Raw genomic sequence first — 46,188 nt, 5'->3', positions numbered from 1 at the left:
AACTCAACTTTTATTTTTGGGAAAATATATTATATATCCATGGTGCTTAGTCAATTAAAAATAATAAAATCATACTGACATAAATTTGAACTATTTTAAAATTAACTAGTACCGTGATTCTACAGCAGGTTCTCATATTATTTTTAGATGTCATTGGAGAGTAAAAGGTATGTTGAAAATTTCAAATCTTGACAAAAAATATAAAGAAAAAATAGTTTTGAATTCAGTTACACTCAATATAGAAGACTCAAATAAAATTTATTCTTTAATAGGTGAAAGCGGAACAGGTAAATCAACATTGTTTAATATTTTATTTGGTTTAGATCAGGAGTATGAAGGAGAGTATACTTTATTCAAGCAAAACGCAAAAGAATATAGTTTGGATACATGGGCGCAGTTAAGAGAATCAAAGATAGGATTAGTTTTTCAAGATTATAAACTTTTGGAAGACTTTACTGTTTTTGAAAATTTAAAATTAGCAAGTAATGCACCGGATTCAGATATCGGAAGTATCATGAAAGAATTAGATATTTTTGATTTGAAATCTAAGTTTTGCTTTGAGTTAAGCGGAGGGCAAAAGCAGAGGGTAGCTCTTGCACGTGCAGCCATAAAAAAACCAAAGATTTTACTATTAGATGAACCTACAGGAAACTTAGATACTTCAACCAGCCAATTAGTTTTTAAATATCTACAAAAACTTAGAAATAGAGGGATTCTTATTTTCTATATCACTCATGATAGAGAGTTGGCTAATTTGGCAGATGTTGTATATGAGATAAAAGATAAAACAATTAAAGAAGTCAGGAGAACAGAGGAAAATATAAAGTTATCTGATAACTTCAACGAAAATACTCGAAAAATTCCCTTTAATTTTACTATAGATTATGTAAAATATAAGTCAATTCGAAATATGAAGAGGCAATTACTTCTAATAGTTCCTATGACTTTAATAATATCTATTTTTATACTAGGCTTTACTGCGTATCGTTCAGCTTCTTTACTTAGTTTTGAGAGTTTTTTTTCTGGAATAAGTGAAAGAGTCATAGTGGCATCTACTCAGCAACTCAATACAGATACAATAAAAGATTATAATGAAAATAATATACAAAGCCCTTATGATGGTAAGAGAATAGGTTTTTCGGATAAAGATAAACAACAAGTTGAATCCATTGATGGAATTGAGAAGGTAATTTTATTTAATCATGGTGTAAAATCTAATTATAACAATGCTTATAATAGTTTAAATTTAAATTTTTCTGAAAAAGATTTTTCTAGTAAAATAAGAAAGTTTAACTATGGCTGGAATAAAATTTCTTCACTTTCATTCAATTTCCAAAAACTCGATGTTCCTAAATACTTTATTTCAGATTATAATTCTGAGAATATAATCCTGTTATCAGGTGACTATCCAAAGGATGACAGTAATGAAGTTTTAGTACCAGATACTTTTATTTTGCAACATTTAAATACTGAAGACTATCAAAAAGTTCTTAGAAAAGAAATTGATTTGGAAACAGCAAATATATACTCTAAGGAAAAAAAGAATGATAAAGTAATAATTAGCGGTGTTTATCAAACATATTATCAAAATAGTTTGAAATCAAATTATCCAATTTACTCATCTTATTTTGAAGAATCTAATCTTGAATATTTTTTAAGTCAAGAATCATATGAGCATCACAAACAAATATTATCGTTGACTCCTGAAACATCAAAGGCTAGTAAAGACATTGTAGATAGTTATGAAAATTATGTAAATGCTGTAGGGACGAGCAAAGATGGATTGTTAATAAAAATAACTGGTGATGTAGAGACTATTTCTAAAAATCTGCAAAAACTATTTCCTAAGTATCGATTAGCTTCCAGATATGATATGAGGTCAGGAACTTTTAGTGATATTTATGGTAGCTTAGTGAGAATATTGATAGTTGGTTCGACTGTAATTTCTCTGGTCATAGGATTAGTAGTTGCATTTTTAAATAAGGGATATATAATCAATAGATCAAAAGAGTTAGCTATTTTATATAGCTTAGGGTATAAGAAAAAGTATATTTTTTCAATAATATTTTTTGACAATATATTAATTTTTCTTTTATCTTTCTTTAGTGCAGTGCTAATAACTACAGGATTAAATTTAGTTTATCTCAGTAAGACTGTGTACTTCTCCTATTTTTCATCGTTATCATCATTATCAAATATGGGATATATTTTTGCACTTGTTATATTGATGATGTTAGTATCGGATATATGGGGGTTGAACACTGTTAAACAAAGGCAACTCCGGAAATTTTTGAATAATCAATTTTAACAATGTTAATCAAGAGTTTATTACATCAAATTTTGTGAACACTCTTTGATTTTAGCTAAAATATCTCATTGTCATGGATATTGGGAGGCTTTAAGATATTAAAAGAGAGGGAATTGAACTCAGTAATATCATTAATTTAATGAGCTAACTATTTGAATAGAAGATATGATTGAAATCATCAAAGCGATTCTCTATCCTATCTTCTATTTTTTTGCATAACAAACAGAGGGGGGCACCCCATTTTTTGAGATTTATGTTACTCTATAGATATAGTTAATTGAAACAAGAGCAGGACAGAAGAGACTCGTAAAAGGTATTGCAACTTGGTAATACCTTTTTGAGGTGCTTTTTGATATGAGCCCATGTTTTCTCAATAGGATTGTACTCAGATGAGTAGGGAGGAAGAGGTAAAAGTTCATGCGCCACCGGCAGACAAGCTGTCACCTTTTGATTTGGTGCGTCCTTTGGCACTACCAGATGGCGTTCTGAGGTGATATAAGGATCTGTTTCTAGCAAATTTACTGTAGTAGAATCTAAAGCTTGGTACAATTCTTGAGCAAAGGTTGATTTACCCGAAGCTCCATGACCGTATATTCCCAGTGTCCTGACTTTCCCCGTCTCGATCTCTGAGACTAGTTGGTCTACTAAGTCTTTTTTCTTCATTCTCTCTTCACCTGTTCATAGCTTTCTTTTCCGTCATTGAGCTTGTCCCAAATCACTACTTGCCCACTTTTGAGCGATTTTTGCACATCGATAACTCGTTGGTTAGACGAACCTCGAAACTGGAGCATATGATTTCTCTTAGTTCGATCATATCGTCCATCGACAAGAATGTCAATCAGTGACAAGAGTTCCAGTTTATCTGGAGTTTCCAACATCATTTCTTCCCAAGTGTAGCCGGCCCAGAACCAGATGTCCTTGTCTGGCAATTCCTTCCGAATCCGCTTAGCAAGTGGCAAGAGAATCCCAGTATTAAGAAAAGGCTCCCCTCCCAGCAAGGTCAAGCCTTGAACATAAGGTTGAGCGAGATCTTCCATGATCTGTTCTTCTAATTCTGCTGTATAGGGAATTCCGGCATTGAAGGACCAGGTGGCAACATTATAACATCCCTCGCAATGAAACATGCAACCTGATACATAGAGAGAATTACGCACGCCTTCGCCATCCACAAAGTTAAAGGCCTTGTAGTCAATGATACGCCCTTGACTGAGTTCCTCGCTTTTCCATTCTTGTGGTTTTGGATTATTCATTCGCTACCTCTATCCAATAACGCTCCACACCATTACGAACGTCCTCAAGGAGCCCACCATTTGCTAAAATGACTGCTCTACTAGCAGAATTATTCACACTACAGGTCACCAGAGCTTTCTTGATATTCTTTTCCTTAGCAACTTTCAAGCCCTGACGGAGAGTCTCTTTTGCATAACCTTTGCCTCTTTCTGATGGACGGATGGAGTAGCCAATGTGGCCAGCATAATTCAGTAAACCCTCATTCAGTCTCAATCGCAGATTCAAAAATCCTAGAGTATGACCTGCATCATCAAATGATACAAATTGAATAGAAGGAACACGATTTTCAGGCAAGTTTATTCCCATTTCTTTTTGCATATTTGTTTCCAACCACTCTTCATACACAAAGTTCTCTGTATCTCAAAATCCGCCATCATGGGCTGATTGGCTCTTTTCAAACTCTGCCATCATCTCTAAAACTGTTTCTTTATCTGCTAATCTTGGTCTGCGTAATTCCATCCTTACCTCCCACTATGAGAAAAGCGAGAGCTGACTCTCACTTTTATTTCTTCTTATTCTTATTTAAAAATTGTTCTCTGAGGTTGAGCAAGCGTTCTTTCTTACCAGCTCCACCTTTAGAGTGTTTCTCGTGATAACGGGTCACTTGTGCACGCCCCTTATCGTCTAATTGATATTTTCCCATTTCATTTCTTTCTAATTGGTTACTTGGTGACCAGCTATTTTAATCGTTGAACCATTCATGTGTTTGACACGCGCTGCAATTTCCTTGTGACGCCCATTGACCATAGGTCTCGCTTGAGGATTACCTAAATAGCCACAAGTCCGTTTAACAACGTCTACTGTTTTAGGGTCGCTATTGCCACAGTTAGGACAAGCAAAGCCCCTCTCAGTTGGTTCAAAATCCCCTTCAAAGTCACACTTATAGCAACGGTCTATTGGAGTATTAGTCCCCAGATAACCCACACGGTCATAAGCATAATCCCAGACAGCTTCCAGAGCCTTAGGATTTTGCTGAAGGACTGGATACTCACAATAATGGATGAAACCACCTGACGCACCTGCTTCTGGATAGACTTTCTCAAAGTCTAATTTTTCAAACGGTGTTGGATTTTTACGAACATCGTAGTGGAAAGAGTTGGTGTAGTATTCCTTATCTGTAATATCAGGAATAGAACCAAACTTGTCTGTATCTAGTCGACAGAAACGGTCTGTCAAACTTTCAGACGGTGTTGAGTAGATAGAGAAATGGTAGCCATATTGGTCAGACCACTCTTCTACACGGCGTTTCATATCGCGAATGATGTCTAGCGTGAATTCCTTAGCATCTGGATTACTTTCCCAGCTGTTACCAAAGAAAACTGTCGCTACTTCATACAAGCCGATATAGCCCAGCGAAACGGTTGCCCGACGATTCTTAAAGAGCTGGTCAACACTTTCTTCTTTACCTAGACGATGGCCAAAAGCACCGTACTGATAAAGAATAGGAGCATTTGCCGGTGTCGCTTCCTTGGTTCGTTCGACACGGTAAACCAGGGCATCTTCTGCGATATTCATACGCTCGTTGAAGATTTCCCAGAACTTATTCATGTCGCCCTCAGACTCGAGGGCGATGCGAGGAAGATTGACCGTCACAACGCCTAAATTCATCCGACCTGAATTGACTTCTACACCATTTTCATCCTTCCACCCTTGAAGAAACGAACGGCAACCCATAGGCACCTTAAAAGAACCTGTCAAGTCGACAATCTTATCGTAAGACAAGACGTCTGGGTACATCCGCTTGGTTGCACACTCAAGAGCCAACTGCTTAATGTCGTAGTTGGGAGTTCTTTCTTCCAAGTTAAGACCTCTTTTAAGCGTAAAGATGAGCTTAGGAAAGATGGCTGTACGGTGTTCTGAACCAAGACCCTTGATACGAATGTTTAAAATAGCTTTTTGAATTTCACGCTCAAAACGGCTAGTTCCTAGACCAAAACCTAGCGAGGTAAAAGGTGTTTGGCCATTTGAAGTGAAGAGGGTGTTGATTTCATACTCAAGGGATTGCATAGCATCGTAGATGTCTTTTTGAGTTTTCTTCCAAGCGTAATCTTCCCGTTTTTCAGGCAAGACCCATTCTTCTGCATCTTTGAGGTGTTTTTGGTAGTTCTTCTCTGCATAAGGCGCCAAGACTTCATCGATACGGTCAGCTGAACAACCACCGTACTGGCTAGAAGCCACGTTGGCGATGATTTGGGAAATCTGAGCTGTTGCAGTCTGGATAGACTTGGGACTTTCTACCTCTGCATTTCCAATCTTAAAACCATTTTCCAACATCCCCTTGAAATCAATCAAACAGCAGTTGGTCATCGGTGTATAGGGACTGTAGTCCAAATCGTGATAGTGGATATCCCCCTTTTGGTGAGCATTGGCTACGTGCTTAGGAAGCATTTGGAGTCCAATCGACTTCCCAACAATCCCCGCAGTCAAATCACGTTGGGTGTTAAAAACATCGCTATCTTTATTGGCATTTTCATTGACAACTGCCTGATCTTTATTAAGAAGCTTATGAATACTAAAGTTGATATCTGTCGCTTTTGAGCGCTCAAAATCCCTCTGTGTCCGATAAGTGATATACTCCTCAGCCAGCGCATATTCTTTGGCTTCAAGGAGTTCATGTTCTACGATATTTTGAATTTCGTAAATCTTAACCCCCTGTGGAAAGCGACTATGAATTTCTGTGACAATTCGCTCAGTCAGAGCATTGAGGCGTTTTTCAACCAAGGGTGTCACATCCATAACCTTGTCTGCCGCCTTGTGGAGAGCCTTGTCAATCTTATCCACATCAAATACAACACGTCTCCCATCTCGTTTCTCGACGAAGAGAGTTGGCAAAATTGTAATTTTTTCTTCTAGTGCAATCATATGCATGCTCTTTTCTAAAATGTTCTTTCTAAAAAGTATTATACCACTCTAAAAAGAAAAATCAATATCTTGTGTTAAAAATCCTAAAATTTTTAAAAATACACAAGATATTGATTTTGTTATTTGATTTTATAGACTTTAAACTCTGAGTAATCAGTCTTTACTTGTTGGTAATTTTCTTTCAAGATTGTTTCTACTTCAGACCAGACTGGCACCTTGTCATTTACCACAATCACCTTAGGTTGTTTTTCTTTCAAGTCATTGAGTAGCTTATTCCGATTTTCCTCAGTTGCTGTATAGTGCACGGGAGACAAAATCGCCGATGGCGACAAGCGCTCACTCTTACGATAAAGAGTCGCAGTATCATCCCATGCATAGATAGCATCTTCCGTATTTGTCTCCTCTTTTACCAAATCAGCAAGACGATTACGTTCTTGATAAGGTACCGGATAAAGGACAAACCTCATCAAAAAGGGAACAGTCAAGAGATAGACAAGCCCTAAAACTGGCAGATATAGATTTCCTTTGAAGAAACGACTCCATAGACTAACTGGCGTTTCTCTTCGTCTTCGTCTAACACTACGCCCCCTCTGTTGACTCTTAATATTGGTTACCAATAAAAGTAGGAAAACAGGGAAGACGACCATCAAATAAGAAGCGTGCAGAGGCTCTTGTGAAAAGAAAAGCAAAATCAAACCTAAAATTGTCACAAGACTCGCAGGCACTGAGATGACATATAGTTTAGAGGGTTTGGATTGAAAGAGACCTAAAAAGATACAAACCACAAATCCCAAACCAAGGGACAACAAGCCATAAAAAGCTATATTCTCTAAAATTTTAGAAGTGAAATCAAAGCGAATACTGTCAATAGGATAACGAATACCACTAATGGCATCCCCAAAACTTCCTGTTGCAACACTATAGTAGGCAGTTGGATAAAAGACAAGTGAAAAACCTAAAGCCACTGCAAGAAACTGATAAAACCCATGCGCAAAGCGTCTATGCCCAAGGTTAAAGACCAACAAGCCTAAACTCACTACAGCAAGAAACAGGAGCGATGACAAGGGAGCAAAGAAAAATCCGCCTGCCAAAGCCAGCCCAATCCGTACAAAGCCCTTATCATGGCTTGGATTGCTTAGGTAAGCCGCAACTAAACTAAAGGCCGCGAATAAGAAGGGAAGCGCTAAAAGAGTCGCATATCCTCCACCAAAAGCAAGACCTGTAACTAGCATGTAAAAAATAGTCACCACTTGTCCAGCTTGCTCTCCTTGCTCTGTCAAGGTGTCCGCTGATCTAAAAAGGAAAAATCCTCCTGCTACCAAGGCTAACCACTCAAAGATGGCAAAGAAAAATCCGCCCTGAGTCACGTAAGTCAGCAAATAATAAAGCAAACCTTGACTTCCATAATAGTCGCTGTAAATCTTCCCTGTCTGATGAAGCGCCCAACCTGCATAAAAATCCTGCACTTCCTGTGCACTCATTAAATCGAGTAATAGCGGTACTCCTAGAGTTATTCCTGTTACAAGCGTACTCCATAGTAAAATTTTCACCAAAGGAAGACGACTTGATTCACGATGATGCAATTCTTGTTTGATTTGGTATTCTAGAGGTTCACGATTCTCCTGATGAACTTCTTCTACTCTACCATACACACTCATATCGTTTCTCCTATTCAATTTATCTGTCTTAGTATATCAAAAAGTCCTAGGATTGTCAGCTTACGATGGCTGTTTAAGTGATTTTTTACATAGTTTCACAAAGGTTTCAATTTCCCGAAAACGGTGTAAATGTGTCTGTTTGAATGTCAGGATATAATCCAATTCTTTCTGAGTCAGCATCGTCCCTCCCTATATCTTTCTATTCGTAAAAAGCAAGAAAAAGAGGACTGGTTTGTGTCCTCAGTCCTAGACTTCTTATAAGATTGGAGCGAATAACTGGGCGATTTCTTTTACAAGTTTTTGATACCAGCTCGTTTTGATAGAATGGGGATAAACTTCCTGAGAATCTGCAAATATATTTTGAAAATCTCGGGCTATTTCCATTATAGAAGGAGTTTTATAGAGTAAGACTGCATTTTCATAATGGTGTACCAAGCTCCGGTAGTCGAGATTGATTGTCCCCACCACCGCAAAATCTTCGTCTACCAACATCTGCTTACTATGAATAAAACCTGGACTATACTCATAAATTCGAACACCAGCAGAAAGAAGGTCTGGATAAGCGCCTCTTGTGACTAACTGAATGAACTTCTTATCTGGTATGTAAGGGGTGACAATCCGAACATCGACCCCTCTCATAGCAGCATTTTTGATTGTCTCCGTTAAATCATAGTCTATGATCAAATAAGGTGTCGTAATATAGACCGATTCCGTTGCTTGATTGATCAAACTCTGATAAACCTTTTTCCCTACCTGCGTTCGAAAAATTGGCTTGGGTCCACTTCCGTATGGAATGGTTAAACCGTCACTTGGGATAGAATGATTTTCTAAATGATATTGATCAAAATCACTAATCTCTCCTCGATTGATGTACCAAGTGGTTAAAAACAAGCGTGTTAGGGCTTTTACTGCTAGTCCGTCTAAGCGAATTCCACTATCCTTCCAATAACCAAATCTCTCGACATGGTTAATGTACTCATCGGCTAAGTTAATGCCTCCTGTATAAGCTATCTGACCATCAATAATCAATATTTTTCTATGATCTCTGTTATTATAGGCCACTGTCAAACGAGGAATAACTTTATTGAATTTATGGGCCTCGATGCCCAGCTGACGAAGTCGATGTGCATAATCTCCTGTTAAAGTAGCCATACAGCCAATATCGTCATAGAGCAGTTTAACTTCAATGCCTTGAGCAACTTTTTGCTCCAAGATTTCTAAAATACGATTCCACATCAAACCTTCTTCTATAATGTAATATTCCAAGAAGATAAATTTCTCAGCCTTTTTGAGATCTTCTACCATCTTTTTCCACATAGCTTCTCCGTTAGAAAAAAATGTAGAGGCAGTTTGATCATAGACATCAGCATTGGTATCCATACTCAATAAGGACTTGATGACACCATATGCCGCCTTGTCACTTTCTTTTAATTCCTCTTTTAGTAGCTGGCTATTTGCTTCTTGGAAATGCATGGAGCCTAGCTTCTTCAGTTGTTTGATTTCTTTTTTGGACAATCGCCTCTCACCAAACATCAGATAGAGCAAGGGGCCAAATACTGGCACAAAGGCTACTAACAACCAGGTTACCTTATTCTCAGGAGTCGTATTACGGTTGACTATCGAAATGATTGTGATGATACTCAGTAGAATGAGGACAGTAATCCATAAAATGGGAGCCATGCGTCCTAAATAAAGAAAGATACCAAAAACAAGACAAAGTTCAAGTAGCATAATCGAAAGACTAAAGCCATACTTGGACATCAATAATTGAAATTTTCTATATTTCATATCCCCTCCTTGATATTTTGAATGCTAAAAACAAGTAATTGATACTAGTATAACCCAGGTATTCGATAGAAGGCAAGTATTTATGATTATTTTCTAGGTAAAAGTAAAAAGGCTGAAAAATCCAGCCCTTCCTACTTGCATAGTCTTATTTAGTTAAAACGATTTGGTCCGATGGGTCTCTATCCATATCGTCTACGACGATTTGATTACCGTTTACAGTGTAAATTTTGACATCATCGCCAATAATCATGCGTTGATTTGCTGCATCAAATGTGACCTGTTTGACTTTCTGATCCCCGTCAGATTCGAGCTCAGTCCATGTACCAGTCGTTCCAGTGACCACTAAAGTGATACGGTCTCCGTCATCTTGGCCTGTATAAGTCCCATCAATATCAGTCGGTTGAGCCTCAGGTGCATTTTATGAAGAACTTGTTGCTACCTGGTTTGTATTTTCTGTAGACGATGAAGCAGTAGGTTGTGATTGCTGAGTTTGTTGTGTTTGCGCTTGAGCTGCTGGTTGTTGAATCTGTTGAGCTCTTTGTGAACAAGCTACTAAGAGACTAAGACTTGCTAGAGAAGCAAGAGAACGTGTGAATCTTGTTAATTTCATGATGGATTTCCTTTCTGCTACCAATTTAGAGAAATTTTCTCTAACCAGCAATTCCCCTAGTATAACAAGTTCAAAAAAGGTGGTCAATTTATCTGTTCATGCCCCAGCAGGTAGCTCCGTACTTCTGAGATAAAATAGAGAGACCCTGTAATGAATAACAAGTCCTGCGTATCGGCTTTTTCTTCGAAACTGCTGATAAATTCTCGGTAAGAAGAAACTATATCGTAACCTGTTACATCTGTCTCATCCAAAGAACCTTGATAGTCAAAGCCAGTCACCTTGAGTTCCACCTGAGGTAAATTTTCAGTCAGATAACCCAACATCCCTTGATAATCCTTCCGTTTCAAGGCTCCAAATAGGATTTGAGGACGATAGGCTTCCTGCTCTTTTTCTTTGATAAACTCAACCAAGCGAGTCAAGGCAGGGAGGTTATGAGCACCATCCAAGTAAATCTGTGGGCGAATACGCTCCAAACGTCCAGCCCAATGGGTCTTCTCCAAAGCCTGTCTTACAACCTGCTCATAAACAACTTCCTTTCCTTCTCCCATAAAGAGAAGAAATGCTTGCAACGCCAAGGCCGCATTTTCCTGCTGATAAGCTCCTTCTAAGCCTATGTTCAGCTGTGAAAGATTTAGTAAAGAGCTTGAAAAATTACCATTCAGCATTGAAAAATCTTGACCTGCCTGATAAAGATCAACAGCTAAAGAGTCTGCTTTTTTCTGACAGACAAGCCTAGCTTCTGGAGGCAATTTCGCAATCACTGCCTTCTTACCAGCCTTGAAAATACCAGCTTTCTGCTCTGCGATTGCTTCCAGACTATCACCCAAGGTTTCCTGATGGTCAAGCCCAATGGAGGTGATAACAGCAAGCTCTCCAGTTACCACATTGGTCGTGTCAAGTAAGCCGCCAATTCCCACTTCTAGTAAAACCAAATCCACTTCTTGCTCTCTAAAATAAAGAAAAGCAATCAAGGTCAGCAGTTCAAAAAAGGACAACTGATCATGGGTTTGCAGAAGCGTTTTCTCCATCTCCTTGACCTGCTCAGCCAAACGGATAAAGTCTGTGTCTTCTATAGATTGCCCATTAATGCAGATTCGATCATTGATAGAGACGATATGAGGGGAGGTAAAGGTCGCGACTTTTTTGCCATGCCCCATAAATAACTCCCTCATAAAAGCAATGGTAGATCCTTTCCCATTAGTCCCTGTTACATGGATAATAGGATAAGACTTCTCTGGATTCCCTAACAAATCCACCGCTTGCTGTATTCGGCCTAAACCTGATCGAAAATTCAAACCAATCCGACTATAAAGCCATTCTCCTACTTCAAACATACACATCTCCTTGACAAAAGTCTAATCAATTATCTAGCAAAATTCCGTAGATAACAAAAAATGAGGTCAGGATTTTCGTCCCGACCTCTCACCTGGTTAGCTAATCACTAACAACTATGAATATTAACTTGGGCTAAAACATCCACAGGACGTTCCAACTCTTCCCCATTTCTGGGAGTTGGGCTGATACAGTCTCCCAGACTGTATCACTCCTCCATAAAACTATTAAAGACTTCTTCAATCATGTTCCATTCGTCTTCTGAGTCTTCTGGGATTGGTTGCAATTCGCCTTCTGTTCCATCTTCGTTTTCGATGAATGAGTAAGCTTGGATTTCAACTTGTCCGTCTTCGTCTTCTTCTGCGTTAACTGGTACTAGAAGAACATAGTTTTTACCAAATTCTTCTTTTCCATCAATTGTCAAAAGGATTTCAAACAAGGTTTCATTTCCTTGCTCATCTACTAGTGTGATTAGTTCACGTTCTTCGTGGTCGTGGTTATGATCGTGTGACATATCCTCTCCTTTATATTAAAATTTTCTATCTAAATAATTTTGTAAAATCAGCTGAGCTGCTAACTTATCAATGACTTTCTTGCGCTTATTGCGACTGATATCTGCTTGTTCAATCAACATACGCTCAGCAGCCACTGTTGTCAAGCGTTCATCCTGATAGTCTACTGGTAAACCAAAAAACTCTTCTAGCTTTGCTCCGTAGGCTTGACTAGCTTCTACGCGCGGTCCGCTTGTATTGTTCATGTTTTTAGGCAGGCCCACTACAAATCGTTCCACCTTGTAAGTATCAACCAGCTCCTTAACGCGGTCAAAACCAAATTGGCCTTGCTCCTCATTGATTTGGATGATTTCAAGCCCTTGAGCTGTAAAACCGAGCGGGTCGCTAATAGCCACCCCTACCGTTTTTGAACCGACGTCCAATCCCATAATTCTCATAGGTTACAGATCGACTCCTTGTCCTTTAAGGTAGTAGCGAACCAATTCCTCAACGATTTCATCACGCTCATACTTACGGATTTGATTTCGTGCATTATTATAACGAGGAACGTAGGCAGGGTCTCCACTCAATACGTAACCTACAATTTGGTTAATTGGGTTGTAGCCCTTATCGTTCAACGAAGCATAGACATCAGTCAAAGTTTCGCTAATTTCTTTTTTATTGGAATCGTCCAATTTAAAACGTACTGTTTCTTCAGTAAATCCCATTCTAACACCCTCTTTCCTTAGAATAGTACCATTATAGCATAATTCCTTACGTTCTACAATTCAGGCAGTTTATTTATTTGGATTTTCTATTGTTCTGTCGCACCATTTGCCAATCTGTCTGAAATATATTTGCTTGGTTCATTCTTCAAAAGATTTTCTAAGCCAATATTCTTCAAATATTCTAACTGAGAAGCTTTCTTGACATCCAAAACTTGAAAATCAAAACCAGTCGTTGTTTGAAGTTCTGTTGCACTCAATAGTTTTGTTTCAAGCTTAAATCCTGCTAATTTACGAGCTTCTATGATGGAGTCGTCTTTCTCTTCCGCCTCGAGAAGAGCTTTTTGAGTTTCCTCCACTCCATGTTGGTCAATGTAGGTCTTCAGCTCATCTGAGACTGGACGCTTTTGTTGGATAGTTAGACTCAAAAAAATCTTGTCTTTGTAAGTAATGGTTTGGGTCTGCTGGCTACCATCATCTGACTTGGGCAAGACCAAAGTCTTGGTTACAACTGTATTCTTCTCAGCATTTTCAATAACTGGCAATGCCGACTGAAGCGTATCTTTTTCTGTTTTTGTAGCTGGTCCAGTTTCTTTTTTCTGTCCGCAACCAACCAGGACAAAAAGGAAAGCTAGACTAACAAGAACTATTTTTTTCATTTCTTTCTTCTTTCTTTTTGAAATTAAAATAGAATAAGACTGGGAATTGCTCCCAGCCTTGATGTTTATAGAGCTGCACGCAAACGTGCTTCTGCATTTTCTACATTACGGACAGAGCGTGGTAGGAAGGCACGAATATCGTCTTCCTTATAGCCAACTTGCAGGCGTTTTTCATCTACAAGGATTGGGCTCTTTAAAATTCTAGGTGTTTCCATAATCAGATTGAGGACTTCGTTAACACTCAAATCTTCAATATCCACTCCAAGGGCTTTGGCATAGCGATTTTTAGATGAGACGATACTGGCTATTCCGTTATCTGTTTTGGTTAGAATATCCAGTAATTCTTCTCGCGTAATTCCTTCTTTACCAAGGTTTTGTTCTTTATAACTTAACTGGTGGGCATTAAGCCAGATTTTTGCTTTTTTACAGCTAGTACAACTTGAGACTGTATAAATTTTAATCATGTACCTACCCCTTTCGCTACATGTTACTATAAGTTTAGTCTATTATACCATAAAAAACATCCGACTTGCGACCTATTTTTAATTTTTTTTGACTTTTTTCGTCATTTTCGTACTTTTTCTTGACAAACAACTAAATGACTATCAACTCTTTTGGAGCTAGGGTCAATAATTCACAACCTGTCTCTGTAATCAGGATATCATCCTCGATACGAACGCCATATTTGCCTTCGATATAGATACCTGGTTCATCGGTCAAGGTCATACCTGTCTTAATAGTTTCTGTAGAAGTCTGGCTAAAGTAGGGTTCCTCATGGATATCCAGACCAATACCGTGGCCAATGCCGTGAGTAAAGTAGTCGCCATAACCTGCCTCAATGATAATATCACGAGGGATTTTGTCAAAGTCACGGAAACCTAAGCCTGCCTTAGCTTGGTCAATCAAGGCTTGGTTAGCTTTTAGAACCGTATTGTAAATCTCTGCCTGCTCATCGCTAACATGCCCTAGATAGATAGTCCGGGTCATATCACTGACATAGTGGTCATAGAGACAGCCGAAGTCCATGGTAATGGCTTCTCCCAACTCCACTGGTTTGTGCATTGGATGGGCATGGGGTTTAGAAGAATTGATACCGCTAGCTAGGATCGTATCAAAAGATAAGCCAGATGCTCCCAACTCACGCATGCGGAAGTCAAGGAAGTTGGCAATCTCAATTTCAGTTTTTCCTGGTTTGATAAAGTCAAGCGCATCGCGGAAAGCTTGGTCTGAGATAGAACAAGCCTTGCGAATCGCTGCAATCTCTGCCTCATCCTTAATCATACGAAGACCTTCCACAAACTGAGTTTGTGGAAGCAAGTCCAAACCTGCAAAAGCTGCCTGCATACGGTGGTAATAAGACACTGAAATCTCATCTTCAAAACCGATACGAGTCAAGCCCATGTCCTTAACAATTCCTGCAATGACAGCCAATTCATCACGACCAGCCACAATCTCAAAACCACTGGTTTCTTGCTTAGCTGCGATGATATAGCGAGAGTCTGTCACTAAGACCTGACGGTCACGGCTGATAAAGACTGTTCCGTTTGAGCCCCAAAAACCAGTCAGGTAATAGACGTTTTTAAGGTTATTGATGATGATACCATCTAGTTCTTTTTCTTGCATTTTAGCTAGAAATGCTTGTACACGTTTATTCATGATGTAACTTTCCTTTCAAATACTGTCCTGTGTAGCTGGCTTCATTGGTCGCTACTTCTTCTGGAGTTCCTGTTGCGATGATGGTTCCACCACCGACACCGCCCTCAGGTCCCAAGTCAATAATATGGTCTGCAGTCTTAATAACATCCAGATTGTGCTCAATAACAAGGACTGTATTACCGTCGTCTACAAAGCGAGCTAAAACCTTAAGCAAGCGAGCAATATCCTCGGTATGAAGACCTGTCGTCGGCTCATCCAGAATATAGAAAGATTTTCCTGTCGATCGTTTGTGAAGTTCACTAGCCAACTTCATACGCTGGGCTTCTCCTCCAGAAAGGGTGGTAGCTGGTTGCCCTAGCGTCACATATCCCAGTCCCACATCCTTGATGGTCTGAAGTTTGCGCTGAATCTTTGGAATGTGTTGGAAGAATTCTACCGCATCGTTGACGGTCATATCCAAGACCTGCGAGATATTTTTTTCCTTGTAGTGGACTTCTAGGGTTTCACTGTTGTAACGGGTTCCGTGGCAAACTTCACAAGCCACATAAACATCTGGCAAGAAGTGCATCTCAATCTTGATGATTCCATCGCCTGAACAGGCTTCACAGCGACCACCCTTGACGTTGAAACTGAAACGACCCTTCTTGTAGCCTCGAATCTTGGCTTCGTTTGTCTGGGCAAAAAGGTCACGTATATCGTCAAAAACTCCTGTATAGGTAGCAGGGTTAGACCTTGGCGTTCGTCCGATAGGGCTCTGGTCAATGTCAATCAATCGGTCTACATGCTCAATCCCTGTAATAGTCTTAAATTTACCAGGCTTGTCTGAATTACGGTTGAGCTTCTGGGCAATGGCTTTTTTGAGGATGCTGTTGATCAAGGTAGACTTGCCTGAGCCCGACACCCCTGTCACTGCGATGAATTTTCCTAGTGGGAAGCGAGCAGTAACATTTTGCAAGTTGTTCTCTCGCGCTCCTGTCACTTCGATAAAACGACCATTTCCGACACGTCGCTCTTCTGGTACTGGAATGGCACGTTTGCCTGACAAGTACTGGCCTGTGATAGACTTACTGTTGCGAGCCACCTGTTTGGGCGTACCTGCGGCAACAATCTCCCCACCAAAAACACCGGCACCGGGACCAACGTCAATCAGATAATCAGCCTCACGCATGGTATCTTCGTCGTGTTCCACCACGATGAGAGTATTGCCCAAGTCACGCATCTTTTTGAGACTGGCAATGAGACGGTCATTATCCCTCTGGTGGAGACCGATTGACGGCTCATCCAATATATAGAGGACGCCTGATAGGTTAGAACCAATCTGGGTTGCCAAGCGAATACGCTGGCTTTCCCCACCTGAAAGAGTTCCTGCTGAACGTGACAGAGTCAGATAGTTAAGACCCACATTATTAAGGAAGGTCAAACGATCCTTGATTTCCTTGAGAATGGGACGAGCAATGATGGCTTCATTTTCAGACAAGGTCAGCTGGCTCACCAAGTCCAAGTGGTCAGCGATAGACAGGTCTGAGATTTCTCCAATATGTGGCCCTTGCTGGCCGCCCACACGGACAGACAAGGCCTGGTCATTGAGACGATAGCCTTGACAGGTTCCGCAGGTCAGCTCATTCATGTAGAGACGCATCTGAGTGCGAGTGTAATCGCTATTGGTTTCATGGTAACGACGTTTGATATTATTGATAACTCCCTCAAACGGAATGTCGATATCGCGCACGCCACCAAATTCATTCTCATAGTGGAAATGGAATTCCTTGCCATCTGAGCCGTATAGAATCAAGTTTTTATCTTCTTCTGACAAGTCCTCAAAAGGCTTATCCATATCCACTCCAAAGGTCGTCATAGCCTGCTCTAGCATGTTTGGATAGTAGTTGGATGAGATAGGATTCCAAGGTGCTAGCGCTCCCTCACGTAAGGTCTTGCTGGCGTCTGGCACTACCAAATCAGTATCCACCTCCAACTTGATGCCCAAACCGTCACACTCACTACAAGAGCCAAAAGGAGCATTGAAGGAGAAGAGACGTGGCTCTAACTCTGGAACAGTAAATCCACAAACTGGGCAGGCATAATGCTCAGAGAAGAGCAACTCCGAATCGTCCATAGTGTCGATAATGACATAGCCTTCTGCGATACGAAGGGCAGCCTCAATGGAATCAAAGAGACGACTACGAATGCCCTCCTTGATGACAATACGGTCAACCACGACATCGATATTGTGTTGCTTGCTCTTGGACAAGTCTGGCACTTCGGTCACATCATAGACTTCCCCATCCACACGGACACGGACATACCCATCTTTCTGAACCTTCTCGATAACACTCTTATGTTGACCTTTTTTCTTGCGGATGACAGGGGCCAAAATCTGCAAGCGCTGGCGTTCAGGTAACTCCAAAACCTTATCAACGATTTGCTCCACCGAAGAAGCCTTGATAGCTCCATGCCCCTTGATACAGTAAGGCGTCCCCACACGTGCGTAGAGAAGACGCAGATAGTCATTGATTTCAGTCGTTGTTCCCACCGTCGAACGAGGGTTTTTGCTAGTCGTTTTCTGGTCGATGGAAATAGCTGGGCTGAGACCATCAATAGCATCTACATCTGGTTTTTCCATATTTCCCAAGAACTGACGAGCGTAGGCGGACAAACTCTCTACATAGCGACGTTGTCCCTCCGCATAGAGGGTATCAAAAGCCAGACTGGACTTCCCTGAACCTGACAAGCCAGTCACGACAACCAACTTGTCTCGCGGAATCTCCACATCAATATTTTTTAAATTATGGGCACGCGCCCCATGAATGACAATTTTATCTTGCATCTTTGTTCTTTCTAGTCCATTATTGCTTACCATTATACCAAAAAAAGTGAGATTCTATTACCCAAAAGGCCGATTTTGTAGTATAATAAAAAACTTCTTATTTTATGTTTCCTTAGGGCTCCCTAACCCTTATATCACGCGCTTTTAAACAAAAAATACTAATATTACTTTTTACTACTTGCTCCCCCAAAGTACGCAAAAAGGGGAGCAAAAAAAGCCCCACAAAAGGGCTAAGATTTGACGAGTTCAGCAGGCAAGAAACTAGCACGGTCAAACGTGCTTTTTTTATCGCTGATAGGTATATTATACCATGAAGTACGTACTTTATGACGTTATACCTGTAATTCTTCCCTGATTGCTTTTTGTAGCAGCTGACTGAAATTGATTTTATTTTCTTTACCAACTTCAACCAACCAACTAGGGAGGGTTACAGTTTTATTGACAACCTTAGAACGTTCGCGCTCTCTAACTAGTTCCGTATCTACTGAGATAGCTTGCAGAATATCCTCATCACTGCCAAGTTGACTAGCCAAAGCCTTAAAACTAGAAGGTTCTGGGAATTCTTTACCTTCATCTTCAAACATGATTGTATAGATTTCTAGCACCTCACGGGCGTTATAAATTGCCTCGTTTAAGGTGTCAGCCTCGCTAATTGCTCCTTGAAAATCGGGGAATGTGATTGTATAACCGCCGTTTTCTTTATCCACTTCAAATAGTGCCAAGTAGGTGTATTTCATAATCTGATAATAACCAATGACCGCCCCAATATAGGGGAGGGAGTTTTTTACTCCCCTTCCAGTACTTTCAAAATCTTGCCAAGTGTTCCAGGTCTATAGTCGTTTTCTTTTGGTTTAGGTATCGTTACCGTTCTTCCGTCTGGATGCTTCCAAACTTCATGCGAACCTTTACCAAAAGCTGTTTTGATAAACCCTTTTTTCTTAGCAAGTTTCTTTAGTTCTCTTTCGGTCATCGATTTCTCCTTTCCGTATCTTTAATTATATTATACACTTGTTTAAAACACTTATCAACATATAACACGTATTTTTACACTTGTTTTTCATAACCTCACAAAAGCCCCCAGATTCGTTTCTGAGGGCTTCTAGTTTATCCATGGTGTTTTAGTTGTCCAGTACGAAACAAAGCAAAATAGGGGGCGAATATGAAGCCTACGCCTACATTTGCCAACATTTATGCTTCTAACTCTTGTGGTAAGGTTAAATCTAAACCATCAAGGTCAAAATCTATGTTTAAATCGATGTCTATATCCATGTTTAAATCTATCTCCATATCCTCTAATTGGATATTCTCCAAATCAATCAAAAAAATCTTCAATCATGTCATCCCCCCTCACTTAAATCTCAACATTTCTCAACAAAACACCACCGACGCCTACTTATATGCTTCTAGCTCTCCGTTCTGGTGGATTCTCGCAAAGTTTAAGACGGCTATCTGTTTATATCGGTGGTAGCTAGTGGAGCTAGTACCTGCCATTTCTACGCATTCGCTCATAGTTTTCTTTCTCATATAGCAATAATGGATAATAAAGTATTTTCTGGCTCGCTTGTTCTCTATGCTGTTGATGTCATGGGCGAATATTTCCAACCCCTCACAGATTGCCTTTTCATGCTTGCTAGTCAAATTCCACTGGTCAGGTAAGACAAGTTTCCAAGCCTCTTCATCTATTGTAACTTGGTTTTCACTTCCTGCCATTCTCTGGAAACGTAGAAAGTAAGTCATCCGCTCTCTCACTTTCATCATCGTTTTAAACTTATCCAGCTCCATTAGTTCGCTCCTTTGTGGTATAATTAGTCTAAAGAGAAGTGAGGTAGAGATGATAGTGTCGCTACGCAACTTCATAGTATGAGATGACGGGACAGGCACACCGTCCACTACTCTTTAGCGCTTAGATTGTTCTAGGCGTTTTTTTGTGCTCACCTATTACCCCACATTTGCTAAGTGTTCTATGGCTTTTTGCCTTACTCGATATACCGAGGCTGTAGATACACCTATTTCCTCAGCAACTTGCCAAGCGTCAAGAATATTCAAGTAGAACAGCCTGAGAACAGAACGCTCAAGCGGATTGGCCAGCTTATCGATCAGCCTAGATATTTCCATTCTCTCTTCAGTAAGTCGCTCAATTCTCTGTAAAGTGTCCTCTTTTAGTTTTAGAACGCTTATAAGGTTATTCTCTGCTGTATTTACCCTGCTTGTTTGTACTCTAGTAGTGCTCAGTTCTTGCTTTTTGATAATACCACTTTCTAAAGCTGCAAGCTCCAAATATAAGCCTTCTATTTCTTTATTGATCCACTTAACGCCCTCTAGTTTTTCTTTTACCTGCTCTGGTGTCATGCCTTGGTCTCCTGTGTGATATAATATTATTGAGATTATAGCTGAGGCGGAGCGCCTTGGCTTTTTTCGTTTTCTCTATGTTCGCTCTTAGTTCAAGCCTATTCTCCATTCCATTTGATAGGCAATTAAGGGACGTTTTTATCTCTCTTATCTCCTTGTCATTCTGCAAGCAATTAAGAAGGCTTATTGTCGTCCTTATCTGCCTATCATTCTGCAAGGAGTAGATCCGAAATAAGAGGGCTAAAAACTTCGCTTATCTGCTTGTCATTTCTCAGGGAGTTAAGGAGGGTTTTTATTGCTCTTATCTGCTTGATAAATGATAGGGGGATATAGCCACTTTCTCGGCGTTCGCTCGGAGTTCAAGTATATACACCCTTACCATTCCTCTGGTTCGCTAAACATACTTTCAGGCAAGCCACAAACTAATACAAGATACTGACACGCGCTATAATCTACCCAAAGCGCTCCATCTTCAGAATGGTTAAAATACTTGTCTGGTAGTGTTCCAAGATATGCACCATTTTTATATATAGATACCCCACCTTCTCGGCTTGGTAACAGTCCAGTATATCCTCTGCGTAGTCCATGCTTCAAAGCGTTGCTATTGCCATATTTGGGCTTTCTATTGCCCTTGTTGCCTTTTGCTACTTGATTGCCCGGCAAAAACCTCCCTTGGCTATCGCGCTCCATATTTCCCCCTTATACGGTGTTCGTTTGGTAAATTACACACTACTTCATATTGTCTCACAATCTCGAACCATTCAGCCAAAATCTATCCCCTTTTTCAATATACTTCAAAAACTTCTTATAGTGCTTATGATACCTGTCACGTTTCATATACCTTGGTCTTTCAGGGAAACCATCAAACATATATCCACCACGTCTAGGACTCCACCCTGGTTCTACCTTTCTGGCTTCTTTTAGTGCAAGCTCCCAGTAGTATTGGCAATCCGTTTTACTGCGGTTCAGGGTACTCTTGTGGATATCTAGACAAGTACCGCAACTAAAATACAAATACCGTTTATAAAGCAACCTGCACCGTCTCCCACAATCAGGGCAAAGAAAGAAATATCGATTACCTCCCTTAGTACCTGCTATTCTGTCTAATTCAAATGATTCTCCACCAAAATCAATCATTAAACTATCCAAATCAATCTCTAAACGTTGACCGTCCAACTCGGCTATACCCTTAGTTATTCCTCTCAGCTTCATTGATTTAGTGATTGTTTCTATTGCTAACCGCTTCATTATTTCCCCCTATATGGAAAAACCCAAAACTATTGACTTGTTAACAAAAAGGGGATTGCTCCCCTGTTTTCTACTTCAAATGCTCTGTATAACCAGCAAGGCCTTTATATTCGCCCTCTACGTCCAACTTTTGGAGTAGGCTAATACTTTCATCGCCTAGCTTTTCCAACGTACCAAAAGCAGTCATAGAGTCCATAGGGATAGGCGTATCAGAAAGCAAGCGATCAGCATAGTCTAATAGTTCCAGCTCGTAGTCTGTGACTTTTTCCAGCAAACTCTCAAAATCCTCTGACTCTTTGAGTTGAAGCACGCGCTCCCGTTTATAACGTTCTTCAAATGCTTCATCGTCCACTGGTTGGTTGTAGTAGTCTTTAAAACTGTCACAAATACGCTTGAAGGTCTTGTTTAGTTTCTTATCCTCCACATACTCAGCTACAAGCGTCCCTTTATCCTTGTGAGTTATTGAAATAGATGGTACTTCATAAGTCCCAGTCATATATCCCAGTAGCGCGTGACCTGCTACCATAGCAGTATCTAGGTCTTTAAATTCGTAAGTGAAAGTAAATGTTTTTGCTTTATCTGAAAATGTTTTTAGTGTCATGTTGTTTTTACTCTTTCTGTTTTAAGGGTGTCACTAGTAGTTACACCATTGCAAGGGGGTCGGTACTATCTACCCCATTTTGTTACCTGTATAATACCAATACGATAGCCACCGAATTAAAGGATTCACTAGATGGTGTACCAGAAATTTTAACGTCCAGCACTTCAACAGTTGCCATGAAGTCATTGATCTCTTTCTCAAAGTCTTCTTTTTCCCATCGTCTAGTATATTCAAATAGTTTAACTTTCATGTTGTTGTCATTTCTTTATTTTAAGGTAAATTATGTAATATTTTTCGTGTTCTGTGACCTTCTGTGACAAAGAACGTCACACGTTCAAACCCTTGAGGCTCTAGGTGTTTCACCACCCCTGTGACCCTGTGACGTTCTTTTGTTTTATCGTTCCTATATATATAAATACTGCATTTTTCTCTATATATAAGAGTTGGAAAGAATGTCACAACGTCACACCTATTCCCCTAAAGCTAGATATATCAAGGCTTCAAGGGGTGTGACCTTCTTTTTTGAGAACGTCACACAACGTCACACTTTTTTTAAGAAAATCAGTATTATCAAGGGTTTAAGCAAAAAAAGAACGTCACACTTATTCTTGTTTAGTGTTAGAGTGTTGAGGTGTCCGCATTTTTATCTTGTCAACGTCCCATGCCTCTAGTTTTTCAAAATCTTCTGAAGGAACTCTTTTCTTTCTTAGAGAATACCGATTAGGTGTCAACTGTTGTAAGTGCTTGATAGTTTCTTTACCAGCCCCGTAAACATTGGGTTTGGGTATTCCCATATCTTCGGCGTAGTGCTTTAGTGATCTTGTAACGATAAAAACAGGTACTACGTCCAGCTCATGCCAACCTTTTTCCATGTATTCATGCTTAACCCATGAAAGTAAGTAGTCATTATCCTCCTGGTATTCTTCTAGGAGTCCTTTAACTGCTTTAGGTTCGATAAAGTGAGTAAATGGCTCTTGATTGATAGCTTTGTAGAGGGCATATTCTAGGACTTCCTTGTTTGCTAAAAACTCATTTTTTATCCAAGGCTTTTCCTTCTCCCCGTTAAAGTCAGCATTAAAAGGGACGATCATAATTCTACGATACCAGCCTTTTGTCTTGTTGCCACCGTTGGGAATATAATTCCCTGAAAAGATATTGAATAGCTTGAAAGTAGCTTCAAAGGCTGGGCGTCCTTTGGGATTGACTAGAACAGTGTCCCCACTAGTGATACTCATTAAATCAGACGGATTTTTTAAGTATTCGTTTGGGGCTTCATCTCCGATATTACAAACTTTACCTACCAGGGTTTCTAAGTTATGCTTTTCAGCAAACTGTGCAGGTTTTAAGGCTGATATATTGCTTTCCCCTATCAGATTGATAAGGAAGCGCTGGAATGTCCCCTTACCGTTGTTACCATCCCCGTAGAAGATAGCGAACTTGTTTCGGGTGTAGTTAGGATTGATAGCCTCTAGGATAATCTGCCAAAACAGTGTTACCAGTTCACTATCATTACAAGCGATTGAGTTTAGCCAATCATCAAAAGTTTTGCCCTCTCTATCTATTGGGACTCGTTTAGGCGCGTGGTAGGCCGTGCTTATCTTACTTGTAATTACATACTTAGGACTAAAGGGGAGTAGTTCCTTAGTTTCTAAGTTGATAATGCCGTTCTGTACGGGAATAAGGTTGGCGCTTTCTAAAGGTTTTCGTATCTTTGCCAATGTTCTCACCATTAACTTAATCTGTGGCCACTCTCTGGGTTTAATTCTAACGTCAAAGGTCTTACACAAAAGATTGAAAAGATCATTGCTAGCAGTATAGATACCCTCGTCTAAATCGTAGATATAGAGTAGGCTATAATCAGGTATATTGCTCTTGCTGATAAAAGTAAATGTGACAATCTCGCTCAGTATTTTTGCTACTGTGAATGTCTGAGGCATGGCAACCTTTTCGGTAACGTCCCCTGTGGTCTCATTTACCTTAGTTTCGGTATGTTCTGCCCGCCATTCTTCTCCAGCTTTAAATATACGATTTTCAAGCTCCTTCATCGTTCTAGGAGGTTGTTCTTGCTCTCTGACCTCCAAGATTTCACTTTTTAGGTTTGCTAATTCTTCTAGTTCTATGGTTCTAACCTCTCTTTCTATATTCAGCCCGTGCTATACTGCTAAAAGTGCGGTCTAGCTCGTCAATAGGTAATGGTTCAACTGTCACGCTATTGGCTATCTTTGTAAGTTCATAGGCGGTCTCTAGGTCACAATCAACCCACTTATTAAAGAGTAAGCCTACAAATCGTGTCAGTGCTACGTTTCGCCCTCCCTCGTCTCCAAATCCGTTGAAAAGCGTGTCAATGATCCTCATGGTCATAGATTTCTGACCGCTTGGCCTTGGAGTGTATGGAAGACTTGTAGCATTCTGTTTGACTGGTTCAGCCGTTGTCTGTGGTACTGGATAATCAAGTCCATGCTCTACAATCTTTTGATAACTTGCTGGGTCGCCTGTTGTTACTGGTAGCCCTTGGAGTTGTGACCATGTTAAACTGGCCATGTCAAAGGGTAGCCCAATCTTATCAGCAATCTCTTTCACTACCTGCTTATAGGTCGCCTCATTCATCACGTTGTCAGGCTTCACCACAAGACGAAAACGGGGCTTTTCTAAGCTATGTTTGATAGTCGGGTATAAGATATAGGAGTAGCCAAATAAAGCGCTAGAAATGGCTTTTATAAAACCCTCAGTCGTCCCCTGTATATCGTCATAATCAAGGAAAATCAAATCCCGATAGATTAGACTGGAGTTGTTTCGCTTGTAACTGCCATGCTTTTCTGGTGTCACTTTCCCACTGATACAGTAAGGCGCTTGTGTACGTTTAAATTCTTCAATGTTTGCCCCTTCAGGGACTACCAAAGGCTTAAAGCGTTCAATGTACTGGAACGGCTCAATCTTATCAAATGGATAGACAAGATTACTCTGAAAGCCTTTAGCCTCGTAAATTGTCATACTATCGCCCCTTTTTGCGTTTCTTTTTTAACTTCTTCAGTAGCTTTTGTTCTTGGAACTGTTCCAAAGATCTGCCACGGTGCTTATACAATTTAATGTCATGATAATGACCTCCGCCTTGTGCTGGGTGTGTGTTATATCTACCCATTCTCCACCCCCAGAAACTTCCAGATGTCAGGAACTAAATAGTAAATCATTCTTGAACCATCGTCAGGCGGTTGATAGCGTCTTAAACCCTGACTTTCCCACTTATTTAGCGTATTATCACTAATTTTCAATTCCTCTTTGAGTTCAACCCTATTTATAAGCTTAGTCAGTCGTGGTTTGAGTCTATCACGCGCTTCAAGGTATCTTTCCACTACCTCCAGAATGCCATGCGCTAGGTCTTGCTCGCTTTCTCGGCTTAGGCTAAACATATTCGTCCGCCCCCTTCAGTAGTTGCTTATAACTCTCTAAATCAGCATTTAAAAGGACAGTTAGGCGCTTTTCTTCTTCTCGTATCTGATTGTAAAATGTTTTTGCACCGTCCAGTAACTCCTCTTTGTTAGCTGGGATAAAATATCCTCTAAATGTTCCATGACGTACCCCGATGATAGGAACGCCGTAGCGCGTGATCAGACGGCTGATAATATCTTGCACGGTTCTTTCTGCTAGCTTAGTAATCAGGCTGATTTCTGCCCCTGTTATGGAGTTCTCAGCCCCCACTTTGATTAGTCTTAATACTCGTTTGTCATTCTCTGATAGGCTCATTCAGCTCCTCCTCTCCTTTGCTTTTATTCAAAAAGGTTATTTGTCCGCTCGCTACCCCTCGCAAAATATCTTTTTGAGTTTCTATGATTGTATCAAGGGTTTTCAAAATAGCTGTCTTAGTCTCTAAATCCAACGTTTGTTTTGTCAACAAGCCCATAGTTACAGCTAACTTTGTCGCATTGTCCATACACGTAGCTAGAAAAATATCTTTAGTAAAATAAGGTTCGTCTGGTATTTTTTCAATATCAGGGTATAAATTCATTGTGTAACTCATTTCATTCCTCCGTAAACTCTTACCCCTGCAAGCTGGATATAGCGCCCATAATCAGGGTTTAAATCCTCGCTAGGTGTTTCTATCGTCTGTTGGTTTTCTCGCTCAAATTGGGCGCTTTTTTTGCGGTCTCGGTGGTTTAGATAAAGCAGTAAGCCAATCAATACCACCATAAAGATTACCGCTTGTGTGTTGGTCAAATCTAATTCATTCATGTTATGCCCTCGCTTTGTAATTCTTGATATAGTCCACTTGATTAGTTCGCTCCATCTTCAAAAACTCCTCCACCTCTTCGGTACTTACCTTTCTATCTACAAAATCAGCAATAAACTGGAAGAGGTTCGGATTTCTCTCCTTGATTTCAGCCATTTGTTCATCAAATTCTGCTTGTGTCATGTTGTCTAGGTCCAGTGTCATTGCATTGCCTCCTAATCAATCATCATTCCACGAGTATATAAGGATGAGTCTGTCCATGAATCCAAAACGTTCTTTTTCCCTCGTTTTTTCTTTGCGATATCAACCGCTATGACTTCCCATACATAATTCAATAATTGGCTTTGTTCCATTGGGTAGGTATTTTCTTTAGTTATTTCAGCTAGGTAAGTGTTTAAGAAAAGAAATCCATCAAAGTTGGAAAGTAGCTTTATAAACTTAGTATCACCCCAATAATTTCTGTAATAAGACTCTTCTCGTTCTTCTAGTTCTCCTATTACTTCAGCAACTACTCTCTGTTTCATCCTTTCCGTCTGTTCCTTAAGTGTTTCCTGTTGTTCACGGTATTCTGTGCTAGTTAGTTCATTGTAGACATCATCCAAGTCGTTCAATACCCTGCTGATTTCTCTTTTAGCTAATGCAGTTCCATCTCCTACAAGAATTTCTTGTATTTCTTCTAAATTTGTTGAAATAGCTTCTAATTGATCTGCTATCATGTTTTTCCTCCGTTGGCCTTTTAATTGTCGTTTACTATCCAGGATATCCTCACACTCAAAGTTTTGCGATGGCGAGTGTGGGGGTTTTGAATGGTTGTTTCTTATACAGTTTTTCCTGTCACAGGCCTCACGCTCAGAAGTTTGCCGACCGAGAGCGTGGGGCTTTTTGAGTTGTTTCTTATAGACGATATCTTCACGCTCAGAGTCGCCAAATTGAAAGCGTGAGAAAGTACCAGTTTAAAGAGTTGGCGCTCTATTTTGCTCATTCGTATGATGTCATACGCTAGCCCTCCATCATGTCGTAAAGTAGGGCGTAGTGCTTATCTGGGATTCTATCCAAGGCTTTCAAGCCGTCGTGTTCTGCTTTTTGTCTGGTTTCCGCCTTGACCGTGCTATCAAAGGCGATAGAAAAGGCGTTCAGCATTGCCTTGTATCGGTCTACGCTCTTCAAATAGCGCCCACGTTCAGACAATTCTTTATCTTCCAATTCCTCTTTTACCGTACCGTCCAAGAGTGCGAACTTGCTATAAACTCCTTTTTCTAGTGTAAAATCTAGGCGATTGTTTTGTTTCAGCTTGCAGAGGTTGGTTCTGCAACTCTCTAGGTTACGATAACCTAATACTTTAGTAATTTCTTCTAGGCGCTTACCCTCTAATTCAGGCAATTTTTCAGCTATATCTTTGAATTTTACTACTTGATGTTGTTTTCCCATTGTTTCCCTCATTTTTTGGGTACGCAAAAAGCGCACTCTATTTCTGTGTTTGACAAATAAGAGTACGCATGATAAGATATTTACGTACCTCATTCGTGGGGGCGGATACTTTGCAACTTCTCGGATTGGCGTTTGACAAGTTGCAAGGTATTTTTTATTTAGTAAGATTTTCAAAGGCTTTTCTCAAAGTTTCAGGTTTTGTCAAACCATTCTTTTTACCGTACTCTTCCAGCTTACTATTTAGCTGTTCGCTAACTCTGACTGTTAATTTTACGGTATTAGAATTTTCTCCCTTCGGACGTCCTACTTTCTTTATTTTGTCAGTCATCGGATTGCCTCCTTTCTTGACGACATAAATTATTATAATTATTGTCGTCTTAAATGTCAACCCCTAAACCGAAAAAAATTTAAAATCTTCCCAGCGTACCTTATTTTATTTTCAATGTACTAGCGGAAACCGCTGTATTATGCTATAATCTAGGTATAAATCTTTACTAAAACCTCTTTGATAATAGCTTGCCTGCTTTGTTAAATTCGTTTTAGTGTTAGTGTTAAAGGCTTTGCTGATTGGTCTCGGTAAGCCTTTTTTTGTTGCTCTCACGCGCTTCTTTGGCGTGTTTTTTTATTTCTGAATGCCATTGCTTTGATTTCCTGATAACTCATATTCAAGCCAATCATGGCTATTACCATATCCTCAAATGCCTGGTATTGCTCTAGCTCGTCACTGGTCAAGCTATCGATGCCATTATAGCCCCCACGTTCTTCCCTTAACTGCTTAGCGTTCCTGTCAGTTACTGCCTTCAGTAGCAGGTTGTTCATGGTGCTATGCGGATGCTTTGGGGCTTGTTCCCAGTTCTCAATACTGTCATGCAGTGTTTTTCTTTTTGACTTTTCTAACGCCCTCTGCATACGAAACTTAGAAAGCTCATCACGCATTTCAAAGAATGCTTTGACTAGGTTGGTTTTGAAGTTGGCCACTTGCTCGGTATTCTTTAAGAATGTAACTAACAAGGTCGCTTGTTGCTCATTCAAAATATAGTCCTTGGTATTCTGGCCACTCTCCATAGCTTGGATTTTAAATCCAACCTTTCCGAACTGTTCAAACCTTGCTTGATGTTTGCGGATCGTCTTGGTTATTGTGTGATGTTGCAATCCCGTGCATTCTGCCACAATACTGCTCAGTGTATACGGTTCTTTCTTACCGTCCATGTAGACTAATTCCATTGGTTTGCTCCTTTTTGTTGTCAATCTCCAGTGGTAAAGCACCAGTGGAGTATCTTGTAAATGTAATATAGTATTGCGATTGGGTTACTCCTTTCTTTTGGATATCCGTTTAAATCGGATATTATCTTAAAAAAATAATGTCGTCATAAGCAACACCGAAGAGTTTTTCAATCTCTTTTACTTGGGCAACATCAGGAAAACTTTTTCCATTTTCCCACTTACTCCAAGTAGTTGCAGAAATTCCTAATTTTTGTGCCACCTCTGATTGTTTCATGTTGCTATTAGCACGCAACGCTTTCAATGTAAGACGCAAATAGCCCTCACTCCTTTCTTTTGGATATCCGTTTAAATCGGACACAATGACAGCATACGGTAAAACCGATAACTTGTCAACACTTTTTTTGATTTTATTTTCTTTTTTTTCGTTTCCCTTGCTTTTTCTACGTTTTAACCGTATAATTAAATTATGAATTATAGAAAGGCGGTTGCACTATGTCATTAGGAAATAAGCAAATAATGGCGGACAATATCAAAAGACTTTTAAGTGCAAAAGGTTTAAACCCTCGTCAGTTAGCTATTGCATTAGATTTTAAGTATACAACCGTTAACGATTGGGTAAATGCTAAAACTTACCCACGTATAGATAAAATCGAAATGCTGGCTAATTTTTTCAACGTTTCAAAGTCTGACTTAGTAGAAAATAAAAACGAAGAAATTGCTACCACTTCACCAGTTCAAGCCATCTATGATCAACTAACTCCACCAAGACAAGCAAAGGCCTTGGCTTATCTTGAAAAGCAACTGCTGGAGCAGAACGAAGAAGAAACGAAGATAAACGAAGTATCGGAAAACATCATCAGACTGGACGACTACAGACAGACCGCCCAACGTCGTGTTACTGGGGTTGTCTCTGCTGGTAGTGGTTCGATGCAGGACGACGATTTAGATATGGAAGTTTCGTTCTATGAGGATGAAATCCCAGGCGACTATGACGCTATCGCTTATGTCGTTGGCAACTCCATGGAGCCAAAGATAAAGAATGGCGATTACCTATTTATCAAGAATACACCTCAAGTTGACTATAACACTATTGGTATCTTCCAAGTAGACGGTGCTAACTATGTCAAGAAACTGCGTCAAGGATATTTAGAAAGCCTTAACCCTGAATATGCTGATATTCAACTAGACGAAAACAACGATATTCGCACCATCGGCGAAGTCGTGGGCATATATAGAGAGAATTAACCCCATATTCGCCAATAGCAACCATCTTTTCATGGTCTATTGTGCAAAAATAGGGGAAATTGAAGAATAGAAAGCCGATTTTACAGACCAAAGCGCAAAAATAAGCAAAATTGTAAAATAGCAACAAAAAGACAAGCTAGCTACTGCCAACTTGTCTGATAGTACCTAACTGAAAATAAGCGAAAGGTTAGGTATTTACAACATCATTATACCAGTCTTGCAGTTAAAAAGCGACCTATAGCATACCACGCGCCACAATGTCCAACAATCATGAAGCGCGTGCTTCAGCAAGTCCGCTGACTTTGTCTATCAACAACTTCCTTCCCCTTTTTTAGGGACTCAGAAAATGAAGAAAATTGCTTTTTTCCAGTATTCTTGAAAATCCGACATTTTCCAACATTTACCCGTATATGTAAAAACACCCATACTAACCCCATATCCGCCTTGTTTTTTATTCTGGTATTATTTACCGTCTGACTACTTAAAACCAAAAATAAGGGGTTCTCGTAGCCCCTAGCATGATATAAAACCTTTTTGATAATGGCTTGCCTGCTGATGTATTTTAGAAAGGTTTATCATCATGAAAATAACTGAAGTTATAAAAAAAGACGGTAGCAAAGTCTATCGTGCTAATGTATATTTAGGAGTTGACCAGGTAACAGGAAAGAAAGTTAAAACTAAGGTAACGGGGCGGACACAAAAGGAAGTTAAGCAGAAAGCCAATCAAGAAAAAATTACTTTCCAGAAAGATGGTTGTACTAGACAAAAGGCTAGCACCATAAAAAACTATCAAGAATTAGCCAATCTCTGGCTAGAAAGTTATAAGAATACGGTTAAGCCAAACACTCAAGGCAATGTTAGAAAGCTAATCGATAATCATATATTGCCTATTTTTGGGGCTTACAAGCTCGATAAGCTCACTACTCCACTTATCCAGTCAATTATCAACGAACTTGCTGACAAGACTAATAGAGGGGAAAAAGGGGCTTTTCTACATTATGACAAGATACACGCTTTAAACAAACGTATCTTACAGTATGGCGTAACCATGCAGGCTATACCGTCCAATCCTGCGCGTGATGTTGTTTTACCTCGTAACACTCAGAAAGCAAAGCGGAAAAAAGTAAAACACTTTGAAAATCAAGAACTAAAAAAGTTTCTTGGTTATCTCGATAATTTAGATAGCGATAGATATCGTTACTACTATGAGACAACGCTCTATAAGTTCCTATTGGCTACTGGTTGCCGTATCAATGAAGCTTTAGCTCTTTCCTGGTCTGATATAGATTTAGATAATGCCGTGGTACATGTTACCAAAACACTAAATCGTGATTTAGAAATTAATAGCCCAAAATCTAAGGCTAGTTATCGGGATATAGATATAGATCAAGCGACTGTTAGCATGCTAAAACAGTACAAACTACGCCAAGCTAAAGAGGCTTGGAAGATAGGGCAACGTGAAAGCGTGGTATTTTCTGATTTCATTCATGACTATCCTAGCAGTTCAAGACTTAAAAGAAGATTGCAAACACATTTTAAGCGTGCTGATGTTCCTAACATTGGATTTCACGGATTCCGTCACACTCACGCTAGTCTCTTGCTTAACTCTGGAATACCATACAAAGAACTCCAGTACCGCCTAGGTCATTCCACTTTATCAATGACCATGGATATATATAGCCACCTCTCAAAAGAGAACGCAAAAAAAGCAGTATCATTCTACGAAACTGCACTAAAAGCACTATAGGGGGAGCAAAAAGGGGAGCAAATTTAAAAATCAACATTTCAAGACAAAGTAAAAATCCAATAGCAACAGGATTTTTGTTAGATTTATTTTGAAAAAGGCCGATTTTGTAGTATAATAGTACGGTGTGAAAAAATCTGAAAAATGAGAAAGGATAAGGGATATGAAACAAGTTTTTCTCTCTACAACAACTGAATTTAAAGAGATCGATACGCTTGAACCGGGTACTTGGATCAATCTCGTCAATCCGACTCAAAATGAATCACTCGAAATCGCCAACACCTTCGATATTGATATTGCCGACCTTCGAGCACCGCTCGATGCGGAAGAAATGTCTCGTATTACCATTGAAGACGAGTATACCCTGATTATCGTAGACGTGCCGGTCACGGAGGAAAGAAATAACCGCACCTACTACGTAACCATACCGCTTGGTATTATCATCACTGAGGAAACCATTATCACTACGTGTTTGGAACCACTACCTGTCCTTGATGTCTTTATCAACCGTCGTTTGCGTAATTTCTATACCTTCATGCGCTCACGTTTTATCTTCCAGATTCTCTATCGCAATGCAGAACTTTACCTAACAGCCCTTCGTTCGATTGACCGTAAGAGTGAACAAATCGAAAGTCAACTGCATCAATCAACTCGTAATGAAGAATTGATTGAGCTCATGGAATTGGAAAAAACTATCGTCTATTTCAAAGCCTCCCTCAAAACAAATGAGCGCGTGATTAAGAAATTGACCAGTTCAACCAGCAATATCAAGAAATACCTTGAGGACGAAGACCTGCTTGAAGACACCCTGATTGAAACCCAACAGGCCATCGAGATGGCAGACATTTATGGAAACGTCTTGCATTCTATGACAGAGACCTTCGCCTCTATCATTTCTAACAACCAGAACAACATCATGAAAACCTTGGCTCTTGTGACCATCGTCATGTCCATCCCAACCATGGTCTTTTCTGCCTACGGGATGAACTTTAAGGATAATGAAATCCCCCTAAACGGAGAGCCAAATGCCTTCTGGTTAATCGTCTTTATCGCCTTTGCTATGAGTGTCTCGCTCACTCTCTATCTCATCCATAAAAAATGGTTCTAAGAGGAGTTCCTATGTCTCAGATTGATCTACAAAAATTAACTAAGAAAAACCAAGAGTTTGTCCACATTGCTACCCAACAATTCATCAAAGATGGGAAAACAGACGCTGAAATCCAGACTATTTTTGAGGAAGTCATTCCCCAAATCCTTGAGGAGCAATCTAAAGGTACAACTGCCCGTTCCCTATACGGCGCACCAACTCATTGGGCTCATAGCTTCACTGTCAAAGAGCAGTACGAAAAAGAGCATCCAAAAGAAAATGATGATCCAAAACTGATGATTATGGACTCAGCTCTTTTCATCACTAGCCTCTTTGCCCTTGTCAGCGCCCTCACAACCTTCTTTACGGCAGATCAAGCTTTCGGCTATGGATTGATTACTCTTCTATTAGTTGGACTGGTTGGTGGATTTGCCTTCTACTTGATGTACTACTTTGTTTACCAATACTATGGACCAGATATGGATCGCAGTCAACGTCCACCTTTCTGGAAATCTGTACTAGTTATCCTAGCTTCTATGTTCCTTTGGTTGCTTGTCTTCTTTGCAACAAGCTTCCTACCAGCTAGCCTTAACCCAGTACTGGATCCATTGCCACTAGCTATTATTGGAGCAGCCCTCCTAGCCCTTCGCTTCTATCTCAAGAAATGCTTGAATATCCGTAGTGCAAGTGCAGGACCAACACGCTATCAAGAATAAGAAAACGATAAAAGCAACTGCAGGTGCGGTTGCTTTTTCACTTACTTTTTTGATTTTAAAGTATTCTTCTGACATCCACATAGCTCTATCTAATCTTTTGTGATAAAATAGGCTCATACTCAATGAAAATCAAAGAGCAAACTAGGAAGCTAGCTGCAGGTTGCTCAAAGCACAGCTTTGAGGTTGCAAATAAAACTGACGTGGTTTGAAGAGATTTTCGAAGAGTATTAAAAGTATTCTTCTGAAATCCCACATAGCTTTCTCTTATATTTTGTGATAAAATAGGCTCAATCTATTTCTAGGAGGATCAGATATGATTTCTACTATTGGTATTGTTAGTTTATCTAGTGGCATTATCGGAGAGGACTTTGTCAAACACGAAGTAGACTTGGGTATCCAACGTCTCAAGGATCTGGGACTCAATCCTATCTTTTTGCCCCATTCGTTAAAAGGATTAGACTTTATCAAGGACCATCCTGAAGCGCGTGCAGAGGATTTGATTCATGCCTTTTCTGATGATAGCATCGATATGATCCTATGTGCCATCGGTGGAGACGATACATATCGCTTACTACCTTATCTTTTTGAAAATGACCAACTCCAAAAGGTTATCAAACAAAAAATTTTTCTTGGCTTCTCGGATACAACCATGAACCACCTCATGTTGCATAAATTAGGAATCAAGACTTTTTATGGTCAATCCTTTTTAGCAGACATTTGTGAATTAGACAAAGAAATGCTAGCCTATAGCCTTCACTACTTTAAAGAATTGATTGAGACGGGAAGAATTTCAGAAATCCGCCCTAGTGACGTTTGGTATGAGGAACGAACTGATTTTAGTCCCACGGCCCTGGGAACACCTCGTGTCAGTCATACAAATACAGGTTTTGACTTGTTGCAAGGAAGTGCCCAGTTCGAGGGGAAAATCCTCGGTGGTTGCCTCGAATCCCTCTACGATATCTTTGACAACTCTCGATACGCAGATAGCACGGAGCTCTGCCAAAAATACAAACTTTTCCCTGACTTGTCAGACTGGGAAGGGAAAATCCTCTTGCTCGAAACAAGCGAAGAACAGCCTAAGACAGAAGACTTCAAAAAGATGTTGCTAACTTTAAAGGACACTGGCATATTCGCGGTCATCAATGGACTCTTGGTCGGAAAACCTATGGATGAAACTTTCCATGATGACTATAAAGAGGCACTATTGGATATCATTGACAGCAATATCCCGATTGTCTATAATCTGAATGTCGGCCACGCAACTCCAAGAGCAATTGTACCCTTTGGGGTCCATGCTCATGTAGATGCACAGGAACAAGTCATTCGCTTTGACTATAACAAATAAAGCTGGGAAAAGTTTCTCAGCTTTTTCTCAGTATCATTACTGGTATTTTCATCACATACTACTGATAGCTAAAATGATCAAGGAGAGGCTGTTGCTTAACATGTGAATAAGTAGAGGATAGTAGATATTCTCCTTTTCTTTCACATAAGTAATAGAAAGGGCAAGGCCAGCACCTAGATAACCGACTGCACCGACCCACTCGGATAGATCCAAGCTGTGCATATGAGTTAAGGCAAAAGCAAGGCCGGCTATAAAGATACTCAGCCAAGTTGGCAGACTTTTTCTCAAATATCTCAATAGAGTTTGACGGAAAATTAATTCTTCTACCAGAGATCCAATAACACAAGCAAAAACAGCTATCAGTATTGGTTGCTCTTGAAAAGTGCTTTGAATATTCGACTGGTTTAGACCTTGTCCGACTAGCCCAAAAAACTGCTTCAACATCTCTGATACAAATTCAAAGACAACAGTCATCAGAAAGAGAAAAAGCCATCCTGTTAAGACGCCAAAGAAGAATTTCCTTTTAGTCTTTCTAATCTCATTCCATTGTTTGATCAATCTATCCTTAAATAAAAAAGAACCATATAGAGCTAAAACTACATAAACTAGATAATTTGCAATGGCAGATGGCATTAAAGAAGCCAGCAATTTAACGCCATCAAACACAAAGAGGACTGTATAGAGAATCGCAAAAATCAGAATTCCCTTATTTTTGTTAGACATCATTTAAGACCTTTCCACTCACAATCATTCTCGTGGTCATCAACTAGCCCTGAAGCCTGCATAAAGGACAAAACAGCGACTGGGCCTGTGAACTTGAAGCCTCGTTTTTTGAGATCTTTGGCTAATTTCTCAGATAAGGGTGTTTTAGCTGGGGCTTGGCGATAATCAGGAACATCGTTAACGACAGTTTTCCCCTCAACAAAAGACCAAAGATAGGCATCAAAAGAGCCGTACTCTGCCTGTAACTGTAGAAAGGCTTGGGCGTTAGCGCGTGTAGCAAAAATCTTGGCTCTATTTCGAATGATAGCTGGATTCTCCAGCATGGCTTCCAATTCAGTGTCAGTCATCTCTGCGACTGAGTGAATTTGATAGCTATGAAAGGCTTCTCGGAAAGCTTGGCGTTTGTTGAGTACCGTTTCCCAAGACAGGCCTGCCTGATAGGTTTCCATACACAACAACTCAAACAATGCTTGGTCATCATGGAGGGGCTGACCCCACTCCTCATCATGATAGGCGATGTAGAGCGGGTTGGTCATCTTGACCCACGAACAACGTTTTGTCATTCTCTGCTCCTATTTGACCAACATTTTAAGGGCCGACTTGATATAGTTCTCAGCTGTATCTGTCGTTCCTTCAAAGAATTTCTTGATTTTCTTGAGCTCTGTTGCCTTGTAACCCAGAGCCAACATGGCTTCCATAGCTTCTTCTAATTCTTGGTTTTCAGCACTTGCTTGCACTGCGACCTTGGCAGGAAGGTCATCTCCTGCAACTACTACCTTGCCTTCCAAGTCCAGCACCATCTGCTGGGCTGTTTTCTTGCCAATTTTAGGGAACTTGGTCAAGTAGGTGATGTTCTTGGTTTCAATGGCTTGAACCAAGCCAGCATTGTCATCGGCAGCGATAATGGCGAGAGCTGATACAGGGCCAATCCCAGAAACCGAAATCAGACTAAGAAAGAGCTTTTTCTCATCCTCTGAGCGAAATCCATAAAGCAAATGGGCGTCCTCACGCACAACCTGATGCACATAAATCTGAGCCTCCTGATTAACCTGACCTGAATAGGCATAAGGATTGGCCACATGCAGGATATAACCAATACCATTGGTTTCAAGAACAATGTATTTGGCAGTAATTTTGGTAATGATTCCTTTTAAATATGCGTACATAGTGTTCCTTCTCTCTTATTTCGTTTATCTAGTATATCATATTTTCTTTATCCGAGGAGCGAGAATCGATTATCACAAATACAGTATATCAAAAACAATCGGTATTTATCTGTTGACATATTCAAAATTAAGTACTATAATCATCTGTAATTGAATAACTATCTTCAGGGCAGGGTGCAATTCCCTACCGGTGGTATAGCCCACGAGCCGAAAGGCATGATTTGGTGAAATTCCAAAGCCGACAGTATAGTCTGGATGAAAGAAGATAAAAGTATATTTGTGCTTTTTGCGTGCTCTGAAATGATTACTTGTCATTTCAGAGCATTTTTGTTAATCGCATAAGTTTTCTTTTGTATGCCTTGAGTAGTTCCCTATTCAAGGTATATTTTTTGGAGGTAGTGAGATGAGCGATTCAAAATATATGAAATTAGCAATAAAACTGGCACAAAAAGGGGCTGGTTACGTCAACCCCAATCCTATGGTCGGCGCAGTTATTGTAAAAGATAATCACATCATCGGACAAGGTTATCATGAGTTTTTTGGTGGCCCACATGCTGAGAGAAATGCTCTTAAAAACTGTAGAAAATCCCCTGTCGGAGCGACGCTTTATGTAACACTTGAACCCTGTTGTCACTTCGGGAAAACACCTCCCTGTATAGATGCTATAATCGATAGTGGTATTACAAGAGTAGTCATTGGAAGCCTAGACTGTAATCCTATTGTATCTGGAAAAGGAGTAAAGATACTTGAGGAAAATAATCTTCAAGTTACTGTTGGAATTTTAGAAAATGAGTGTCTTAACTTAATAAAAAGTTTTAGAAAGTATATTACCCAGCATGTACCCTATGTTTTTATGAAATATGCAATGTCAATGGATGGAAAAATAGCCACTAAAACAAATCAATCCAAATGGATTACTGAAGAAGAAGCAAGAAAGCATGTGCATCAGTTACGACACCATGTTAGTGCAATTATGGTGGGAGTCAATACTGTTATTCAAGACGATCCTTTGCTGACATGTAGATTGGAGGAAGGGAAAAATCCTATCCGTATCATATGCGATACACATTTACGAACTCCTCTTACCTCTAAAATCGTAAAAACAGCAAATGATATTAAAACTTACATTGCCACTTCCTCTGAAGACAAAAATAAAATGAAGCTATATCAAAATCATGGCTGTGAAATACTTTCCATAAAGAAAAAAGGCAATCATATAGACTTATCGAGTTTAATGCAACATCTAGGAAACATGCAGATTGATAGCCTAGTTCTAGAAGGGGGCAGTCTAATGAATTGGAGTGCTTTGGAACAACAAATTGTTGATGAGCTGAAAATATATATTGCACCAAAAATTTTTGGAGGCAGTGCCAAGTTTCCTGTCGGAGGTGAAGGCATTTCTTTGCCAAATGACGCTATTAGATTGAAACCTTATGCTTTTTCTCAAATAGGAAATGACTATCTCATAGAAAGTGAAGTGATTTATCCATGTTCACAGGAATAATTGAAGAAATCGGAAAAGTTGAAAGAATACAGAAAGACTCTCGTAATTGTAAACTATCAATTAAAGCCTCAAAAATATTAACGGATATCCATTTAGGCGATAGTATAGCAGTAAATGGTATCTGTCTTACAGTTACTCATTTCAATCATCAATCCTTTACAGTTGATGTAATGAATGAAACATGGAGTCGAACAGCTCTTACTCTATTAAAACATGGAAGTGAGGTGAATCTAGAAAGAGCCTTATCTGTCAACGGTCGACTTGGGGGTCACGTCGTTACAGGACACATTGATGGTACAGGAAAAATCTCGTCAATAAAAAAAGATGATAATGCTGTATGGTATCAAATCAACACACAAAAAGAAATTTTAGATTTAATAGTTGAAAAAGGATCTATTACAATTGACGGCATTAGTCTGACTGTCGCTAAAGTCTCCAAAGTAAACTTTTCAGTATCTGTTATCCCTCATACCTTGGAACAAACCATTCTTAAGAGTAAACAAGTCGGGAGTACAGTAAATCTTGAAAATGATATCTTAGGTAAATATGTGCAAAAACTGATGGATAATTCTCCAAAATCAGAAATATCTAAGGAACTATTATATCAAAATGGATTTTAGCAGAAAGGATAATCAGTCAATGGAATATCGAAAAATACAAGAAGCATTAGAAGCATTGCAGAAGGGACGACTTGTTCTTGTTATAGACGATAAGGATAGAGAAAATGAAGGAGACTTAATTTGTTCTGCACAAGCAGCTACAACAGAAAATGTTAATTTTATGGCTACTTATGCCAAAGGATTAATTTGTATGCCTATGAGCGAAAGTTTAGCTAATCAATTAATGCTTTCACCTATGGTTGAAAACAATACAGATACTCATAAGACTGCTTTTACAGTTTCAATTGATTATAAAGAAACGACCACAGGTATTTCTGCCGAGGAAAGAGGACTGACCGCACGTATGTGTGTAGCTGAAGATATAACACCCTCTGATTTTCGCAGGCCAGGACACATGTTTCCTTTAATTGCAAAAAAAGGTGGTGTTCTAGAAAGAAATGGACACACAGAAGCAACTGTTGATTTATTAAAATTAGCTGGACTAAAAGAGTGTGGCCTATGTTGTGAAATAATGAATCATGATGGCAAAATGATGAGAACAGATGATTTAATTCAGTTCTCGAAGAAACACAAGATTCCACTAATTACCATCAAAGAATTACAAGAATATAGAAAAGTATATGATCAGCTGGTAGAACGAGTTTCAACTGTCAATATGCCTACTAGATACGGTAATTTCAAAGCAATTAGCTATATAGATAAACTAAATGGGGAACATCATCTTGCTCTTATTATGGGAAACATAGAGGATGAAGCCAATGTATTATGTCGGGTCCACTCCGAATGTTTAACAGGAGATGTTTTAGGCTCTTTACGTTGCGATTGTGGACAGCAATTCGATAAAGCTATGAAAATGATTGTTGAGAATGGTTCGGGTGTCTTACTTTACTTGCGACAGGAGGGACGAGGAATTGGACTTATCAATAAATTAAAAGCCTATCATTTACAAGATCAAGGCATGGATACGCTTGATGCCAATCTTGCATTAGGCTTTGAAGGTGATTTAAGAGAATATCATATTGGAGCACAAATGCTTAAAGACCTAGGACTACAGTCACTACATTTACTGACAAATAATCCTGACAAAGTTGAACAGTTAGAAAAATATGGAATTACCATTTCCAGTAGAATACCAATCGAAATAGAAGCCAATCCTTACGATAGTTTTTATTTAGAAACAAAGAAAAATCGAATGGGTCACATTTTAAATATGGAGGAAAAATAAATGAACACTTATGAAGGTAATTTAGTAGCGAACGATATTAAAATCGGTATTGTTGTAGCGAGATTTAATGAATTTATAACTTCAAAATTATTATCTGGAGCACTGGATAATCTCAAAAGAGAGAATGTAAACGAGAAAGATATCGAGGTAGCCTGGGTTCCAGGAGCTTTTGAAATACCTCTGATTGCATCAAAAATGGCAAAAAGTAAAAAATATGATGCAATTATCTGCTTGGGAGCTGTCATTAGAGGGAATACAAGTCATTATGATTATGTATGTAGCGAGGTATCTAAGGGAATCGCCCAAATCAGTTTAAATAGCGAAATCCCAGTTATGTTTGGTGTGCTAACGACAGATACAATTGAACAAGCCATAGAACGAGCTGGCACTAAAGCAGGAAATAAGGGTTCTGAGTGTGCACAAGGCGCTATTGAAATGGTCAACCTAATTCGTACATTAGACGCATAGAACAGACTCTACTTTTAGACGAATAAAGAAACTTGGCAAAATCGCAATTTAATACTCTGTGAAAATCATAGAGCAAACTAGGAAACCAGTCGCAGAGTGGTAAAACACAACTTCGATGTTACAGACAAAACTAGCAAAATTAGCTCAAAACACTGTTTTGAGATTACTGATAAAACTGACATGGTTTGAAGAGATTTTCGAAAAGAATTAGGAAAAAATGAAGTAAATATTTCTATGATAAAACGCATAAAATCAAGGTTTTTGAACACCTGATTTTATGCGTTTTTCTGATTTTGAACATTTTTCCCAGACTTTTTTATACTTTTAATATTTCCCCAACTCACGGAGACTGGTGTGATTTTCCTGAATACGTCGGAACATCTTTTCCATATCCGACTTGGTAAAATGCACCAAAACAGGACGTCCGTGAGGACAGTTATAGGGATTGTCACATTGAGAAAGCTGATAGAGGAGTTGTCTAGCTGAATGATCATCAATACGATGATTGGCCTTGATAGATCGCTTGCAAGACATCATGATAGCCAGCTCTGCTCGGTATTTCTTGATAGAAACTTCCTTGGTCAAAAGGAGCATGTCGCACATCTCATAGATGCCTGATTCAATCTCTTCTTCTGCCATCCAAATAGGATGTTCACGTAGAATAAATTGATTTTCTCCGTACTCTGCTAGAAAGACGCCCACTTCCTCTAAGAGAGGCATTCTTTCCTTGAGACGCAGGGCATCATCCGCAGGAAATTCAAAGATATAGGGCACTAGGAGTTGCTGCTGGCTCTGGTCAACATTGCCAATACTTTCACGGTACTCCTCGTACTTGACCCGTTCCTGAGCAGCGTGCTGATCTATGATGTAAAGTCCATCTCGCCCTTGGGCAAAGAGATAAGTCCCGTGCATTTGTCCGAAAAACTCCAACTCTGGGAAGCTGGATGCTTCTTCTCGCTCCAGTTTGTCATAAGCCTTATCGATGCTAGCAAGATCTAACTCTGGATGGTCTAGCTGGTCGTAGTTAGCAGGCTTTCTCTCTGCAAAATGCAGTTTTGCTGGCTTGGTCAATCGGTCCAAGGTTTCCTTGGCAAACAGGGTCAAATCCTGCCCTTCATCAGTCAATTCTACCTGATAATCAGCTACTTCAGTTTGACTAGGTCTTGACGGCTCAGTTTTCTCATAGTAGAGCGTATTTTCTTTGAGTGGGAGAATAGTTTGCTCCACCTTCTCACGATTGCGCACGGTCGATTTGGCAAGATTTTCCAAGGCATCTGGAATCAAGGTTTGTTCCTTGAGACTATTTGCAATAGCTTCTGAGACCAACGTCATCAGTTCTTTTTCCTTGGAAATCCGCACCTCTTGCTTGGTTGGATGCACATTGACATCCGCTAGATAAGGGTCGATATGAATGTGAACGACAGCCAGTGGAAAACGCCCCACCATGAGCTTACTGCCATAGCCGTCAAGAATTGCACGATTGAGCAGGAAGTTCTTGATATAACGGCCATTGATGAAGAGGCTGATATAATTGCGGTTAGCCCGAGTCAACTCAGGCAAGGACACAAAACCTGAAATTTCGAAATCTAGGTCAGAGTTCTCAATTTCAATCATCTTCTTGGCACTCGCCAAACCGTAAATTCCTGCGATTGCTTGGCGCAATTGACCAGTCCCTGCTGTCCGCGTCATTTCCTTGCCATCACTAATCAAGCTAAAAGAAATCTCAGGATGGGCCAAGCCCAGACGGTTGACGATATCAATGATATGAGACAACTCTGCTTGCTGGCTCTTCATATACTTGAGACGGGCAGGCGTGTTGAAAAAGAGATCCTCCACACAAACCTTGGTTCCCACAGGACTAGTCGCTGGGATGACTTCCTCAACTTCACCCCCACGCGCGACGAGCTTGGTTCCGTGACTTGCGCCCTCAACTGCTGTCAAAAGAGTTAAAACGCTGACGGACGCAATAGAAGGCAAGGCTTCACCACGAAAACCAAGCGTCCGAATCCGAAAGAGGTCTGCTTGATTTTTTATCTTACTGGTCGCATGACGACGCAGAGCCAGCTCCACCTCATCGTGGGCAATTCCATGACCATTATCTGTGATTTGGATTTTCTTGAGACCAGCTTCCTCAATCTCAATGATAATCTGACTAGAGCCCGCATCAATGGCATTTTCTACCAGCTCCTTAACAACGCTAGCTGGACGCTCGATAACCTCTCCAGCTGCAATCTGGTTTGCCAGCACCTCTGGCAATTCAATAATATGAGACATCTTTCAGCCCCTTTCTGTATCTGTTTTCCTAGAAATTGATAGTGCTATTATACCATATTTCAGATAGGACAGAAAAGCTCCACCACATAGGATCCAAATCCCTCCACATAGACAAAGTCCCTTGCCATAGGCTATAAAATAGTGTTTAATAAAGGTGTACAAGAAGTGATCACAATTTTGTATGAAAAACAAGGAGAGAAATTTATGAAAGTAGAACTACAGATTAGTGAGACTTACAAGGAGGAAAAGCTGATTGTCCAAGCACCTCAGCCAACAGATAAAGTCCAGAAAGTCATCGAGTTTGCAGAAAATCTTGACCAAAAAGAAACAATCAAAGGAAAGATTGATGATCAGGTCTATCTAGTTAAGATTGGTAAGATACAACGCTTCTATATCGAGAATCGGAAGGTTCTAGCAGAAACAGCAAGTCAGACCTACACCATTGACTTACGACTCTATCAGATCCTTGAACTCTTGCCAACCAATTTTATCCAAATTTCCCAATCAGAAATCATCAATATCGACTCCATCTCCCATCTCAAGCTTACGCCCAACGGCCTAGTAGAAATTTTCTTGAAAAACGAAAGCTTCACCTACTCTTCACGCCGTTATCTAAAAACCATCAAGGAGAAATTAGAACTATGAAAAAACAAATCTTCTACGACGCAGCCACCGGTGTTCTTATCGGCCTCATCCTCTCTATCATCTTTTCACTCATTTATGCACCAAATACCTACGCACCACTAAATCCCTACTCTATCATCGGCCAAGTGATGGCTCAACATCAGGTTCACGGTGCCCTGGTCTTGCTCTACTGTACTCTTATCTGGGCAGCCATCGGTATTCTCTTCAACTTTGGCAACCGCTTATTCAGCCGTGACTGGAGCATGCTCCGTGCGACGCTTTCCCATTTCTTCCTTATGCTGGCTGGCTTTGTCCCACTAGCAACTCTAGCAGGTTGGTTCCCTTTCCACTGGTTCTTCTATCTCCAGCTCATTATCGAGTTTGCGATTGTTTACCTCATCATTTGGGCTATTCTTTATAAAAGAGAAGCTAAAAAAGTGGACCATATCAATCAACTCTTGGAGCATAGAAAATAGGAACCTCATAATAAGCAAATCCGAGAAAGAAACTTCTCGGTTTTTCTTTATCCTGCTGCACCTTATACTCAATGAAAATCAAAGAGCAAACTAGGAAGCTAGCCGCAGGTTGCTCAAAACATTGTTTTGAGGTTGCAGATAAGACTGACGAAGTCAGCTCAANNTCAGTAACCATACCTACGGTAAGGCGACGCTGACGTGGTTTGAAGAGATTTTCGAAGAGTATTACTATCATAGCAGTTGTTTTCATATCTTCTTTGTAAATTTTCTATCTTTTTTCAAAATATTCTTGCATTTTCCAAAAATTTTTTGTAGAATATAGATTACATATACAGATTATTCTGAAAATTCAAAAAGGAGTATTTATCATGTCGCAAGCTATTTCCTTAAATCAATCAACCTGGGCAAGCAAGCTAAAAGCAATGGGACCTGGAATCCTAATGGCAACTGCCGCTGTTGGAGGTTCCCACATTGTATCCTCAACTCAAGCTGGCGGTTCTTACGGTTGGTCTCTACTTCTCTTGGTCATCTTAGCCAATGTCTTTAAATATCCATTTTTCCGTTTTGGTGCTGAATACACAGCTGATACTGGAAAGACTTTGGTTGAAGGTTATGCCGAAAAAGGAAAACTCTATCTCTGGATTTTCTTTATCCTCAATGTCTTTTCGGCTATGGTCAACACGGCTGGTGTTGCCATTCTGTGCTCAGCTATCATCGCCAGTGCCTTCCCAATGATTGGACTTAGCATTACTCAGTGGTCCCTCATTCTCGTTGCAATCATTTGGGCTATGCTACTCTTTGGAGGCTACAAACTTTTAGACGGCATGGTCAAATGGATTATGTCTGCCTTAACCATTGCAACTGTTCTTGCAGTTATCATCGCAGCGGTCAAGCATCCAGAATACAGTTCTGATTTTGTCGAGAAGACACCTTGGCAAATGGCAGCTCTGCCCTTCATCGTCTCCCTCCTAGGATGGATGCCGGCTCCTATTGAAATTTCAGCTATCAATTCGCTTTGGTCAGCTGAAAAGAGAAAGACCGTCAACTTTAACACAGAAGATGCTCTGTTTGACTTTAACACTGGTTATATTGGAACAGCTATCCTAGCCGTCTTCTTTGTAGCACTGGGAGCACTGATTCAGTATCCTACAGGGCAGGCGGTTGAAGCTGCTTCAGTCAAATACATCTCTCAATTCGTGGGCATGTATGCCTCTGTTCTTGGCGAATGGTCCCGTTACTTGATTACTTTTATTGCCTTCCTCTGTATCTTTGGAACAGTTATCACTGTTATCGATGGCTATTCTCGCGTTAATCAGGAATCTCTCCGACTGCTAATCAGTCAAAAAGAGGACAATCGTAAATCTTTGAACATCTGGATGACCATCACTGCTATCATCGGTATCGTCATTATCAAGTTCTTCGCTGGTCAGGTTTCAACCATGCTCCGCTTTGCCATGATTGGCTCTTTCCTGACAACACCTTTCTTTGCTCTTTTGAATTACGCCTTGGTAACACGTGAAAACAAAAATCTTCCTTCTTGGCTCAAACACCTTGCCATTGCGGGATTGCTTTTCCTCTTTGGCTTCGCCATCTTCTTTATCTACGCACTCGCAATCGGAAAAGCAGGATAACTGACAAGCGCGAGATGAAGATAATACTCTTCGCAAATCAAATTCAAACCACGTCAACGTCG

At 40.0% G+C, this 46,188-nt stretch carries 51 protein-coding genes, 4 pseudogenes and 1 riboswitch; of the genes and pseudogenes, 13 read left to right on the top strand and 42 right to left on the bottom strand.

From position 1 onward, the window contains the following. The first annotated feature begins 169 nt into the window (after positions 1–169). Positions 170–2,308: an ATP-binding cassette domain-containing protein gene (locus tag HT671_RS04310; protein WP_023939680.1), complete on the top strand. Its 2,139-nt coding sequence runs from the start codon at positions 170–172 to the stop codon at positions 2,306–2,308. Positions 2,309–2,581: 273 nt separating this feature from the next. On the opposite strand, the pseudogene HT671_RS04305 reads toward HT671_RS04310, so the two are convergent. From HT671_RS04305 to HT671_RS04125, 38 genes and pseudogenes are all read right to left on the bottom strand, one after another. After that, positions 2,582–2,728: pseudogene (locus HT671_RS04305) on the bottom strand (transposase); the annotation flags it as partial. Then, a pseudogene (locus HT671_RS04300) lies at positions 2,720–2,971 on the bottom strand (phosphoribulokinase); the annotation flags it as partial. The pseudogenes HT671_RS04300 and HT671_RS04305, both read right to left, overlap by 9 nt. Then, a complete protein-coding gene (gene nrdG / locus HT671_RS04295) occupies positions 2,968–3,558 on the bottom strand; it encodes an anaerobic ribonucleoside-triphosphate reductase activating protein (RefSeq protein WP_172923056.1) in 591 nt (196 codons plus the stop codon). The gene nrdG and the pseudogene HT671_RS04300, both read right to left, overlap by 4 nt. Then, positions 3,551–4,057 (bottom strand): annotated as a pseudogene (locus HT671_RS04290) (GNAT family N-acetyltransferase). The gene nrdG and the pseudogene HT671_RS04290 overlap by 8 nt, the downstream one beginning before the upstream one ends. A gap of 43 nt (positions 4,058–4,100) precedes the next feature. Further along, on the bottom strand, positions 4,101–4,241 hold the full coding sequence (locus HT671_RS04285) for a hypothetical protein (RefSeq protein ID WP_000521618.1): 141 nt from the start codon (positions 4,239–4,241) through the stop codon (positions 4,101–4,103). Between the two features lie 11 nt (positions 4,242–4,252). Then, complete coding sequence (gene nrdD / locus HT671_RS04280) at positions 4,253–6,460, bottom strand: anaerobic ribonucleoside-triphosphate reductase (protein ID WP_050207602.1); 2,208 nt, start codon at positions 6,458–6,460, stop codon at positions 4,253–4,255. Positions 6,461–6,579: 119 nt separating this feature from the next. Further along, positions 6,580–8,118 carry a damage-inducible protein CinA gene (locus tag HT671_RS04275; RefSeq protein WP_050207603.1) on the bottom strand — a complete coding sequence of 513 codons (1,539 nt, stop codon included), beginning with the start codon at positions 8,116–8,118 and terminating at the stop codon, positions 6,580–6,582. A gap of 255 nt (positions 8,119–8,373) precedes the next feature. Next, positions 8,374–9,906 (bottom strand): cardiolipin synthase, encoded by a 1,533-nt coding sequence (gene cls, locus HT671_RS04270; protein ID WP_000877323.1) that lies wholly within the window; start codon positions 9,904–9,906, stop codon positions 8,374–8,376. 145 nt (positions 9,907–10,051) lie between these two features. Next, positions 10,052–10,516: pseudogene (locus HT671_RS04265) on the bottom strand (SP_0198 family lipoprotein). An 83-nt stretch (positions 10,517–10,599) separates the two neighbouring features. Further along, the gene (locus HT671_RS04260) at positions 10,600–11,850 is read right to left on the bottom strand and encodes a folylpolyglutamate synthase/dihydrofolate synthase family protein (RefSeq protein ID WP_172923055.1); all 1,251 of its coding nucleotides are present in this window, start codon (positions 11,848–11,850) and stop codon (positions 10,600–10,602) included. A gap of 206 nt (positions 11,851–12,056) precedes the next feature. Next, a complete protein-coding gene (locus HT671_RS04255) occupies positions 12,057–12,362 on the bottom strand; it encodes a DUF1292 domain-containing protein (RefSeq protein WP_000017620.1) in 306 nt (101 codons plus the stop codon). 15 nt (positions 12,363–12,377) lie between these two features. Continuing rightward, a complete protein-coding gene (ruvX, locus tag HT671_RS04250) occupies positions 12,378–12,797 on the bottom strand; it encodes a Holliday junction resolvase RuvX (protein ID WP_001808830.1) in 420 nt (139 codons plus the stop codon). A gap of 3 nt (positions 12,798–12,800) precedes the next feature. Beyond that, complete coding sequence (locus tag HT671_RS04245) at positions 12,801–13,067, bottom strand: IreB family regulatory phosphoprotein (RefSeq protein WP_000507059.1); 267 nt, start codon at positions 13,065–13,067, stop codon at positions 12,801–12,803. Positions 13,068–13,153: 86 nt separating this feature from the next. Further along, the gene (locus HT671_RS04240) at positions 13,154–13,723 is read right to left on the bottom strand and encodes an SP0191 family lipoprotein (protein WP_000725131.1); all 570 of its coding nucleotides are present in this window, start codon (positions 13,721–13,723) and stop codon (positions 13,154–13,156) included. A gap of 65 nt (positions 13,724–13,788) precedes the next feature. Beyond that, on the bottom strand, positions 13,789–14,187 hold the full coding sequence (gene spx / locus HT671_RS04235) for a transcriptional regulator Spx (protein WP_054386250.1): 399 nt from the start codon (positions 14,185–14,187) through the stop codon (positions 13,789–13,791). A 130-nt stretch (positions 14,188–14,317) separates the two neighbouring features. Further along, positions 14,318–15,379 carry a Xaa-Pro peptidase family protein gene (locus HT671_RS04230; protein WP_001042866.1) on the bottom strand — a complete coding sequence of 354 codons (1,062 nt, stop codon included), beginning with the start codon at positions 15,377–15,379 and terminating at the stop codon, positions 14,318–14,320. Further along, positions 15,372–18,203, bottom strand: a complete 2,832-nt coding sequence (uvrA, locus tag HT671_RS04225) for an excinuclease ABC subunit UvrA (protein ID WP_050222805.1) — start codon at positions 18,201–18,203, stop codon at positions 15,372–15,374. Before uvrA ends, HT671_RS04230 begins: the two co-directional genes overlap by 8 nt. A 332-nt stretch (positions 18,204–18,535) precedes the next feature. After that, a complete protein-coding gene (locus tag HT671_RS04220; RefSeq protein WP_226372856.1) occupies positions 18,536–18,925 on the bottom strand; it encodes a type II toxin-antitoxin system HicB family antitoxin in 390 nt (129 codons plus the stop codon). A 62-nt stretch (positions 18,926–18,987) separates the two neighbouring features. Beyond that, positions 18,988–19,173, bottom strand: coding sequence for a type II toxin-antitoxin system HicA family toxin (locus tag HT671_RS04215; RefSeq protein WP_023935892.1), 186 nt, complete (start codon positions 19,171–19,173; stop codon positions 18,988–18,990). Positions 19,174–19,391: 218 nt separating this feature from the next. Next, the gene (locus tag HT671_RS11885; protein WP_258953688.1) at positions 19,392–19,523 is read right to left on the bottom strand and encodes a hypothetical protein; all 132 of its coding nucleotides are present in this window, start codon (positions 19,521–19,523) and stop codon (positions 19,392–19,394) included. A gap of 69 nt (positions 19,524–19,592) precedes the next feature. Next, positions 19,593–19,985: a transcriptional regulator gene (locus tag HT671_RS04210; protein WP_050222803.1), complete on the bottom strand. Its 393-nt coding sequence runs from the start codon at positions 19,983–19,985 to the stop codon at positions 19,593–19,595. Between the two features lie 156 nt (positions 19,986–20,141). Next, complete coding sequence (locus tag HT671_RS04205) at positions 20,142–20,552, bottom strand: DUF1492 domain-containing protein (RefSeq protein ID WP_050222802.1); 411 nt, start codon at positions 20,550–20,552, stop codon at positions 20,142–20,144. 375 nt (positions 20,553–20,927) lie between these two features. Further along, on the bottom strand, positions 20,928–21,242 hold the full coding sequence (locus HT671_RS04200) for a hypothetical protein (RefSeq protein WP_045605141.1): 315 nt from the start codon (positions 21,240–21,242) through the stop codon (positions 20,928–20,930). A gap of 54 nt (positions 21,243–21,296) precedes the next feature. After that, complete coding sequence (locus HT671_RS04195; protein WP_138702600.1) at positions 21,297–21,800, bottom strand: hypothetical protein; 504 nt, start codon at positions 21,798–21,800, stop codon at positions 21,297–21,299. Positions 21,801–21,870: 70 nt separating this feature from the next. Continuing rightward, positions 21,871–22,401 carry a hypothetical protein gene (locus HT671_RS04190; protein WP_138703079.1) on the bottom strand — a complete coding sequence of 177 codons (531 nt, stop codon included), beginning with the start codon at positions 22,399–22,401 and terminating at the stop codon, positions 21,871–21,873. 82 nt (positions 22,402–22,483) lie between these two features. Beyond that, the gene (locus HT671_RS04185) at positions 22,484–22,651 is read right to left on the bottom strand and encodes a hypothetical protein (protein ID WP_166735302.1); all 168 of its coding nucleotides are present in this window, start codon (positions 22,649–22,651) and stop codon (positions 22,484–22,486) included. A 352-nt stretch (positions 22,652–23,003) separates the two neighbouring features. Further along, the gene (locus tag HT671_RS04180; protein ID WP_172923054.1) at positions 23,004–24,446 is read right to left on the bottom strand and encodes a DNA primase family protein; all 1,443 of its coding nucleotides are present in this window, start codon (positions 24,444–24,446) and stop codon (positions 23,004–23,006) included. Positions 24,447–24,525: 79 nt separating this feature from the next. Next, complete coding sequence (locus tag HT671_RS04175) at positions 24,526–25,392, bottom strand: primase alpha helix C-terminal domain-containing protein (RefSeq protein ID WP_138703081.1); 867 nt, start codon at positions 25,390–25,392, stop codon at positions 24,526–24,528. Between the two features lie 140 nt (positions 25,393–25,532). Continuing rightward, complete coding sequence (locus tag HT671_RS04170; protein WP_078238569.1) at positions 25,533–25,808, bottom strand: hypothetical protein; 276 nt, start codon at positions 25,806–25,808, stop codon at positions 25,533–25,535. After that, a complete protein-coding gene (locus tag HT671_RS04165; RefSeq protein ID WP_138703082.1) occupies positions 25,801–26,142 on the bottom strand; it encodes a DNA-binding protein in 342 nt (113 codons plus the stop codon). The genes HT671_RS04170 and HT671_RS04165 overlap by 8 nt, the downstream gene beginning before the upstream one ends. Next, on the bottom strand, positions 26,123–26,416 hold the full coding sequence (locus HT671_RS04160) for a hypothetical protein (protein ID WP_138703083.1): 294 nt from the start codon (positions 26,414–26,416) through the stop codon (positions 26,123–26,125). The genes HT671_RS04165 and HT671_RS04160 overlap by 20 nt, the downstream gene beginning before the upstream one ends. After that, entirely contained in the window at positions 26,413–26,628 is a 216-nt protein-coding gene (locus tag HT671_RS04155; RefSeq protein ID WP_138703084.1) for a hypothetical protein, read from the bottom strand. The genes HT671_RS04160 and HT671_RS04155 overlap by 4 nt, the downstream gene beginning before the upstream one ends. A 1-nt stretch (position 26,629) precedes the next feature. Next, positions 26,630–26,830: a hypothetical protein gene (locus HT671_RS04150; protein WP_138703085.1), complete on the bottom strand. Its 201-nt coding sequence runs from the start codon at positions 26,828–26,830 to the stop codon at positions 26,630–26,632. Between the two features lie 11 nt (positions 26,831–26,841). Further along, positions 26,842–27,342, bottom strand: a complete 501-nt coding sequence (locus HT671_RS04145; protein ID WP_084862661.1) for a hypothetical protein — start codon at positions 27,340–27,342, stop codon at positions 26,842–26,844. A gap of 283 nt (positions 27,343–27,625) precedes the next feature. Next, positions 27,626–28,054, bottom strand: coding sequence for a hypothetical protein (locus HT671_RS04140; RefSeq protein WP_138703086.1), 429 nt, complete (start codon positions 28,052–28,054; stop codon positions 27,626–27,628). Between the two features lie 154 nt (positions 28,055–28,208). Continuing rightward, the gene (locus tag HT671_RS04135; protein ID WP_000130088.1) at positions 28,209–28,382 is read right to left on the bottom strand and encodes a hypothetical protein; all 174 of its coding nucleotides are present in this window, start codon (positions 28,380–28,382) and stop codon (positions 28,209–28,211) included. Between the two features lie 269 nt (positions 28,383–28,651). Then, positions 28,652–29,278: a Rha family transcriptional regulator gene (locus HT671_RS04130; RefSeq protein ID WP_138703087.1), complete on the bottom strand. Its 627-nt coding sequence runs from the start codon at positions 29,276–29,278 to the stop codon at positions 28,652–28,654. 121 nt (positions 29,279–29,399) lie between these two features. Continuing rightward, on the bottom strand, positions 29,400–29,636 hold the full coding sequence (locus HT671_RS04125) for a helix-turn-helix transcriptional regulator (protein ID WP_283240382.1): 237 nt from the start codon (positions 29,634–29,636) through the stop codon (positions 29,400–29,402). Between the two features lie 134 nt (positions 29,637–29,770). Between HT671_RS04125 and HT671_RS04120 the strand changes: the two genes are divergently transcribed. The 5 genes from HT671_RS04120 to HT671_RS04100 all read left to right on the top strand — a co-directional run bounded on the left by HT671_RS04120 (position 29,771) and on the right by HT671_RS04100 (position 35,415). Continuing rightward, positions 29,771–30,523, top strand: coding sequence for a S24 family peptidase (locus HT671_RS04120; RefSeq protein ID WP_240148695.1), 753 nt, complete (start codon positions 29,771–29,773; stop codon positions 30,521–30,523). A gap of 580 nt (positions 30,524–31,103) precedes the next feature. Continuing rightward, positions 31,104–32,270 carry a site-specific integrase gene (locus HT671_RS04115; RefSeq protein WP_050222791.1) on the top strand — a complete coding sequence of 389 codons (1,167 nt, stop codon included), beginning with the start codon at positions 31,104–31,106 and terminating at the stop codon, positions 32,268–32,270. Between the two features lie 160 nt (positions 32,271–32,430). Beyond that, entirely contained in the window at positions 32,431–33,375 is a 945-nt protein-coding gene (locus tag HT671_RS04110) for a magnesium transporter CorA family protein (protein WP_000815629.1), read from the top strand. An 11-nt stretch (positions 33,376–33,386) separates the two neighbouring features. Next, positions 33,387–34,070: a DUF1129 domain-containing protein gene (locus HT671_RS04105; RefSeq protein ID WP_166735303.1), complete on the top strand. Its 684-nt coding sequence runs from the start codon at positions 33,387–33,389 to the stop codon at positions 34,068–34,070. Positions 34,071–34,383: 313 nt separating this feature from the next. Next, entirely contained in the window at positions 34,384–35,415 is a 1,032-nt protein-coding gene (locus tag HT671_RS04100; RefSeq protein WP_023939701.1) for a S66 peptidase family protein, read from the top strand. Between the two features lie 51 nt (positions 35,416–35,466). Here the strand turns inward: HT671_RS04100 and HT671_RS04095 are convergent, their stop codons facing one another. From HT671_RS04095 to ruvA, 3 genes are read right to left on the bottom strand one after another with little or no spacing between them, the layout of a single operon-like run. Next, a complete protein-coding gene (locus HT671_RS04095; protein WP_023939702.1) occupies positions 35,467–36,141 on the bottom strand; it encodes a type II CAAX endopeptidase family protein in 675 nt (224 codons plus the stop codon). Beyond that, positions 36,138–36,701: a DNA-3-methyladenine glycosylase I gene (locus tag HT671_RS04090; RefSeq protein WP_050111754.1), complete on the bottom strand. Its 564-nt coding sequence runs from the start codon at positions 36,699–36,701 to the stop codon at positions 36,138–36,140. The genes HT671_RS04095 and HT671_RS04090 overlap by 4 nt, the downstream gene beginning before the upstream one ends. Positions 36,702–36,710: 9 nt before the next feature. Continuing rightward, positions 36,711–37,304: a Holliday junction branch migration protein RuvA gene (ruvA, locus tag HT671_RS04085; protein WP_000271487.1), complete on the bottom strand. Its 594-nt coding sequence runs from the start codon at positions 37,302–37,304 to the stop codon at positions 36,711–36,713. Between the two features lie 156 nt (positions 37,305–37,460). Next, a riboswitch (FMN riboswitch) is annotated at positions 37,461–37,575 on the top strand. A gap of 132 nt (positions 37,576–37,707) precedes the next feature. Here ruvA and ribD point away from each other — a divergent pair. From ribD to ribE (HT671_RS04065), 4 genes are read left to right on the top strand one after another with little or no spacing between them, the layout of a single operon-like run. After that, a complete protein-coding gene (gene ribD, locus HT671_RS04080; RefSeq protein WP_001284104.1) occupies positions 37,708–38,808 on the top strand; it encodes a bifunctional diaminohydroxyphosphoribosylaminopyrimidine deaminase/5-amino-6-(5-phosphoribosylamino)uracil reductase RibD in 1,101 nt (366 codons plus the stop codon). Next, positions 38,793–39,428 carry a riboflavin synthase gene (gene ribE / locus HT671_RS04075; protein WP_000493842.1) on the top strand — a complete coding sequence of 212 codons (636 nt, stop codon included), beginning with the start codon at positions 38,793–38,795 and terminating at the stop codon, positions 39,426–39,428. The genes ribD and ribE (HT671_RS04075) overlap by 16 nt, the downstream gene beginning before the upstream one ends. A gap of 19 nt (positions 39,429–39,447) precedes the next feature. Next, positions 39,448–40,653 carry a bifunctional 3,4-dihydroxy-2-butanone-4-phosphate synthase/GTP cyclohydrolase II gene (locus HT671_RS04070; protein ID WP_172923053.1) on the top strand — a complete coding sequence of 402 codons (1,206 nt, stop codon included), beginning with the start codon at positions 39,448–39,450 and terminating at the stop codon, positions 40,651–40,653. Then, positions 40,654–41,121, top strand: coding sequence for a 6,7-dimethyl-8-ribityllumazine synthase (gene ribE, locus HT671_RS04065; RefSeq protein WP_001099497.1), 468 nt, complete (start codon positions 40,654–40,656; stop codon positions 41,119–41,121). It abuts the gene before it with no gap. A gap of 324 nt (positions 41,122–41,445) precedes the next feature. On the opposite strand, the gene mutL is transcribed toward ribE (HT671_RS04065), so the two are convergent. After that, a complete protein-coding gene (gene mutL, locus HT671_RS04060; RefSeq protein WP_050207609.1) occupies positions 41,446–43,395 on the bottom strand; it encodes a DNA mismatch repair endonuclease MutL in 1,950 nt (649 codons plus the stop codon). 204 nt (positions 43,396–43,599) lie between these two features. Here mutL and HT671_RS04055 point away from each other — a divergent pair, with 204 nt between their 5' ends. The 3 genes from HT671_RS04055 (at position 43,600) to HT671_RS04045 (ending at position 46,126) form a co-directional block, all read left to right on the top strand. Then, positions 43,600–44,040, top strand: a complete 441-nt coding sequence (locus HT671_RS04055; protein ID WP_119947919.1) for a LytTR family DNA-binding domain-containing protein — start codon at positions 43,600–43,602, stop codon at positions 44,038–44,040. Further along, complete coding sequence (locus HT671_RS04050) at positions 44,037–44,495, top strand: DUF3021 domain-containing protein (RefSeq protein ID WP_138703089.1); 459 nt, start codon at positions 44,037–44,039, stop codon at positions 44,493–44,495. Before HT671_RS04055 ends, HT671_RS04050 begins: the two co-directional genes overlap by 4 nt. A gap of 368 nt (positions 44,496–44,863) precedes the next feature. Beyond that, complete coding sequence (locus HT671_RS04045) at positions 44,864–46,126, top strand: NRAMP family divalent metal transporter (protein WP_000075792.1); 1,263 nt, start codon at positions 44,864–44,866, stop codon at positions 46,124–46,126. Positions 46,127–46,188 lie beyond the last annotated feature (62 nt).

Origin of the sequence: Streptococcus sp. 2741, assembly GCF_013276315.1 — a bacterium.
Lineage (GTDB): Bacteria > Bacillota > Bacilli > Lactobacillales > Streptococcaceae > Streptococcus > Streptococcus pseudopneumoniae.
Note: the sequence above shows the minus strand (reverse complement) of the source record. Positions and strands in the feature narration are given on the sequence as shown.

Bases quoted from the DNA above. Each gene is read 5' to 3' on its own strand.
- HT671_RS04310 (WP_023939680.1), top strand. From the start codon at position 170: ATGTTGAAAATTTCAAATCTTGACAAAAAATATAAAGAAAAAATAGTT.
- nrdG (WP_172923056.1), bottom strand. From the start codon at position 3,558: ATGAATAATCCAAAACCACAAGAATGGAAAAGCGAGGAACTCAGTCAA.
- HT671_RS04285 (WP_000521618.1), bottom strand. From the start codon at position 4,241: ATGGGAAAATATCAATTAGACGATAAGGGGCGTGCACAAGTGACCCGT.
- nrdD (WP_050207602.1), bottom strand. From the start codon at position 6,460: ATGATTGCACTAGAAGAAAAAATTACAATTTTGCCAACTCTCTTCGTC.
- HT671_RS04275 (WP_050207603.1), bottom strand. From the start codon at position 8,118: ATGAGTGTGTATGGTAGAGTAGAAGAAGTTCATCAGGAGAATCGTGAA.
- cls (WP_000877323.1), bottom strand. From the start codon at position 9,906: ATGAAATATAGAAAATTTCAATTATTGATGTCCAAGTATGGCTTTAGT.
- HT671_RS04260 (WP_172923055.1), bottom strand. From the start codon at position 11,850: ATGTTTGAAGTAGGAGAATGGCTTTATAGTCGGATTGGTTTGAATTTT.
- HT671_RS04255 (WP_000017620.1), bottom strand. From the start codon at position 12,362: ATGTCACACGATCATAACCACGACCACGAAGAACGTGAACTAATCACA.
- ruvX (WP_001808830.1), bottom strand. From the start codon at position 12,797: ATGAGAATTATGGGATTGGACGTCGGTTCAAAAACGGTAGGGGTGGCT.
- HT671_RS04245 (WP_000507059.1), bottom strand. From the start codon at position 13,067: ATGGGATTTACTGAAGAAACAGTACGTTTTAAATTGGACGATTCCAAT.
- HT671_RS04240 (WP_000725131.1), bottom strand. From the start codon at position 13,723: ATGAAAAAAATAGTTCTTGTTAGTCTAGCTTTCCTTTTTGTCCTGGTT.
- spx (WP_054386250.1), bottom strand. From the start codon at position 14,187: ATGATTAAAATTTATACAGTCTCAAGTTGTACTAGCTGTAAAAAAGCA.
- HT671_RS04230 (WP_001042866.1), bottom strand. From the start codon at position 15,379: ATGAATAAACGTGTACAAGCATTTCTAGCTAAAATGCAAGAAAAAGAA.
- uvrA (WP_050222805.1), bottom strand. From the start codon at position 18,203: ATGCAAGATAAAATTGTCATTCATGGGGCGCGTGCCCATAATTTAAAA.
- HT671_RS04215 (WP_023935892.1), bottom strand. From the start codon at position 19,173: ATGACCGAAAGAGAACTAAAGAAACTTGCTAAGAAAAAAGGGTTTATC.
- HT671_RS04210 (WP_050222803.1), bottom strand. From the start codon at position 19,985: ATGGAGCTGGATAAGTTTAAAACGATGATGAAAGTGAGAGAGCGGATG.
- HT671_RS04205 (WP_050222802.1), bottom strand. From the start codon at position 20,552: ATGACACCAGAGCAGGTAAAAGAAAAACTAGAGGGCGTTAAGTGGATC.
- HT671_RS04200 (WP_045605141.1), bottom strand. From the start codon at position 21,242: ATGGAGCGCGATAGCCAAGGGAGGTTTTTGCCGGGCAATCAAGTAGCA.
- HT671_RS04195 (WP_138702600.1), bottom strand. From the start codon at position 21,800: ATGAAGCGGTTAGCAATAGAAACAATCACTAAATCAATGAAGCTGAGA.
- HT671_RS04190 (WP_138703079.1), bottom strand. From the start codon at position 22,401: ATGACACTAAAAACATTTTCAGATAAAGCAAAAACATTTACTTTCACT.
- HT671_RS04185 (WP_166735302.1), bottom strand. From the start codon at position 22,651: ATGAAAGTTAAACTATTTGAATATACTAGACGATGGGAAAAAGAAGAC.
- HT671_RS04180 (WP_172923054.1), bottom strand. From the start codon at position 24,446: ATGAAGGAGCTTGAAAATCGTATATTTAAAGCTGGAGAAGAATGGCGG.
- HT671_RS04175 (WP_138703081.1), bottom strand. From the start codon at position 25,392: ATGACAATTTACGAGGCTAAAGGCTTTCAGAGTAATCTTGTCTATCCA.
- HT671_RS04170 (WP_078238569.1), bottom strand. From the start codon at position 25,808: ATGTTTAGCCTAAGCCGAGAAAGCGAGCAAGACCTAGCGCATGGCATT.
- HT671_RS04165 (WP_138703082.1), bottom strand. From the start codon at position 26,142: ATGAGCCTATCAGAGAATGACAAACGAGTATTAAGACTAATCAAAGTG.
- HT671_RS04160 (WP_138703083.1), bottom strand. From the start codon at position 26,416: ATGAGTTACACAATGAATTTATACCCTGATATTGAAAAAATACCAGAC.
- HT671_RS04155 (WP_138703084.1), bottom strand. From the start codon at position 26,628: ATGAATGAATTAGATTTGACCAACACACAAGCGGTAATCTTTATGGTG.
- HT671_RS04150 (WP_138703085.1), bottom strand. From the start codon at position 26,830: ATGACACTGGACCTAGACAACATGACACAAGCAGAATTTGATGAACAA.
- HT671_RS04145 (WP_084862661.1), bottom strand. From the start codon at position 27,342: ATGATAGCAGATCAATTAGAAGCTATTTCAACAAATTTAGAAGAAATA.
- HT671_RS04140 (WP_138703086.1), bottom strand. From the start codon at position 28,054: ATGGGAAAACAACATCAAGTAGTAAAATTCAAAGATATAGCTGAAAAA.
- HT671_RS04135 (WP_000130088.1), bottom strand. From the start codon at position 28,382: ATGACTGACAAAATAAAGAAAGTAGGACGTCCGAAGGGAGAAAATTCT.
- HT671_RS04130 (WP_138703087.1), bottom strand. From the start codon at position 29,278: ATGGAATTAGTCTACATGGACGGTAAGAAAGAACCGTATACACTGAGC.
- HT671_RS04120 (WP_240148695.1), top strand. From the start codon at position 29,771: ATGTCATTAGGAAATAAGCAAATAATGGCGGACAATATCAAAAGACTT.
- HT671_RS04115 (WP_050222791.1), top strand. From the start codon at position 31,104: ATGAAAATAACTGAAGTTATAAAAAAAGACGGTAGCAAAGTCTATCGT.
- HT671_RS04110 (WP_000815629.1), top strand. From the start codon at position 32,431: ATGAAACAAGTTTTTCTCTCTACAACAACTGAATTTAAAGAGATCGAT.
- HT671_RS04105 (WP_166735303.1), top strand. From the start codon at position 33,387: ATGTCTCAGATTGATCTACAAAAATTAACTAAGAAAAACCAAGAGTTT.
- HT671_RS04100 (WP_023939701.1), top strand. From the start codon at position 34,384: ATGATTTCTACTATTGGTATTGTTAGTTTATCTAGTGGCATTATCGGA.
- HT671_RS04095 (WP_023939702.1), bottom strand. From the start codon at position 36,141: ATGATGTCTAACAAAAATAAGGGAATTCTGATTTTTGCGATTCTCTAT.
- HT671_RS04090 (WP_050111754.1), bottom strand. From the start codon at position 36,701: ATGACAAAACGTTGTTCGTGGGTCAAGATGACCAACCCGCTCTACATC.
- ruvA (WP_000271487.1), bottom strand. From the start codon at position 37,304: ATGTACGCATATTTAAAAGGAATCATTACCAAAATTACTGCCAAATAC.
- ribD (WP_001284104.1), top strand. From the start codon at position 37,708: ATGAGCGATTCAAAATATATGAAATTAGCAATAAAACTGGCACAAAAA.
- ribE (WP_000493842.1), top strand. From the start codon at position 38,793: ATGTTCACAGGAATAATTGAAGAAATCGGAAAAGTTGAAAGAATACAG.
- HT671_RS04070 (WP_172923053.1), top strand. From the start codon at position 39,448: ATGGAATATCGAAAAATACAAGAAGCATTAGAAGCATTGCAGAAGGGA.
- ribE (WP_001099497.1), top strand. From the start codon at position 40,654: ATGAACACTTATGAAGGTAATTTAGTAGCGAACGATATTAAAATCGGT.
- mutL (WP_050207609.1), bottom strand. From the start codon at position 43,395: ATGTCTCATATTATTGAATTGCCAGAGGTGCTGGCAAACCAGATTGCA.
- HT671_RS04055 (WP_119947919.1), top strand. From the start codon at position 43,600: ATGAAAGTAGAACTACAGATTAGTGAGACTTACAAGGAGGAAAAGCTG.
- HT671_RS04050 (WP_138703089.1), top strand. From the start codon at position 44,037: ATGAAAAAACAAATCTTCTACGACGCAGCCACCGGTGTTCTTATCGGC.
- HT671_RS04045 (WP_000075792.1), top strand. From the start codon at position 44,864: ATGTCGCAAGCTATTTCCTTAAATCAATCAACCTGGGCAAGCAAGCTA.